Source organism: Roseospira goensis, assembly GCF_014197795.1.
In the GTDB taxonomy this organism is placed as follows: Bacteria; Pseudomonadota; Alphaproteobacteria; order Rhodospirillales; family Rhodospirillaceae; genus Rhodospira; species Rhodospira goensis.
In genome coordinates this window covers 1-57,515 of sequence record NZ_JACIGI010000018.1, presented here as the reverse complement: position 1 = coordinate 57,515, position 57,515 = coordinate 1, and the positions used below count along the sequence as shown (strand labels likewise).

Here is a 57,515-nt window from a genome sequence, read left to right as displayed (position 1 = left end):
GGCACCTCGCCGAGCATCCCCTCCTCCTCCAGCTTGACGCGCAGGAAGGCGGCGGCGAACGGCGAGGCGTAGATCGGCTTGCGGAGCCACGGCCAAAGGTAGGTGACGGCCCCGATGTGGTCTTCGTGGGCATGCGTGATGACGATGCCATCGAGGGCGTCCAGCCTGTCCTCGATGAACGCGGGGTCGGGCATCAACACGTCGATGCCCGGCGTCGTCTCGTTCCCGAAGGTGATCCCGAGGTCGACCATCAGCCATCGCCCCTGACACCCATACAGGTTCAGGTTCATGCCGATTTCCCCGGTCCCGCCCAAGGGGACGAACACGACACCCTCCGGCACGGCCGTGCCGGGCGAGTCTGTCATGATGTCTCCTCTCGTGTCTCGGTCCCTACATGCGTCGCTATGTGTCGTGTGTCCCTATGGGTTGTGTGTCGCTATGGGTGCATGCGGTGCGCCGCGTTGCGGCGGTGAATCTCCAGAAGACCCCGCAGGGTCAGGTCGTTGTCGAGATGATGGATGACATCGGTGGCCTCGGTAAAGAGGGATGCCAGTCCCCCCGTCGCCACCACCGTCATCGGCGCGCCGAACTCATCCTGGATGCGGCGCGTCAGGCCCTCGATCATCGAAACATAGCCGAGATAGATGCCGGAGCGCATCGCCGGCACGGTCGCCTTGCCGATCACCGTCTTGGGTCGCCCGATCGCCACCCGCGGAAGCTGCGCCGCCGCCATGTGCAACGCCTCAAGCGAGAGGTTGACCCCGGGGGCGATCACGCCGCCGCGGTAGTTGCCGTCGGCATCCACCACATCAAATGTTGTCGCGGTGCCGAAGTCCAGCACGATCAGCGGCCCCCGATACGTCCGATGCGCCGCGACGGCGTTCACGAGTCGGTCGGCGCCGACCTCCTCGGGCCGGTCGATCAGCACCTGAAGGCCCAGGTCCACGTCGGGCTCGCCCACCACCAGCGGCGGCGCCCCGAAGTACTGATGGCACAACAGGCGAAGGTCATACACCGCCGCCGGAACCACGGACGCGATGATGGCCTCGGTGATGGCCTCCGGCTCCAGGTGCTTCATCGCCATGAGCTGGTTCAGCCACACACCCATTTCGTCGGCGGTGCGGCCGGATTTGCTGGCGGCGCGCCACTCGCACCGCTTGTCATCGCCGTCGTAGACGGCAAAGACGGTGTTGGTGTTGCCGCAATCAATGGCCAGCAGCATGGCCTAGCCGTCCTCCCGCGCCGCAAAAAACACGTCGCCCGCCAGGATGGTGCGCCGTGCGCCCCCGTCCTCACGCAGCATCAGGGCGCCCGCGGCACTCAGGCCCTCGAACACGCCGGTCACCGTCTCCGCACCGAGTCGCACCCGCACCGCCTCGCCCAGGCCATGGCCGTGGCGCAACCAGGCCGCCCGCACCGGCGCGAACCCCGCGGCGCGCCACTGTGCCACCAGGGCCGCCAGCCGCGCCAGCAGCGGCATCAGCAGATCGGCCGGGGTCGGCACCGGTGCGCCGGGCAGCCCGCCGGGCGCGTGTGCGGCCAGCTTGGTGGCGGGATACAGGGTCTCCCCCATGGGCGGCGCGGTCGCGACGTTGACGCCCATCCCCAGCAGGACCCAGCAGCGCCCCGCCGCGTCACTCGCCGACTCCGGCAGCAGCCCGGCAACCTTGGCGCCGTCCAGCAGGACGTCGTTGGGCCATTTCAGACGCGGCTCGGGCAGGCCGCCGACGGCCCCGAACCCGAGATCGCCCAGCGCCCGCGCCAGCGCCACGCCGCCTAGAAAGCCGATCTCCACGCCGCGGCGCGGACCGTCCGGGCACGGCAGCGCCACGGTGACATAGAGATTGCCGGGCGGGCTGGCCCACGGGCGGCCCTGGCGACCGCGTCCACCGGTCTGCTCGCCGCCCCACACCACGAGAGCGCGGTCGGACCACAGATCCGCGGCCCGGCCGGCCTCCAGTTCAGCCCGCGCCACCGCCTGGGTGCTGTCCACCACCACCCGGGCCTCCAGGCGCCAGCCCTCCGGCATCGCCATCGTTGCGGCGCCCGCCAGGAGGGCGGCGCGGTCATCCGCGGGGGCGGTCATCCTGCGACCAGCGCGGCCGCCGCGATCTCCGCGCCGCCGACCAGCCAACCGGGCGCCATGAAGAAGAAGGTCACCACCAGGGCACTGGCCCCCATCACCACGCGCAGGGTCGGCGAGGCGATCGGGTCCAGGCTTTCCAGCGGCTCGTCGAAGTACATCACCTTGACGATGCGCAGGTAGTAGAAGGCCGACACCACACTGGTCAGAACGCCGATCACCGCCAGCCACACCAGGCCGGCCTCGACCGCCGCCATGAAGACGTAGAACTTGGCGAAGAAGCCCGCCAGCGGTGGGATGCCGGCCATGGAGAACATGAACACGCCCATCGACAGCGCCATCACGGGCCGCGTGCGGCCGAGTCCGGCCAGATCCTTGATGCCCTCGACCGGGCGGTTCTGCTGGCGCATGGCCAGGATGATGGCGAAGGTGCCCAGGTTCATGAACAGGTAGATGGCCAGGTAGATCAGGACCCCGCGCACGCCCTCGGCCGAGCCCGCGGCCAGTCCCACCAGGGCGTAGCCCATGTGCCCGATCGAACTGTAGGCCATCAGCCGCTTGATGTTCTCCTGCGCGATCGCCGCGAACCCGCCGACGATCATCGACAGCACGGCGATGATCGCCACCACCTGCTGCCACTCCGCCGTCAGGGCGCCGAAGGGCTCCATGGCGACCCGCAGGAACAGCGCCAGCGCGGCCACCTTGGGGGCGACGGCGAACAGCGCCGTTACCGGGGTTGGCGCGCCCTCGTAGACGTCCGGCGTCCACATGTGGAACGGCGCCGCCGAGACCTTGAAGGCCAGCCCGCAGACCACGAACACAAGGCCGATCACGACACCCATCGGGGCTTCGCCGTCAGCGACGGCGGTCTGGATGCCGGTGAAGCTGGTGGTGCCGGCGAAGCCGTAGACCAGAGAGGCGCCGTACAGCAGAATCCCGGAGGCCAGCGCGCCCAGCACGAAGTACTTCAGGCCCGCCTCGGTGGCGCGCACGTTGTCGCGCTGGATGGTCGCCATGACGTAAAGCGCCAGCGACTGCAATTCCAGGCCCAGGTACATGCCGATCAGGTCGTTGGCCGAGACCATCAGCATCATGCCGATCACCGACAGCAGCATGAGCACCGGGAACTCGAAGCGCTGGATGCCCTCGGTCTCCATCCAGCGCCGGGCCATCAGCAGGACGACCGCGGCGGCGGCCACGATCAGCAGCTTGGCGAACCGGGTGAAGTCGTCGGCCACGAACTGGCCGTAGAAGCCCTCGACGCGGCTGCCGGCCTCCAGGAACAGCAGGATGCCGGCCAGACCGAGACCGTAGACCGCCGCCCACGTGCACGCGGTCGTGCGATCGGTGCGCGCAAACACGCCATACATCAGCAGGGCTATGGCCAACAGGGCCAGCACGAGTTCCGGCAGCGCCGGCAGGATCGAGGGCAACTCGGTCATCGCGTCAGGGTCTCCGGCCGGAACGGATCGCATCGGGTCTCATAGGGTCGCATCGCTTCGGCGCGCCCGGCTCAGCGGGCCGCGACCGCGACGCCGTCGGCGCCGGCCGCCAATGCGGCCTGATAGGAGGTGATAAGGTTGTCGACGCTGGCGTGCATCGGCTCCAGGAACGTGGACGGGTAGAGGCCCATCCACAGCACCACCAGCACCAGCGGGGCGAAGATCGCCATCTCGCGCGGGCTCAGGTCCAGCATCGCCTTGACGTCGGCCTTCTCCAGCTTGCCGAAGACCACCCGCCGGTACAGGAACAGCATGTAGACCGCGCCCAGGATCACGCCGGTGGCGATGAACAGTGTGACCACCGTGTTGACCTGGAACACCCCGACCATGACCAGGAACTCGCCGACGAAGCCGCTGGTGCCCGGCAGGCCCACCGAGGCCATCATGAACAGCATGAACACGAGGGCGTACTTCGGCATGTTGGTGGCAAGCCCTCCGTAGCGGTCGATGTCGCGGGTGTGCAGCCGGTCGTAGACCACGCCGACGCACAGGAACAGGGCGGCCGAGACGATGCCATGGCTGAGCATCTGGAAGATCGCCCCCTCCACCGCCTGTTGGGTCATGGCGAAGATGCCGGCGGTGACGAACCCCATGTGCGCCACCGACGAATAGGCGATCAGCTTCTTCATGTCCTGTTGCGCCAGCGCCACCAGCGAGGTGTAGATCACCGCGATGATCGACAGGACGAAGATGACCCCCGCCATGTCGGCCGTGGCCTGCGGCAGCATCGGCACCGAGAAGCGCAGGAACCCGTAGGCCCCCATCTTCAGCAGCACCCCGGCCAGGATCACGGAGCCGGCAGTCGGCGCCTCCACGTGGGCATCGGGCAGCCAGGTGTGGACCGGCCACATCGGCACCTTGACCGCGAAACTCGCCAGCAGGGCCAGGAACAGCCAAATCTGCATGGACTCGGGGAAGGTCGTGACCATCAGCGTCGGGACATCGGTGGTGCCGGCGTGCAGGTACATCGCCAGCAGCGCCAGCAGCATCAGCACCGAGCCCAGGAGGGTGTAAAGGAAGAACTTGAAGGCGGCGTAGATTCGGCGCGGCCCGCCCCAGACCCCAATGATGAGGAACATGGGGATCAGCACACCCTCGAAGAACACGTAGAAGAGCACGTAGTCCAGGGCGCAGAACATGCCGACCATCATGGTTTCGAGCACCAGGAAGGCCACCATGTACTCCCGCACCCGTGTCTTGATCGCCTCCCAACTCGCCAGCACGCACAGCGGCGTCAGGAAGGTCGACAGCAGCACGAAGAACAGCGAGATGCCGTCGATGCCCATGTGATAGGCGATGTTGTAGCCGGGCACCCACTCGAAGCGCTCGACGAACTGGAAGTCGGCCCGCGCCGGGTCGAAGCCCGCCCACACCAGCAGCGACAGCGCGAAGGTGACACCGGACGTCCACAACGCCACCCACCGGCTGTTGGCGGCCACCTCGGCCTCGGTTCCGCGCACCAGCAGCAGAATGCAGGCCGCGCCGAACAGGGGCAGGAAGGTGATGATGCTGAGCAGGGACATGTCTTCGATCATCGCCGCATAGACCTCTCGCCCGGGCCGGAGATCCGGCCGGTCATGCACGGGGCCGTCGCTGCGGCCCGTCTCGTTTTGCGGGCCGCCGCACGCGCGCCCGTCCCCTCACCCCTCAGGCCTGCAACAGCCGCCAGGACACGAACACCGCCACGCCGATGATCATCAGGAAGGCGTAGTGGTAGAGATAGCCGGTCTGGAACCGGCGCAGCCGGGCCGCAATGCGGCTCGCCGCCGCCGCCATGCCGTCCGGCCCCAGGCCGTCGATCAGCGCCCCGTCGCCGCCGCGCCACAGCGCCCGGCCGAGCGCGAACGCCGGTCGCACGAACACCCGGTCGTACAGCTCGTCGAAATACCACTTGTTGAGCAGGAACCGATAGGTATCCGGGAACGCCGTCGCCACCAGCATCGGGTAGCGCGGCCGGCGGATATAGAACAGCCAGGCCAGTGCGATTCCGGCGGCCGAGACCACCAGAGGCAGCAGCTTGATCGCCAGCGGGACGTGGTGCGCGCGCTCCAGCACGCCCTGGGCCGCGGCGCCATGGGCCTCCTCGGCCGCCGCGCCGTGGTCGTCCACCGGGTCGTCCACCGGGTCGTCCACCGCCACCACGCCCTCGGCCAGCGCATCGGCGCCGTGCGCGGCCGGCGCCCCGGCCACGGCCTCGCCCTGGACATTGTAGGCGATGCTGTCGCCCCAGAAGGCCGGATGCTTGTCGCCGACGAAGTGGTCGTAGGCCACCATGCCGGAGAACACCGCGCCCACCGCCAGCGCCGCCAGCGGCACGGTCATGATCGGCGGGCTTTCGTGGACATGCGCCATCACCGTCTCGTTGGCCCGCGGGGTGCCATGGAAGGTCATGAACAACAGCCGCCAGGAGTAGAACGCGGTCATGAAGGCGGCGGCAATGCCCAGCACGAAGGCCAGCATGCCCAGCCCGGTGCCGGCGGCGAACGCCGATTCCAGGATCATGTCCTTGGAGTAGTACCCGGCGAACACCGGCACCCCGGCCAGCGCCAGCGAGCCGATCCACATCATCGCATAGGTCAACGGGATGTGCTTCCACAGCCCCCCCATGTTGCGCATGTCCTGCTCGTCGGACATGGCATGGATCACCGAGCCGGCCGACAGGAACAGCAGCGCCTTGAAGAAGGCATGCGTCATCAGGTGGAAGATGGCCGCCTGATAGGCCCCGACCCCGAGCGCGAAGAACATGTAGCCGAGCTGCGAGCAGGTCGAGTAGGCGATCACCCGCTTGATGTCGTTCTGCACGCAGCCGATGGTCGCGGCGAAGAACGCCGTCGCCGCCCCCACCACGACCACGAGGGCCAACGCCGCCGGTGCGTACTCGAACAGCGGCGACATGCGCGCCACCATGAACACGCCCGCGGTCACCATGGTCGCGGCGTGGATCAGGGCCGAGACCGGCGTCGGGCCCTCCATGGCGTCCGGCAGCCAGGTGTGCAGCCCGATTTGCGCCGACTTGCCCATGGCGCCGATGAACAGCAGCACCCCGATGATGGTCAGCGCGTGCCATTCGACGCCGAAGAACGACACCGTGGCGTCGGCCATCTGCGGCGCGGCGGCGAACATCTGATCCAGGTTGATGGTGCCGAACAGCACGAAGCAGCCGAAGATGCCGAGCGCGAACCCGAAGTCACCCACCCGGTTGACGACGAACGCCTTGATGGCGGCGGCATTGGCCGTCGGCCGTTCGTACCAGTAGCCGATCAGCAGGTAGGAGGCGAGACCGACGCCCTCCCAGCCGAAGAACATCTGCACCAGGTTGTCGGCCGTCACCAGCATGAACATGAAGAAGGTGAACAGCGACAGGTAGGCCATGAAGCGCGGGATGCCCGGGTCATGGTGCATGTAGCCGATGGAGTAGACGTGCACCAGGAACGACACCCAACTCACCGTCAGCACCATGACCGCCGACAGGGTGTCGAACTTCAGCGCCCAGTCGACCACCAGATCCCCGGAGGCGATGAAGGTGACCAGCGTGACGGTCTGCGCGTTGCCGTTCAGCGCCACCTCGATGAAGATCGGGATGGACAGCAGGGCGCTGGCCCCCATCGCCAGACAGGTCAGGAACTGCGACACGCTGTCGCCCAGCCGGCGCCCGAACAGCCCGACGAGAACCGCGCCCAGAAGCGGCAGGAAGATGGCGGAAACGTACATGGCGCGGCCTTACCCCTTCAGGCTGTTGATGTCCTCGACCTCGATGGAGCCGCGGTTGCGGAAGAACACCACCACGATGGCCAGGCCGATGCCGGCCTCGGCGGCGGCCACGGTCAGGACGAACATGGTGAAGATCTGGCCCACCATGTCCTGGAGGTAGGTGGAGAAGGCGACCAGATTGATCGTGACGGCAAGCAGCATCAACTCGATCGACATCATGATGACGACGACGTTCTTCTTGTTCGCGAAGATGCCGAACACGCCGATCGTGAACAGGATCGCCGCCACGGTCAGGTAGTGCGACAGGCCGATCTCCATATCAGATGCCCCCCCGGCTGCGGACCTTGCGCACCGCCAGAACCTGACTCTTGGGGCGGCTGATCTGGCGTCCGATGTCCTGGCGCCGCACGTTCGGGTTGATCCGCAGCGTCAGCACGATGGCCCCGATCATGGCCACCAGCAGCACCAAGCCGGCGACCTGGAACAGGTAGACGTACTGGGTGTAGATCAGGTTGCCCAGCGCCTCGGTGTTGGTCACCTCGCCCGCGTCGGGCGTCGGCGCCGCGCGCAGGCTCATGGCCTCGCCGGCGAAGCTCCAGTCCAGGAACAGCAAGCCGACCTCGACCGCGAGGATGATCGCGATCGCCGCCCCGACCGGCACGTACTGCAGCATGCCCTCGCGCAGGCTCAGCATGTTGATGTCGAGCATCATGACCACGAACAGGAACAGCACCGCCACCGCCCCGACGTAGACCACGACGACGAGCATGGCGACGAACTCGGCCCCCATGAGCACGAACAGGCCGGCGCCGTTGAAGAACGTGAGGATCAGCCACAACACGCTGTGCACCGGGTTGCGGTTGAGGACGACCATGAACGCGGACACCACGGCGATCGCGGCGAACAGGTAAAAAGTCAGGGCGTGGATCATCCGCGAACCCCCTTCGCCGGCCAGTGTCGGACCGGCGTCTTGTGCGGCAGCTGCATCATGTAATGTCCCCTCGGCGCGGTCCCGTCGGACGGGCGCACCGCCGGACGCACGGCGTCCGGGGCGCGTTCTGTCTAGTCTGTTCGGGCGGACAGGTCCAGCCCGGGCGGGTGCCCGGCCGGCGCCCCCTCACCGATAGGGTGCGTCCAGTTCCAGGCGTGCGGCCAGTTCAGCCTCCCAGCGATCCCCGTTCGCCAGGAGCTTTTCCTTGTCGTACAACAGTTCCTCGCGGGTTTCGGTGGCGAACTCGAAGTTCGGTCCCTCGACGATGGCATCGACCGGGCAGGCCTCCTCGCAGAAGCCGCAGTAGATGCACTTGGTCATGTCGATATCATAGCGGGTGGTCCGCCGACTGCCGTCGCTGCGCTCCTCGGCCTCAATGGTGATGGCCTGTGCCGGGCAGATGGCCTCGCACAGCTTGCAGGCGATGCAGCGTTCCTCGCCGTTGGGATAGCGCCGCAACGCGTGCTCGCCACGAAAGCGCGGGCTCAGGTAGCCCTTCTGGTACGGATAGTTGATCGTGTATTTGGGCCTGAACATGTACTTGAAGGTCAGGACCATGCCCGAAAGCAGCTCGGACAACAGGAAGCTCCGGGCGGTGCGGTCAAGGAATGACATGGTCGAACTCCCGTCCTCGGTCGGCGGTCGCAACGGCCCTCAGGCCGGCAGCAGGTCGAAGGTCACCAGCACGCCGGCGGTCAACACCACCCAGATCAGCGACAGCGGCAGGAACACCTTCCAGCCCAGACGCATGAGCTGGTCATACCGGAAGCGCGGGAACGTCGCCCGCACCCACAGGAACACGAACAGGATCAGGCAGATCTTGAGCGCGAACCAGATGATGCCGGGCACCCAGGTGAACGGGGCGATATCCAACGGCGGCAGCCAGCCGCCCAGGAACAACACCACCGCGATGGCCGACATCAGGATCATGTTGGCGTATTCGCCCAGGAAGAAGAGGGCGAAGGTCATCGCCGAGTATTCGACGTTGTAGCCCGAAACCAGCTCGGCTTCGGCCTCCGGCAGGTCGAACGGCGCCCGGTTGGTCTCCGCCAGGATCGACACGACGAAGATGACGAACATCGGCAGGTGCGGAATGACATACCACACCCCCTCGCCCTGGGCGCGCACGATCTCCGACAGGTTCAGCGTTCCGGCCGTCATCAGCACCGAGATGATGATGAGGCCCATGCTGATCTCGTAGGACACCATCTGCGCCGCCGAGCGCAAGCCCCCCAGCAACGCGTAGCGCGAGTTCGACGCCCACCCGGCCATGATGATGCCGTAGACGCCCAGGCCCGAGATCGCCAGAAGATACAGCACCCCGACATTGATATCGGCCAGGACCCAGCCCTCGTCGAACGGGATGACCGCCCACCCGATCATCGCCAGGATGAAGGTCAGCAGGGGCGCCAGCACGAACACCGCCCGATCGGCCCCGGTCGGGATGACCGTTTCCTTCAGCAGCAGCTTCACGCCGTCGGCGATCGGTTGCAGCAGGCCGAAGGGGCCGACCACGTTCGGTCCCTTGCGCAACTGGATGGCCCCGATGACCTTGCGCTCGGCATAGGTCAGGTAGGCCACCGCGCCCAGCAGGGGCAGCACGATCAGCAGGATCTGCGCGACGATGATGATCAGCGGCCAGGCGATGCCGCTCCAGAAGTCAGCCATCGGTCCCCGTCCGCTTGCTGTCGGCGGCGGCGGTCAGACCACCGTCGCCCCCGGTTGTGCCGTGGGTCTTGCCGTGAATGAACACGTCCGTGCACTCGGCCATGGTGCGCGAGGCGCGGCTGATCGGGTCGGTCATGTAGTAATTGCGCACCGGCGAGGCGAACGGCGTCGCCTCCAGCCGGCCCGTGAAGGCCGCGAAGCCCGGCGTGGAGGTCGCCGGCACGATGCCCCCGTCGTTGCCGGGCGCGAACGTCGGCGAGACCTCGGCCAGGCGGGCGCGCACGTCGCGGATCGTGTTCTGCGCCAGCGGCTTGCCCATGGCGGCCGAGAGCGCGCGGAGGATCTTCCAGTCCTCGCGCGCCTCGCCGGGCGGATGCACCGCCAGCCAGGTCTGTTGCATGCGGCCTTCGGTGTTGACGTAGGTCGCGTTCTTCTCGGTGTAGGCCGCCCCGGGCAGGATCACGTCGGCCCGGTTGGCGCCGGCATCGCCGTGGTGACCCTGATAGATGACGAAGGCGTCGCCCAGGCGGGCCGTGTCGATCTCGTCGGCCCCCAGCAGGTAGACGACCTGGATGTCGCCGGCCTCGGCGCCGGCCAGAATGCCCGCGGTGTCGCGTCCGCCCGCGCCGGGCACAAAGCCCAGCTCCAGCCCGCCCACGCGCGCCGCCGCGGTGTGCAGCACGGCCAGGCCCGTCCAGTCGTCGGCCCCGACGGCTCCCACCGCCTCGGCCAGGCGGCGCACATAGCCCATCACCGCCGCGCCGTCCGGCCGCGCCAGGGCGCCCTGCCCCACCAGGATCAGCGGCCGGCTCGCCTGCGCCAGCGTCTCCGCGAACGGGTGGCGCCCGGTCGCCAGCGCCTCCAGGGTCGCCGGGTCGTTGCCCAGATCCTCCACGGCATAGGTCAGGTCCGTGCGCGGCCCCAGCACCGCGATGGGGAAGCCGCCCATCAGATAGCGCTTGCGGATGCGGGCGTTGAGGATCGGCGCCTCCCAGCGCGGGTCCGAACCCACGATCAGCAGCGCATCGGCGTCTTCGATGCCGGCGATGGTGGGGTTGAACAGGTAGCCGGCGCGGTCGGCCGGGTCCAACGCCGCGCCGTCCTGGCGGCAATCCAGGTGCGGGCTGCCGACCACCCCCATCAGGTCCTTCAGCAGCACCATCGCCTCGGCGTCGGCCAGATCGCCGGCTAGGGCCGCGATCCGGTCGGGCTCGGTCGCCAGCAGGCGTCCGGCCACGGCCCGCAGGGCCTCCTCCCACGACGCCGGGCGCAGCGTGCCGTCCTCGCGCACATAGGGACGGTCCAGTCGCTGGTAGCGCAGCCCGTCGATGGCGTGGCGCGACTTGTCGGCCAGCCACTCCTCGTTGATCTCCTCGTTCAGGCGCGGCAGCACCCGCATCACCGCGTTGCCACGCGCGTCCACCCGAATGGCCGAGCCCACCGCATCCAGGACGTCGATGGACTGCACCTTGTGCAGCTCCCACGGCCGGGCGTGGAAGGCGTAGGGCGCGCTGGTCAGGGCGCCCACCGGGCACAGGTCCACGATGTTGCCGGACAGCTCGCTGGTCAGCGCCTGTTCGACGTAGGATGTGATCTCCGAGTGTTCGCCGCGCCCGATCATGCCCAGTTCCGGCACGCCCGCCACCTCTTCGATGAAACGCACGCAGCGGGTGCAATGGATGCACCGGGTCATGGCCGTCTTGACCAGCGGCCCCAGGTATTTCTCCGTCACCGCCCGCTTGTGCTCGTGATAGCGCGAGCGGTCGGAGCCGAAGGCCATGGCCTGATCCTGCAGGTCGCACTCGCCGCCCTGGTCGCAGATCGGGCAGTCCAGCGGGTGGTTGATGAGAAGGAACTCCATCACCCCCTTGCGCGCCTTCTTCGCCAGGTCGGACTGGGTCCACACCTGCATGCCCTCGGCCACGGGCAGCGCGCAGGCGGCGGCCGGCTTGGGCGGTCCCGGTTTGACCTCGACCAGACACATGCGGCAGTTGCCGGCAATGGACAGCCGCTCGTGATAGCAGAAGCGCGGGATCTCGATGCCCACCAGGTCGGCGGCCTGGATGACCGTCATCCCGGCTTCGGCCTCGACCTCGATGCCGTCAATCGTCAGCTTGGGCATGGACGCCGTTCCTCTCTTCCTGTTCCCGCGCCCGGATCACTGCGCCGTCATCGTCCGGGCCGCCTATTCCGCGGCCGCCGGGGTGCCGGCACCGCGGCGCTCCCGAATACGGCGTTCCATCTCCGGCCGAAAATGCCGGATCAAGCCCTGGATCGGCCAGGCCGCGGCATCGCCGAGCGCGCAGATGGTATGGCCCTCGACCTGTCGTGTCACCTCTTCCAGCACGTCGATCTCGTCGATCTCCGCGTCGCCGGCGACCATGCGGTCCATCACCCGCGACATCCAGCCCGCACCCTCGCGGCACGGCGTGCACTGGCCGCAGCTCTCGTGCATGTAGAAGGCCGACAGGCGGGCGATGGCCGCGACGATGTCCGTCGACTTGTCCATCACCATCACCGCCGCGGTGCCGAGGCCGGACTTGACGTCCTTGAGGGCATCGAAGTCCATCAGCACGTCGTCGCAGATCTCCTTGGGGATCACCGGCACCGAGGCGCCGCCCGGGATCACCGCCAGGAGGTTGTCCCAGCCGCCACGCACCCCGCCGGCGTGCTTCTCGATCAGCGTGCGCAGCGGGATGCCCATGGCCTCCTCGACGTTGCACGGTCTGTTCACATGCCCGGAGATGCAGAACACCTTGGTCCCGGTGTTGTTCTCGCGCCCGATGCCAGCGAACCACGACGCGCCGCGCCGCAGGATGGTCGGCACCACCGCGATGCTCTCCACGTTGTTCACCGTGGTGGGGCAGCCGTACAGGCCCACGCCGGCCGGGAACGGCGGCTTCAGGCGCGGCTGGCCCTTCTTGCCCTCCAGCGACTGGATGAGCGCGGTCTCCTCGCCGCAGATGTAGGCGCCCGCCCCCTTGTGCACGTAGACCCGGAACGGCCAGCCGGAGCCGCAGGCGTCGTCGCCCAGCAGGCCGGCCTCTTCGGCCTCGGCGATGGCGTGCTCCAGGCGCTCGGCCTCGCGGTAGAACTCGCCGCGCACATAGATGTAGGCCGCATGGGCGCGCATGGCGAAGCCGGCGATCAGGCAGCCCTCGATCAGCTTGTGCGGATCGTTGCGCATCATGTCCCGGTCCTTGCAGGTGCCGGGCTCGCCCTCGTCGGCGTTGACCACCAGGTAGTGCGGCCGCTCGCCCACGGTCTTGGGCATGAACGACCACTTCAGGCCGGTGGGGAAGCCGGCGCCGCCGCGCCCGCGCAGGCCCGACGCCTTCACCTGCTCCACGATCCAGTCGTGGCCCATGGCCAGGAGGGCCTTGGTGCCGTCCCAGTCGCCGCGTGCCCTCGCCCCCTTCAGGGACCAGTCATGGTGCCCGTAGAGGTTGGTGAAGATGCGGTCCTTGTCGCTCAGCAGCATGGCGGGCGTCCTCTGTCTGCCCTCGGTTCCCCGGTCTCGGTTCCCCGGTCTCGACTCCCCGGTCTCGACTCCCTGGTCTCGTCGGGATGCGCGGCCTCCGGTCCGGCCGCCGGTCAACGGTCCCTGGCCCCCGGCGCGCCCCTAATCGGCGCCGCTCCCGCCGGCGGCCGGGCTGTCGGGCGCCGTCCAGCGCCCCCCCTCGGCCGTGGTCGGATCGGTGGTCAGGGTGGTCATGCGGTCCTGCGGGGCCGAACACTGGCGCCCCACCTGCGAACCGGCGGTCAGCGGCCGTCCGTCCTTGATGGCCTGGAACAGGGCTTTGGCACTGTCGTAGTCCAGGTCCTCGAAGTAGTCGTCGCCGATCTGCATCATCGGGGCGTTCACGCACGCCCCCAGGCATTCGACCTGCGACACCGTCACCGTGCCGTCGGCGCTGGTCTGGCCGAAGCCGACCCCGAACACGTCGCGGGCGGCGCGCAGCACCTCGTCCGAACCGCGCAGCCAGCACGACAGGTTGGTGCAGATCTGGACGTGGTGGGCGCCGATCGGCGCCAGGTTGTACATGGTGTAGAAGGTCGCGACCTCCCAGACGTGGATCGGCGGACAGCCCGTGACCGCCGTCACCGCCTCCACGACCGACCGCGAAATCCAGCCCTGCTGGCGCTGCGCCAGGTCGAGCAGCGGCAGAATGGCGCTGCGCTCCCGCCCAGCCGGATATTTCGCCAGGATGCGCGCCACCTCGGCCTGGTTGGCATCGCTGAAGGCGAACGGGGTTTCGGCGCGGTCCGGAATGGTCTTCGCAGCGGTCATCGGTCGATCTCGCCAAACACAACGTCAATGGAGCCAATATTGGCCGGGATGTCGGCCAGCATGTGGCCCCGAGAGATCAGGTCGAGGCCCTGAAGGTGCACGTACCCCGGCGAGCGGATCTTGCAGCGGTACGGGCGATTGCTGCCGTCCGACACAAGGTAGACGCCGAACTCCCCGGTGGCCGCCTCGACCGCCGTATAGGTCTCGCCCGGCGGCACCTTGAAGCCCTCGGTGTAGAGCTTGAAGTGGTGGATCAGCGCCTCCATCGAGCGCTTCATCTCCGGACGCGACGGCGCCACGATCTTGTTGTCGTCCACCTTGACCGGACCGTCGGGCATCTTCTCGATGCACTGGCGCATGATCCGCATGGACTGGCGCATCTCCTCCATGCGCACCAGGTAGCGCGCATAGACGTCGCCGGTCGTCCCCACGGGCACGTCGAATTCCATGTCCTCGAAGGCATCGTAGGGTTGGGCCTTGCGCAGGTCCCAGGGGATCCCGGTGGCGCGCAGCACCGGGCCGGTAAAGCCCCAGTTGAGCGCGTCCTCCTGCGAGACGATGCCGATATCGACGCAGCGCTGCTTGAAGATCCGGTTCTCGTCGAGCAGGGATTCCATGTCGACCATGAACGCTTCGAACCGGTCGCACCACTTGTAGATGTCGTCCAGCAGCCCGTCGTCCGGCAGGTCCTTCGCGACACCGCCCGGCCGATAGTAGGCCATGTGCATGCGCGCGCCCGAGACCCGCTCGCAGAACTCCAGCAGATGTTCGCGCTCCTCCCAGCCCCACAGCATCGGCGTCATCGCGCCGATATCGAGCGCGAACGACGTCGTGTTCATGATGTGGTTGATGATGCGCGTGATCTCGGAATACAGCGTGCGGATGTACTTGGCGCGCGGCGGCACATCGATGCCCAGCAGCTTCTCCACGCCGAGCACATAGGCATGCTCCATGTTCAGCGGGCAGGCGTAGTCCAGCCGGTCGAAGTACGGCAGCGCCTGGAGATAGGTCTTGTATTCGATCAGCTTTTCGGTGCCCCGGTGCAGCAGGCCCACATGCGGATCGGCGCGCTCCACCACCTCGCCGGACAGCTCCAGGATCAGCCGCAGCACGCCGTGGGCGGCCGGATGCTGGGGTCCGAAGTTGAGGTTGTAGCTCTTGATTTCGGTCTGCGCCATGGTCTCGCCCGCCTTGTCGGTTCCCGTGCCGTCACCCGGTCCGGATCGTCAGCCCGTCGCCTTCTCGTCGCCGGGCAGCGCCCGCGCGGCCGCCTCCACGCTCGGATCCAGCGCGCCCTCCCACGGGCTCAGGAAGTCGAAATTGCGGAAGTCCTGGGTCAGCCGCACCGGCTCGTAGACCACACGCGCCTGTTCGTCGTCGTAGCGCATCTCCACCAGCCCGGTGAGCGGGAAGTCCTTGCGCAACGGGTGGCCCTCGAAGCCGTAGTCGGTCAGCAGCCGGCGCAGGTCCGGATGACCGGAGAAGAACACCCCGTACATGTCCCAGACCTCGCGCTCGAACCAGTTGGCGGCCTTGAACACGTCGACCACGGACGGCACCGGCGTGTCCTCGGCGGCCGGCAGCTTCACCCGCACACGCTGATTGTGCTTCAGGCTGAGCAGGTTGTAGACGACCTCGAAGCGCTCGTCTCGGTCCGGGTAGTCCACGCCGCAGACGTCGATGAGCTGCACGAACAGGCAGTTTGGATCGTCGCGCAGGAAGGTCAGCACCCGCACCACGTCGTGCCGGTTGATGCTGACCACCAGCTCTCCCTGGGCCAAATGGGTCTCGCGCACCTCGTCGGGCAGCGCCGCCGCGATATGCTGGCCCAGGTCCTGAAGGGCTTCGATCTGCTCTGAGGACAGAAGCATGGTGGTCACCCCGTCAACGCCATTCGTGTGGCCACCCACGTGGCCCTTCGCGTGCCGGCCCCGCCCTGCGGCGACAGCACGACCCGGCGCGCCCCCGCCCTCGGCGGCGGACGCCCCACTCTCCGCCCCTCCCGTTTACCGAAACAGGGAGCCGGTGCGGTTGATCTTCTTCTGAAGCTGAAGGACGCCGTACACCAGCGCCTCCGCCGTGGGCGGACACCCGGGCACATAGATGTCCACGGGCACGATGCGGTCGCAGCCCCGCACCACCGAATACGAATAGTGATAGTATCCGCCGCCATTGGCGCAGGATCCCATCGAGATGACCCAGCGCGGCTCCGCCATCTGGTCATAGACCTTGCGCAGCGCCGGCGCCATCTTGTTGCACAGCGTCCCGGCCACGATCATGACGTCCGACTGGCGCGGACTGGGGCGCGGCACCACGCCGAAGCGGTCCAGGTCGTAGCGCGCGTTGTAGGCGTGTATCATCTCCAGGGCGCAGCAGGCCAGGCCGAAGGTCATCGGCCACAACGACCCGGTGCGCGCCCAGTTCACCAGCTTGTCGACGCTGGAGACCACGAAGCCCTTGTCGTCGATCTCCTGGCCCACCGCCTTCAACAGGGCGTCCTGCTCAGGACCGGGCGGCAGCGGCTGCGCGCCCGACGGCGTCCGGGTGCCTTCGCTCACTCCCATTCCAGTGCCCCTTTCTTCCACTCGTAAACGAACCCGATGGTCAGGACGGCCAGGAACACCATCATCGACCAGAACCCGAACAGGCCGATGTTGCCCAGGCTCACGGCCCATGGGAACAGGAACGCAATTTCAAGATCGAAGATGATGAACAGGATGGCGACCAGGTAGAACCGCACCTGGAACTTGGACCGGGCGTCGTCAAACGCCTCGAACCCGCATTCATACGCCGAATCCTTTTCCGGATCGGGCCGCTGCGGCACGATGATCAACGACCCGACGACGGCCCCCAGGGCGACCACGATGGCAATCCCGAGAAAGACCAGGATCGGCAGGTACTCTTGGAGCATCTCGTCCATACCGTGTCGCTCCGTCCGCCGGAAGAAAAGGTGGGCGAGGGGCCGCAAGCCCGATCCCGCCTGTCCGCGTTTAGTCAACGGCCCCCGGCAAGTCAAGCCGTCATGCCTCACCGCAGTGGGCGGGTCCTCCACCGAACGGTCGCGGCACCGGCCGGCCGTCCCTGCACCAAGGGCCCTGCCCTCCCGGTTCACGGCTGCATGTGGGAGCCCCCCCAGGGCGATCAAGAGGGTGATCGAGAGGGGCAATCCGGGGGACGGTCCGGGGTCGTCCGCGCCGCCCATGCGGTGCGTCTCGGCCCCGGGCCGCCTATACTTGATCGCCAAGGTGGGCGGTCCGTGCATTGATGAAACGCAACGACCGGTCTTGCGACGCTGTCCAGCGACCGAAGCGACCGAGACCGCAACCGCCGAGACCCCGAGCGCCGCGCGCGGCCGGGCGGAGCCGGGCACAGCCGCATCCCCGAGGGCGGATCGGCTCTATGGCGACCATCCGAAATCGCGCCGCGAGTCCGGTGTGTCGCCATCGGCTGTACCGTGGGGTCGCCCGACACCGGCGGGACCGGCCAGGGACCGACCCCGGTCCGGCTCAGGCGTCGACCGGCGGACGCTCCGCGCGCAGCAGCGCGGCCAGGCGGGCGAAGCGGGGATACGCCGCCAGGTCCTCGACCGTGATCCCCAGGCGCCGGCGCCAGTTCGGGTGTTCGTCCACGGTGCCGGGAACGTTGGCCTGGTCCAGTTCGTCAAGCGCATCCTCGAGCTGGAGCAAGAGGATCATGCTGGGCGTGCGGGCGATGAACCGGTAGACCGCCGCGATCAGATCCTCCGACAGCGCCGCCCCGGACCCATCGTCGTGCACCGGGCAGCCGGCCGCCTCCAGCGTCCGCAGGATGCGGCTCCGATCGCTGGCGCGGTCGGCCTGTTCACGGGCGTAGACCTCGGCACTCGGATACAGGTCGATGTCGTTCTTGACCCGCAGGTCATGCCCGGTCCAGAAGCCGCGCAGGGTCGGCAGGTCGTGGGTGCCGACCGCCACCGCTGCCTTGTCCGGGTAGTCCGCCGGGGCCTTGAGCGACTGATCCGGGTGGCGCTCGAAGTAGAACAGCCGGTAGGACAGGATGTTCTCCTGCCACATGCGCGCCCGAAACCCGTCCGGGACCGTGCCCAGATCCTCGCCGATCACGATGCACTGGTTGCGGTGGCTCTCCAGCGCCAGAACCGCCAGCATCTCGTCGAAGGGATACTGCACGTAGCCGCCGTCCCGCGCCGCCGTATCATGCGGGATCCAGAACATCCGCATGAGACCAAGGACATGGTCGATGCGCAATGCGCCGGCATGCCGCATCCCGGCCCGCACCACCTCCACAAAGGTATCGTAGGCACGCTCGCGCAGGCGCACCGGGTTCAGCGGCGGAAAGCCCCAGTTCTGCCCCTTCAGGTTGAGCGGGTCCGGCGGGGCGCCGACGGCGACGCCCTGCACCACCATGTCCTGGTTCATCCAGATGTCGGCCCCGGTGGCGTCGGCGCCCAGGGCCAGGTCATGGTAGAGACCGACGGGCATGCCGCCGTCGCACGCGGCCGCCGCGCAGGTCCCGAGCTGCCGGTCAGCCTCGAACTGAAGGTATTCGTGGAAGGCAACGCGGTCCGCATGGTCCTCGGCGAAGCGGGCCACCGCCGGCCCCGACGGATCGCGGTAGTCGGCCGGCCAGTCCCGCGACGAGTGCCCCATGTGCGCAAAGGTCTCGGCCAGCGCCTCATGAATCGCGAACAGACGCAGCGGCCGACCGCGGGCCGCCCGGAACGCCTGAAACGCCGTGTCGCGGTCCGTGCCCTGCCCCTGGTGACGGGCCGCAAAACTCTCGTACAGGGCCTCCAGCAGCGGCCATTTCACCGCGTGCACCCCGGCGTGGTCGATCAGGGGCGCCGCGGCCAGCGCCTCCAGGCGGGTGCGCAGGTCCGGGTCCGCGAGGCGCGCGGCCAGGGCGGCATCCTCGGTCGCCTCGGGGACGTCCGGAAGGTGGATGTAGAGCGGATTGAGGAACAACCGGCTGCTCGGCGAATACGGGCTGGCGTGGCGCGGCCGGGTCGGGAACAGCGCATGCAGCGGGTTGATGCCCACCACACCGGCCCCGACGCCGGCACTCGCCGTCAGCAGCCGGCGCAGGTCGGCGAAGTCGCCCATGCCCCAGTCGTCCCGGCCGCGCAGGGCATAGACCTGCACCGACGGCCCCCACAGCCGGTCGCCCTCGGCCAGCCGCGGCGGCAGGTAGCACCGCGCGGGCGCCACGATCACCATGACCGGCGTGGGATCGGCCGCGTCGCCCCCGTCGCCCCCGTCGAGCGAGAGCGTCAAGCGGTGATAGCCCCAGGGCAGCGCCGCCGGCAGCTCGACGTGCAGGCGCTGGACCGACCGCGTCCCCACGGTCGCGACCGGTCCCTCCGACACCGCCCCGGACAGGTCCAGTGTCCCGGCCAGGGCGTCGCCTGTCTGCCCCTCCACCGCCAGCGCCCAGGACAGCCGGCCCGAGCGCGCCGACTCCGGCACCGACAGGGCCAGCGGCAGCCGCTCCAGCCCCGGCGCCTCGCAGCGCAACACGAGGCACGGCGGCGCCAAGCGGGCGTCGGTCCGCGCCTCCAGGTCCGCCAGGGTGCGCCCGGCCTCTTCGGCGTCGCCGGCGGCCATGCCCATGCCGGCCAGGAAGGCGCGCTTGGTCCCCTCGGGCACCACCGCATGGGTCCCGAAGGCGTCCCAGTATTCCGGGGACACGCCGGCCAGACGCGCCAGCGCCTCCAGCTCGTCCTGTCTGTTCATCGCGGCCTCCCTGCCGATCAGGATGAGTCGCCGGCCACACCGGATTGTCGCCGGCCGCGGGCCGCCGGACCAACCACCGCCTCGGGCCCGTCCGCGCCGACCGGCAGCCGGCGGAACAGCACCAGCGACCGGCCCGCCATCGGGTAGGCATCGCCGTCCTCCGATGCCGGCGCACCCGCCAGCACGGGACCATCGGCCGTGTCCAGCAGCGGCAGCCACGCCCCCCCGTCATCGAGAGCGGGGAGCTGGCAGGTGAGAGGCTCGTCGCCGGCGTTCATGCAAATGAGAAAGCTGTCGTCCGGGCGCGGCTCGCCCGTGGCCGTGACGTAGTAGCATCCGGCAGCACCGCGCAACAGCAAACCGACGAAGCGGGTGTCGCCATTTTCCCAGTCGCTCACCTGGCGTTCGCGGCCGTCGGCGTTGACCCATTTTGAGTCGATGATTTCGGTCCCGGGAACAACCTTTCCGCGCAAGAACCGATCGCGGTGAAACACGCTGTGAGTGCGCCGCAACCGGATCAACCAGCTCACCAGCCGCGTGAGTCGGCGCTCCTCCGGCGTGATCCGATCCCAGTCCAGCCACGTGGTCCGGTTGTCCTGGCAGTAGGGATTGTTGTTGCCGCCCTGGCTGTGGCCGAACTCGTCCCCGGCCAACAGCATGGGCACCCCCTGGGACAGCAGCAGGGTCGCCAGCAGATTCACCCTCTGGCGCCGGCGCAGCGTCGTGATGTCATGGTCCGTGGTCGGACCCTCGACGCCGTGATTCCAGCTCCGGTTGTCGTCGGTGCCGTCTCGGTTGTCCTCACCGTTGGCGTCGTTGTGCTTGCGGTCATAGGAGACCAGATCCGCCAGGGTGAAGCCGTCGTGCGCGGTGACGAAGTTGATGCTGGCCCACGGTTTGCGCCCGCGCCGCCCGAAGATGTCCGACGACCCGGTCAGGCGGGTGGCGAGGTCCGGCACCTGACCGCCGTCGCCGCGCCAGAAGCCGCGCACCGTATCCCGATAGCGGTCGTTCCACTCCGCCCATCCGGGCGGGAACTGGCCGAGCTGATAGCCGCCCTCGCCCACGTCCCAGGGCTCGGCGATCATCTTGACGCGCGAGAGAACGGGGTCCTGGCGGGCGGCCGCCAGAAAACTGGCATCGCGGTCGAAATGGCCGACGTCACGGCCCATCGCGGCGGCGAGGTCGAAGCGGAAGCCGTCCACCCCCATCTCCTGCACCCAGTAGCGCAGCGAATCCATCACCAACTGGATGACGCGGTGATGGCGGAAGTTCAGCGTGTTGCCGCACCCACTCGAGTCCATGTAGTAGCGCCGATTGCCGGGCACGAGCCGGTAGTAACTCGCATTGTCGATGCCGCGGAACGACAGCATCGGCCCCATCTGGCTGCCCTCGCCGGTGTGGTTGTAGACCACGTCCAGGATCACCTCGATGCCGGCGTCATGCATGCCGCGCACGAAGGTCCGCACCTCGTCGAGGCTACCACTCGCCAGATAGCCGGGGTGCGGGGCAAAAAACGAAATGGGGTTGTACCCCCAATAGTTGCTGAGTCCCTTGACCACCAAATGACGGTCATGGACGAAGGCGTGCACCGGCAGCAGCTCCACCGCCGTGATCCCCAGCGCCCTGAGGTGGTCGGCCACCGCCCGGGTCGACAGGCCGGCGAAGGTGCCGCGATAGCTTTCGTGCACGTCCGGATGGCGCATGGTGAAGCCGCGCACATGCATCTCGTAGAGCACGCTGGTGTGCCAGGGATGGCGCGGCGGCGTGCCGGTGTCCGGACCACCGGCGGCCGGGTCCACCACCACCGCCTTCAGCATGGTGGCGGCGTTGTCGCGGGTGCAGAAGGACAGGTCGGCGCGCGGGTGGCCGAGCTGGAAGCAGAAGTGGGGGCCGCTCCAGTCCAGCCGACCGGTCAGCGCGCGCGCATAGGGGTCCAGCAACAGCTTGTGCGGGTTGAACCAGTGGCCGCGGTCGGGCGCATGCGGTCCGTGCACCCGATAGCCGTAGACCTGTCCCGGACCGACCTCGGGAAGGTAGCCGTGCCAAACCTCGTCGGTGTACTCGGGCAGTTCAACCCGGGTCTCACGCCCGCGGGCATCGAATAGGCACAGCTCCACCCTTTCGGCATGGGCCGAGAACAGCGCGAAGTTGACCCCGCGACCATCCCAGGTGGCACCCAGCGGGTGGGGATGCCCGGGCCATACGCGCACATCCGACGTGGTCATGCTCGGCCCGCGCCCTCCCCCTTAGAGCGGAACGCCCGAATACGGAATCGCATGGTGATTTCGAATTCGGGCGTTCCGCTCTGAAACCAACAGATCGCGCCGATTCACGCTCGAAATCGGCCCCACCCCGGTGGTTCCGATTTCGAGCGATCGGCGCTAAGGTCACGTCGGACAGCCCCAGGCCCGGCCGCCCGACGCCCCCCGCGCCTCTATTCTCCGGCGTTCCGCAGCCCGTCGCCGAGCACCAGCCGGTGCACGCCACGGATCGGGATCCGTGCCCAGGCCGGCCGGTTGGCCGTCTCGTACCCGATTTCGTAGAAGGCCTTCTCCAGGGTGAACAAGGCCAGCAAGGCTTCGAACTGATCCGGGTCGGCCGGCACCGACCGGCAATCTCCGATCGAGTCGTGATACCCGCTCAGGAACGTTTCGACAACCTGCGTCTCCCACGCGTCGGCCACGGGACCCAGGGTTTCCAGCGCGTCGCTCTGAACGTCGCGGCGCTCGAACAGGGCCGCCCAGGCGGCGTAGTTGAACGACCGCACCATCCCGGCCACGTCCTTCAACGGCATGTGTTTCAGTCGGCGCTGATTGACCGCCCGTGCCGGCTCGCCCTCGAAGTCGAGAATGTAGATGTCGTCCTTCGCCACCACGACCTGACCCAAATGCAGGTCGCCGTGGAAGCGGGTCTTCATCAGGTCCACGCCCTCCGGCAACGCCGATTCGATCAGGCCGTCGACCTGGCCCCAGTTCTCCAGCAGGTCGTCGGCCACCGCCCGGGTCTCGGCGTCCAGCACCTCCAGCGCCCGCTCCAGCGAGCGGCGCGCCTTGGCCGCCTCTTCCTTGACCTGACCGAGCCACAGGCGGCGGTCGTCGAGCGCCACCGGTTCGGAGCGGAAGGCCGGGTCGTCGGTGTCGATGGCCAGCGCCCGATGCAGTTCCGCGACCCGACGCCCCATGGTGTGGGCCAGCGCCAGATACAGCGAGTGGTCGGCCTCCTCGGTGTCGTCCTCGGATCCCCCGGCGTGGCCGCGCAGGTCGGCGTCCTCCAGATAGCGCGACAGGTAGTCCTTGGTGTAGGTCCAGCCATCGCCCTGGTTGCGGACGAACCCCTGGAGCACCGCCAACGCGGTCGGCGTGCCGTCGGCCCAGGTCATCTCGATCGACCCCAGCAGCGGTGGCGTGTTGGCGTAGCCCGCCACGTCGGTCAGGAAGCGGCCGACCTCCAACTCCGGATGAACGCCCTCGTTCAGCCGGCGGTAGACCTTCAGCACCATGCGGTCGCCGATGAACATCGACGTGTTGGACTGTTCGCGGCCCAGCCGGCCGATATCGTCGACGCCCACCGGCGGCTCCTCGGCCAGCAGGTGGGTGGGACGGAACGCCACCGTGCCACCGCCGGCCGTGGGCACGCGTCGATCGGCGCGCATGGCCTCGATCACCGCCGCCGTGAAGGGGGCATCGGCCAACGCGTCGTGCAGCACGCCGACCCGGTGTACCCGGCGCGCCCGCGCCAGCGCATACGACAGCAATTCGGCCGCCGGATCCTCCTTGGCCTCCCAGGTCACCGCCAGCGGCAGCAAATAGCGCTGCTGCTCCCCATCCGCCAGGTCTGCGTCGAGCAGGGTCATCAGGAACGAGGCATCCCCCTCGCCCAGCGTGGCCTGGTCACGCACCGAGACCGCGGCGATGCCTTGCTCCTTGCCAGCGAACCAGCGCTGGTTGCGCAGGAACGAGGGCAGGATCTCGTCGATCAGGGTGGCGCCGGTCTTGCCGGTGAACAGGCTGCCCCACCCCTGCGGGACCACCAGCGTCATCATGTCCGGCAGCGGATGCACGTAGGGTTCGTGCCACATGGGGGCCTCCGCTTCCTCGGTCAGCCGGAACCAGTAGAATCCGTAGGCCGACAGCGTGATGAAGTATGGCAGCTCACCAATCGGCGGAAAGGCGCTGCGCCCCAGCAGTTCCACCGGCACCCGGCCCTCGAAGTCCGACAGGTCCAGTTCGACCGGCTGCGAGGCCCGCGACAGGTTGGCGACGCACAGGATGACCTCATCCTCATAGCGGCGCAGGTAGGCCAGGATCTTGCGGTTGCCGGGATACAGGAACTCCAGGGTGCCACGCCCGAACGCCCGGTGACGCTTGCGCGTGTTGATGAGGCGGCGCATCCAGTTGAGCAGCGAATGCGGGCTGCGCGCCTGCGCCTCCACGTTGACCGCGCCGAAGCCATAGACCGGATCCATGATCGGCGGCAGGTACAGGTTGGCGGGATCGGCACGCGAGAAGCCGCCGTTACGGTCCGGCGACCACTGCATGGGTGTGCGCACGGCGTCGCGGTCGCCCAGGAAGATGTTGTCGCCCATGCCGATCTCGTCCCCGTAGTAGACGATGGGAGTCCCGGGCAGGCTCATCAACAGGCTGTTGAGCAGTTCGATCTTGCGCCGGTCGTTGTTCAGCAGCGGCGCGAGGCGGCGGCGGATGCCGACATTGATGCGCGCCCGCTTGTCGGCGGCATAGGTGCTGTACAGGTAGTCCCGCTCCCGGTCCGTGACCATCTCCAGCGTCAGCTCGTCATGATTGCGCAGGAAGATGGCCCACTGACAGTTTTCCGGGATCTCCGGGGTCTGGCGCATGATGTCGGTGATGGGGTGGCGGTCCTCCTGGGCCACCGCCATGTAGATGCGCGGCATGACCGGAAAGTGAAACGCCATGTGGCATTCGTCGCCGTCACCGAAGTAGGGGCGCACGTCCTCCGGCCACTGGTTGGCCTCGCCCAGGAACATGCGATCGTCGAAATGCTGGTCGAGCCACGCCCGCAGGCGCTTCACCACGTCATGGGTCTCGGGCAGGTTCTCGTTGTTGGTGCCTTCGCGCTCCACCAGGTAGGGGATGGCATCCAGGCGCAACCCGTCGACACCGGTCTCAAGCCAGAACTTCATGACCCGGGCGATGGCGTCGAACACGCGCGGATTGTCGAAGTTCAGGTCCGGCTGATGGCTGAAGAAGCGGTGCCAGTAATAGGATTGGGCCACGGGATCCCAGGCCCAGTTCGAGGTCTCGGTGTCGGTGAAGATGATGCGCGTGCCCTGATACTTCTGGTCGGTGTCGGACCAGACGTAGTAGTTCCGCGCCACGCTGCCCGGCTTGGCGCGGCGCGCCCGCTGAAACCACGGATGCTGGTCCGAGGTATGGTTGATGACCAACTCGGTGATGACGCGCAGACCACGCTTGTGCGCCTCCTTCACGAAGCGCCGGAAGTCCTGCATCGACCCGTAGGACGCGTTGACCGCCTGGTACTCGGCGATGTCGTAGCCGTCGTCGCGCAGCGGCGACGGGTAGAACGGCAGCAACCAGACCGCCGTCACGCCCAGTTCGGTCAGGTAGTCCAGCTTGTCCGTCAGGCCCTTGAAGTCGCCGATGCCATTGCCGTCGGTGTCGGCGAAGGCCTTGACGTGGAGCTGGTAGATGATGGCGTCCTTGTACCAGAGCGGATCACGGCTCATGGGCGGCCCTTTCAAGGTCCGGCGGGGGGATCGGATGCAGGATCGGCGGCGGTCCCGGAGGCCCGCCGCCGGCGCTGTCGGTGCGAGCCCCCATCGGCGGATGAGGGCGACGCACGCCAGAGAGGAGGAGGCACGGTGTCCGCTCTGGAGTGCGTCGGCGCCGAGCGCCTCGTCATGACGCGGTTCTGTCGGACGCGGGGACGGCCCAGGGCGCCCGACGGGGCCGGTGCGCGGCGTTACAGGCTCGGCGCGCGGTAGTCAACCGGGCGCCACGGCGTCACCCGGAACACCGCCGCGGGATTCACCGCCGGGTCCAGGTAGTAGTGGTGCCAGGCGCCGGTCCACAGGTGCCGGTCGCCGGTCAGCAGGTCCTCGACCTCGAACGCCTGGTCGGCCGGCACGTCCATGTCGGCCAGCGGAAACTCCATCCAGACGTGCTGCGCATCGAAGGGATTGGTGCTGCACAGGACGAAAACCATATTGTCCCGCGCGTCCGTCATCTTCCCATAGAACAGAACGTCGTCGTTTTCGCAGGGATGGAAGCGCAGGTTGGCGAACGTCCACAGCGCCGGGTTGTCCTGGCGGATATGGTTCAGGCGCGCGATCAGGGGCTTGATGTGGCCCGGCCGGTCCCAGTCCCACACCTTGAACTCGTACTTCTCGCTGTTGTTGTACTCTTCCTTGCCCGGAACCGGGTCGTTCTCGCACAACTCGAAGCCGTTGTAGATGCCGTAGGCGCTGGACAGGGTGGCGGCCAGCACGGCGCGGATCATGAAGGCGGGGCGGCCGCCGCGCTGCAGGAACTCGGGCAGGATGTCCGGCGTGTTGGTGAAGAAGTTCGGCTGCATGTACTCGACGCACTCGGTCTGCGTCAGTTCGGTCAGATACTCGACCAGCTCCTGCTTGCGGTTACGCCAGGTGAAGTAGCTGTAGGACTGGGTGAACCCCACCTTGGCCAGCATCTTCATCATCGGCGGCCGCGTGAACGCCTCCGACAGGAACTGCACATGCGGATAGGCCTCCTTCAGGGCGCGGATGACCCACTCCCAGAAGGGCACGGGCTTGGTGTGCGGGTTGTCGACGCGGAAGATGGTGACGCCGTGGCGGATCCAGAAATCGAAGACCTGGCGCAGCTCCTCCCATAGCTCGTACTGATGCGGCCCGAAGAACTCGACGTTGACGATGTCCTGGTACTTCTTGGGCGGGTTTTCGGCATACTTGATGGTGCCGTCCGGGCGGAACTTGAACCACTCCGGATGCTCAGTGACCCATGGGTGGTCCGGCGAGCATTGGATGGCGATGTCCAGCGCCACCTCCATGCCCAGGTGGTTGGCCGAGCGCACCAGCCGTTCGAAGTCCTCGATCGTGCCCAACGCGGGGTGAATCGCCGTGTGTCCGCCCTCCGCAGACCCGATGGCGTACGGGCTGCCGGGCTCATCGGGTCCGGCCACCAGGCTGTTGTTCTTGCCCTTGCGGTGGCTGGTGCCGATGGGATGGATCGGCACCAGGTAGAGCACGTCGAAGCCCAGCGCCCGGATGTCCGGCAACCGGCGGATGCAGTCGTCGAAGGTGGCCCAGCGGCCCGGCTCGGTGCCCTGGGAGCGCGGGAACATCTCGTACCAGGCCGCGAAGCGGGCGCGCACCGGGTCCACCACCAGCGGCAGCGTCAGGTCGTAGCGCACCGCCTCCGACCGGTCGGGCCACCGTGCCATCACGGCCGCCAGGTCCGCCGACAGCATCAGCGGGACCTGGGCGGCCGCCGAGTCGTCGGCATCAAGGCCCTTGAGCACCGTCTTGAGGTAGGTGGCGTCGTCCCCGCTGGCCCGCTGCTGCGCGGCGGCGATCAGGGCGCGCCCCTCCAGCCGCTCCAGCGCCACGTCCTGGCCCGCGTCCACCTTCTTGCGCACCTCGTCGACCCAGGAGGTCCACAGATCGCGCCACGCCTCCAGGGTGTATTCGTAGCGGCCGATGTCGGTGAGCGGCGCGCTGCCTTCCCACAGCGCGAGGCCGTGGTTCACCGACCGCATGGGGTACTCCTGCCACGCGCCCTCGCCGGCGCGGCGCAGCAGCAGAGCCGCGGACAGCGCCCCATGGCCCTCCGCGAAGATGGCCGCGCCGACGCGCAGGGTGTCGCCCTCGCACCGCTTGACGGCAAAGCGGCCATGGTCGATTTCCGGCCGCACCTGCTCAATCACGATGGGCTTGCTGGACAGGGTGGACAGGTCGATGGCCGGCGCCGCCTCGGCGGCGGCCGCGCTCCGCTTGCTCATGATGCTTCCCTACTTGGCGTCCCTGGGATCGTGAACGAAAACCCGCAGCTCGCCGGGGCCGAGCGTCACACCGCCCGTGCCCTCCAGGCGGCCCTTGGCGCGCCCCGGCGTGACCTCCCCCAGCGCGCGCTCGGCCAAGTCGGGCACCGCCGCACGCACCAGCCCGACCGGAACGTGGCCCACCGCCTCCGGGTCGCGGTTGATCAGTGTGACCGCGACGTCCGGGTCGTGTTCGGCGCGGCGGATCAGCATCGCCACGTCCGACCCCAGGTCGACGAACGTCTGCGGACCCTCCCAGTTCAGCACCCGGACGCGCTGCTTCATGTCGTTGACCGCGCCGACGTAGGCCGTCAGATCGAAGGCCGGGGTCTCCCAGTCCTCGGGCCGGGTCTGCACCACGTCCGGTTTGGCGGCGAAGCCGTACTCAAAGCCCATCGGCATCATCAGCCCGCTGGAGAACACCGCCGAGAACAGCAGGGCGCGCCGGTAGGCCGCCTCGATCCGGTCAGGCGCCAGCGTGTCCGGCAGCTCGGCGCGCAGGCGTGGCGTGTCGTGACTCTCCGGAAAGGCGATCGACGGCGCCAGCGAGCGGAAGGCGTTGTACTGCTCCAGCAGCCAGTCCTCGCGGAAGTCCCACCACTTGGCGCTGTTGAAGAGATAGTCGAAGCCGGCCGGGCGCAGACCCTCGATCTCGGGCAGGCGGCAGCCCAGCGTCTCGGCCACGAACACCGTCTCCGGCCGAACCGAGCGGGCGGCGCCGATCAGCTCGGCCCACACCTCCGCCGGCACCTTGTAGGCGGCGTCGCAGCGGAAACCGTCGAAGCCCAGCCCGACGTAGTGCCGCACGATGGCCGCGAACTGGGCCACCATGCGCGCGCGGGCCGGACGCGGCGAAAAGTCCAGCTCGGCCAGGTCGCCCCAGACGGTCTTGTTGTCGGCGTTGGCTGGGTCGATGGCGAACGGGGACTGCACGCCGCCATCGGCCTCGCGCACGTACCAGTCCGGCACCGCGTCGACCCAGGGCGAATCCTTGGCCGTGTGATTGACCACCAGGTCCAGCATGACCTTCAGGCCGTGGTCGTGCGCGGCGGCCAGGAGCGCGCGGATCTGGTCGTCGGCGGGACGGCCGCTGCCGTCGTCGAGCAGCGGATGCAGCGCGTAGTAGTCCTTGACCGCGTACAGGCTGCCCGAGAAGCCGGGATAGTGGATCGGATTCAGATAGATCCAGTCGAAGCGCATGGCCCGGATGCGCGCCAGGTGGTCGTGCCACTGCGCCATCGGGCCGGCCAGCGTCGGGAACAGGTTGTAGATGCGGGGCGCCGGTTCGGCGACGAGCGGCAACAGCATGAGTCCGACCTTGCGATGGGGCGGTGGCCGCAGGGCGTCCAGCGGCCCCGGCGGCATGGCGGGTCCCTGTCCGGGGAACCGGAGATGCTCGAGCCCCGGGCGGGGCGGCGGGATCGGCGGCATGGCGGTCCCAGGGGCCAGGGGGCTGAGCCGCAGGGCGCGGCGCCACAGGGCGCGTTCGGGGGGCGCCGCGCGCCGGTGCGAACCGGTGCGGCGTGTCGCGGACACTAGCATGCCGGTCCGGGTCTCGCGAAGCCCGGATCGGGTCCGCCTATTCGACATTTTCGAAAAGGGTAATAGGGCCGCCGTCCCGGCCGGGCGATCGGGCCGCAGGACCGCACACCCAACATCTGGTAGCGTCACAATCGGGTCATACAAATCGAGGATGACAGCCGCCCCCAAGCGAGCGTATCGTTTTGGCATGGTTTTGACTCGGGAGCCGGCGACCATGGTCCATCGGACGGAGACTCAGGGCACATGGCGCCGGGCCGCCGCATCGGCCCCGCCGCCGCCGTCCGCCCGGGTCCCGACGCTCCCGGACACCGGGTTCGGCGCCCAGCGCCGCACCTCCGCCCCGCACCAGATCCCGCCCCCCTCTGCTGCACGCCCCCGAACTCCCGCGGGGGCGTGTTTCGTTGCGGCTCGGTCCGGCCCGCGCCGCCGCCCCGCCGCGCCTGTCTCCCGTCCCCGCGACCGCTCCGATGGAAAGGACGTGACCGCCATGGCCAAGCGTTCCGCCAAATCCGCCGCCGCCCGCCCGCCGCAGGAGAATGCTCCGGTGCCCCTTCATCCTCTCGGCGTCGGCTGGGACCCGATCGACGGACACCGCGACCAGAGCTACAAGCGCACCGTAAGGCCCCATAACGAGAACCAGCGCCGCCTGATCGAGGCCATGGAGGCGCATCCGCTGACCCTGGCGATCGGACCCGCCGGCACCGGCAAGACCTACCTCGCCATCGCCACCGCCGTGCGCCTCCTGGACGACGGCCGCGTCGACCGCATCGTGCTGTCGCGCCCGGCCGTGGAGGCCGGCGAGGCCCTGGGCTACCTCCCGGGCACCATGGAGGAAAAGCTGCTGCCCTACCTGCGGCCGCTGTACGATGCCCTGTCGGACCGCACCGGCGCCAAGCGCCTGAAGGCCCTGCTGGCCGACGGCACCATCGAGATCGCCCCCATCGCCTACATGCGCGGCCGCACGCTCAACAACTGCTTCGTGGTCATCGACGAGGCCCAGAACTGCACCTACGGGCAGATCAAGATGCTGCTGACCCGCCTGGGCTGGCACTCGCGCATGGTCATCACGGGCGATCCGGACCAGACCGACCTACTGCCCGGGGTCTCGGGCCTGGCCGAGATCGCCGGCCGCCTGGACGCCCTGGACGACATCGCGGTGGTACACCTGACCGACCGCGACGTGGTCCGCCACCCCCTGGTCTCCTGCATGCTGGCGGTGCTGTAAGGACGGCCGGGACGCTTCGGTCCTCCGCCCCGCACTCCCGCGCCGCACTCCCGCCCCGCACTCCCGCCCCGCACTCCCGCACGGGAGCGCGGGACCGAGACGAGGGGTTCGGCCTCGCGCCCACGCGCCCGCGTGGGTGCGGCCGTCCGACCGACCCGTTCTTCCGCACCCTTGCCATCACCCGCCCCGGCGGTCGAAAATCCCCACCAATCGTGGGACCGGGCGGCGCGCGAGACCGGCCCGGCCCGCCGCGCGATCCATGCGCGCCACACACGGAGGGGGAACGGTGGTCCTGCACGAACCGACCGATGACGAACGCTATCTGGCCCAGCCCCGGCTGGCCCCGGTGATCCTGACCACGGCCGCCTGGGCGCTGGGGGCGCTGGCGGCGGCGCTGCTGGTGCTGCTGGACGGCCCGATGCAGACGCGGGCGCTGGCGTTGTACACCGGCAGCTTCGGCGGCCCGACCGGCGGCGATGCCGCTGCGGCCGCCCCGACCTTGCGCCTCGCCGGGGTCGTGGTGTTCGCCATCGCCGGCTTCCTGGTCGGTCTGTTTTCCACCTTCCTGACCGATCTGATCGACGGTGTGCCTAAGGTCTCGCTGCGCTGGAGCGGGCTGGGGCTGGTTGTGCTGTGGATCGTCGCCGTGGCCCCGTTCGCCCTGGTCGGGTTCCCGCTGCTGATCCCGGTGGTCGCCGGACTGGCCGGCTGGATGCGCTCGCGCGGCTTCACGCCGATCTCCCGGCGCACGCAGACGGCCGCCTGGGTGGTGCTGTCGGTGATCGCCATCGGCGCGCTGGGTGTGCTGATGCTGGTGCGGCCGGATCTGGCCACCGTGATCCGGTTCGCCTGAGGCCGACATGTCCACGTCCGACACGACTCCCCGTGCGCCCCTCGACCGCATCGGCATTCTCGGGGCCGGCGCCTGGGGCACGGCCCTGGCCGCCACCGCCCGCCGCGCCGGGCGCGGCGTCACGCTGTGGGCCCGCGAACCCGACGTGGCCGCGGCCATCACGCACGATCATGTCAATCCGGACTTCCTGCCCGGCATCGTACTGCCCGAGGGGCTGGCGGCGACCACCAACCCCGGCGCCGTACTGGACGCGGCCGACGCGGTGCTGCTCGTCACCCCGGCCCAGCACGTGCGCACCGTTTGCGCCGGCCTGGCGGCGCGCTGGCCGGCCGGCCTGCCCGCCGTGATCTGCGCCAAGGGTCTGGAGACCGCCAGCGGCGCCACCATGGGCGAGGTGCTGGCCGAGACCCTGCCGCAGGCCCCGTGCGCCGTGCTGTCCGGCCCCACCTTCGCCACCGAGGTGGCGCGCGGCCTGCCCACCGCCGTGACCCTGGCGTGCGCGGATCGCGCCCTGGGCGAGGCCCTGGTGCACGGCCTGGGCACCGCCACCTTCCGGCCGTACTGGACCGACGACGTGATCGGCGTGCAGGTCGGCGGTGCGGTCAAGAACGTGCTGGCCATCGCCTGCGGCATCGTGGAGGGGCGCGGTCTGGGCGACAACGCCCGCGCCGCCCTCATCACCCGCGGCCTGGCCGAACTGTCGCGGCTCGCGGTCGCGATGGGCGGACGGCCGGATACCCTGCGCGGCCTGTCGGGTCTGGGCGATCTGATGCTCACCGCCACGTCCATGCAGTCGCGCAACTACTCGCTTGGGGTGGCGCTCGGCCAGGGACGCACGCTGACCGACATCCTGGGCGCGCGGCGCTCGGTGGCGGAGGGCGTGCACACCGCCCGCGCGGTGGCGGCGATGGGGGCGCGCCTGGGGGTGGACCTGCCGATCAGCGAGGCGGTGGACGCGGTGCTGAACGCCGGCGCCGATCTGGACAGCACGATCCAGGGCCTGCTGTCGCGGCCGTTCCGCGCGGAACCCGATCAAAGCGCCGTCGGGGCTGGTCGCGGGGTGGCCGCCCCGCCGGACGCCTGCTAAGGTGCCGGTCGCCATCGTTCCGTCGCACCGGAGATTTCCCGACCGATGCTGTTTGCCATTTACTGTCTGGACAAGCCGAACAGCCGCACCCTGCGGCTGGAGACCCGCGCGGCCCACCTGAGCCACGCCAAGGCGCAGGGCGACTCGATCCGGCTCGGCGGCCCGCTGATGACCGACGACGGCCAGGACATGGTGGGCAGCCTGTTGATCGTCGACATGCCGGACAAGGCGGCGGTCGAGGACTTCGTGCGCGACGATCCGTACTACCAGGCCGGGCTGTTCGAGGCGGTTCTGATCCGCCCCTTCAAGCAGGTGCTGCCGGCGCCGGACTGATGCCGCCAGCGACCCGTCCGGCCCTCGACCAGCGGAGCACCGGCCCCATGCTGTGGATGATCAACTGCGTGGACGTGCCCAACAGCGCGCCGATCCGCGCCACGCACCGTGACGCGCACTTTACCCACCTGGAAACCCATGCCGACCATCTCGTCATGGCCGGGCCGTTGCAGAACGACGCCCGCACGGCCAGCGTCGGCAGCCTGATGGTGGTGGACTTCCCGGACCGCGATTCGGCGGTTCAGTTCGCCCAGTCGGATCCCTTCAACAAGGCCGGCGTGTTCGCCTCGGTCACCATCTGTCCGTTCAAGCGGACCCTGCCGGTCGACGAGTAGGAGGCGCGGAGGCGTGGCGCACTGGCTGATGAAGTCGGAACCCGGGGCGTGGTCGTGGGACGATCAGGTGACCGCCGGCGTCGAGTCCTGGGACGGGGTGCGCAACCACCAGGCCGCCAACAACATGAAGGCCATGCGGGTCGGCGACACCGCGTTCTTCTATCACTCGGTCAACGAGAAGCGGATCGTCGGACTCGTGCGCGTGGTGAAGGCGTACTATCCCGACCCCTCCGATGCCTCGGGCCGGTTCGGGATGGTGGACGTGGAGGCGGTAAAGCCCCTGCCCGTCCCCGTCACCCTGGCGGCGATCAAGGCGGATCCGCGCCTGGCCGACCTGCCCCTGATCCGGCAGTCGCGGCTGTCGGTGATGCCGATCCCGGACGACGCCTGGGCCATCCTGTGCGCCATGGGCGGCCTGAACGAGGAAACGGTGTAGCGATCGCCGTCGGGACTCCGGGTCGGGCGTCCGGCCGTTTGAAAAGGCGCCCCTTCCGGATGGAAGGGGCGCAGTCCTCGGGACCGACGGGACCAATCCCGCGTCAAGGCTGAGGGGACAACTCTGCTCCCGGGCCCCACCGCACGGGCGGTGGCCCCGGGCCGCGCGGCGCCGTCGCGGGCGGACGCCTATTCGGCGGCGGCGAACTCGGGTTCCGGCGCCGCGTACCGGGCCTCGAAGTCGCGCAGGGCGGTGCGGTAGCGGGCCGCCGTGACGCTGTCACCGCGCCGCTCGGCCTTCTCCGCCGCGCGTTCCAGCACCTCGCGAATGGTGTAATGGCCCTTGGGCTGGCGGAGGGTCATCTCGGTCCAGGCGGCGGCCAGCATGGGCAGCAGATCCTCGCTCTCGGCGATGGCTGCCACGTAGGACGACGTCGATGCCGTCAGGGCCTTGATGCGTTCCGGATCCAGTCTCATGATCGTGCCTCCATTGCCGTCGCGACCCTTTCGTCGCGACCGTGGCCCGCATGACATCCGGGGAGTCGCTCCCCGGACTCGCCCCCTGGACTCGTCCCGGTCTCGTCCACGACTGGTCCAGGTCGGGCCGCCGGGGCCGCGCCCCGGTCAGGTTCCGGTGCGCCGACCGCACCGGCTCGCTCCGCGGGGGGCCAACCCGCCAGTCCTAGAGCCGCGACCGTTCCCGGTCCAGGATGCGCTCCAGGTGCTCGGCCGTCTCGTAGTCCCCCCGCAACCGGGCCTCACCGGCTCGCTCCGAGAGGAGTTCCACCACGTGGGCGCGCCCGCTGACCGTCGCCACTTCCCGGGCCACCCACTCGGCGGCCACGATGGTGGGCAGTTGCTCACACCCTGCCAGGGCTTCCACCTCGTCCTCATCCATGCCGCAAAAGGCAATGCAGTCCTGGATGGTCAACACGGTCGGGACCTTCCGCGCTGTCTCATGCCGGTGGTTCCTTCCGTTGCGAGGGTGCCCCAGGGGCGCCCATAGGGTTGCCCGATTCGCGCCGGGCTCCGACCTCCTGTCCCTGCCGTCCCCGGCGTCTGCGCCCGACGGATGCTCCGCTGTCGCCGTCCGGTCCGGCTGCGACCATTTCGGCCTCTTGCGGCGCCGTGGTCCAAGGGACAAGCCCATGAGTATGGTGAAACGATACCACTCGGGTACAACGAACGCAAAGGCACGGCGGAACGACGCCAATGGAGACAAGACACTGGCCGACCCGCATCAGGCGAAGGGCCCCTCGACGATGGGCAGAACTTACGCCTTAAGCATGGTTTTGGCGGGTGCGCCGATAGGCCCTTGGCACTATTTTTTCATTCTTTAGGGTCGTTCTTTGGGCTGATGCAGCCCTGCGCCATTCGATACATGGCCCCCTTCAAACGAAGGAGACGCGACGGCGTCCCGTCGTTCGGCGAGCCGTTGCGCAGAAGGATGATGGTCGGGCGGACTGCCCGGCGACCGGTCCAGATCGCCCTTATGTCGGTCCCTGGTACCGGTCGCGGCGCGGACCGGCTGTGCGGGCCGGACCGCCCCCCGGCCGACGCGGCGCCGGAGCCCCGACGCCGGTCCCCTCGTGCCGCCCTCCCGCCGGTCAGTCGGCGGCGCTCGCCATCGGGGTCGCGACCGCCCCCGCTCCCAGGGCGGTTTCCCCGGCGGTCCCGCCGGCGCCCCCAAGCGAGTCCGCCGCGGCCGTCCGTCCGGCGTCGAAGGCGCGGCCGTTCAGGTCGGCCAGGGCCGGCTTGCGAACCCGGAAGCTCTCCACCACCAGCGCCCTCAGGTCGGCGGGCGACAGCGGCAGCAGGTCGGCGGCCGCGCCCAGCATCACGGTGTTCATCAACCGGTGCGTGCCTAGAGACTCGGCGATGTCGCGCGCCTCCACCACGCGGAGATCGAGGCCGCGCGCCCGCAGCGCCCCCACCGGGTCATCCGGATAGGCGAACAGGCCCTGATGCACGACCGGCGGCTTGACCCGCAGGCCGTTCACGACCGCCGTGCCGCCCGGGCGGAGCTGGCCGACCCAACGCAGCGCCTCGGCGGCCTCGAAGCCGATCAGCAGGTCGGCCTCGCCGTCCGGGATGGCGGGGGCCAGCACGCGTGGGCCGAACCGCAAGTGCGAGGTCACGACACCGCCGCGCTGGGCCATGCCGGCCACCTCGGTCTTCTTGGCGTCGTGGCCGGCGGCGACGGCGGCCCGGGCCAACAGTTCAGCCGCGGTCAGCACGCCCTGACCGCCGATGCCGCAGAGCAGGACGTTGGTGACGCGCGCTTCCGGGCGGGTCTCGGGGCTCATGGCCTTACACCTTCTCCAGACGCGGATGGGCCGCCGGGTTCAGCGGGACGATGGCATTCGGGGCGCAGGTCTCAACGCAGGCATTGCAGCCAGTGCAGAAGGCGCTGTCGATGCGCACGAACGCCAGTTCCTTGCTGTGGCCGCTCTTGGTCGTCGTGGTCTCGCGCCGCGTCACCTGAATCGCCGGACAGCCGGTGTTGATGCAACTGCCGCAGCCGGTGCACTCGTCCTCCACCACCGTCAGCGCGGGGCGCGGCGTGTGGCGATCGGTCAGGACGCAGGGCTGGTTGGTGATGATGACCGACACCTCGGGCACCTGGGTCTCCTGACGGATCAGGCGAAACAGCGCCGGCAGTTCGTAGGGGTCGACCGCATGCACCCGCTCCGGTTTGACGCCCATGGCCTGCACCAGGGCGACGAAGTCGACGCGCGGGGCCTCCTGGCCGTGGATGTCAAAGCCAGTGCCCGGGTGCTCCTGACCGCCCGTCATGGCGACCGTGCGGTTGTCCAGGATCATCACCGTGACGTTGGCGCGGTTGTAGACCAGGTTGAGCAGACCCTGCATGCCCATGTGCAGGAAGGTCGAATCCCCGATCACGGCGACCACGGCCTTGCGCGCGTCCTCGCCGCCCTTGGCCATGGCCAGGCCCTGGGCCATGGTCACCGACGCCCCCATGCAGGTGCAGGTATCCATGGCCTGCCACGGGTGGCCGGCGCCCAGGGTGTAGCAGCCGATGTCCCCGGCGATCAAAACGCCGCGGCGCAGCTTGGAGAGGCAGTAGAACGGGCTCAGGTGCGGGCAGCCCGGGCACATGGTGGGCGGGCGCGGGAACACGTCCGGATCGGGGCCGGCCGGAGCGGCGTCGGCGACGACCGCACCGCGCAGGCGCGCGACGCTGTCGCGCAACACCCGCACCGATAGCTCGCCGTGGCGGGGCAGCACGTCCTTGCCCAGGACCGCGACACCGGCGGCCTTCAGGGTCTCCTCGACCAGGGGTTCGGTCTCCTCGACCACCAGCAGACGGTCCACCGTCTCGCCGAACGCCCGGATGCGGTCCACCGGCACCGGCCAGGTCTGGCCCAGCTTGAGGATCGGCGCCTCGGGCAGCGCCTCGCGCGCCGACAGCGCGGCCGGCCCGCTCGCCACCAGGCCCAGCGACCGGTCGGACCCCTCCAGTTCGGTGGTCAGCGGGCTGTCCTCGGCGAGCGCCCGCAGGGTGGCATCGCGCGCGTCCTGCTTCGGCAGCATGGCCTTGGCGTTGACGGGCAGCATGACCCAGCGCCGCGGGTCGCGGATGAAGCCGCGCGGCGGCGGCGCCAGGCGTTCGCCCACCGCCACCACCGTCTTGACGTGGCAGACCCGCGTCGTCAGGCGCAGGATGACCGGGCAGCCCACCTCCTCCGACAGCGCGAACGCGGCCAGGGTGAAGGCGTGGGCCTCCTGGGCATCAGCCGGCTCCAGCATCGGCAGATGGGCGAAGCGGCCCCAGTAGCGACTGTCCTGCTCGTTCTGGCTCGACGACAGGCCGACATCGTCGGCCACGGCCAGCACCAGGCCGCCGTGACAGCCCGCCAGCGCCTGGCTCATCAGGGCGTCGGCGGCCACGTTCATGCCCACGTGCTTCATGGCGCAGAACGCGCGTGCGCCCGCGAGCGAGGCGCCGATCGCGACCTCCAGCGAGACCTTCTCGTTGACGCTCCACTGGGCGTCGACGTCCGGGTAACGGGCCAGCGTCTCCAGGATCTCGGTGGACGGCGTGCCCGGATAGGCGGTCGCCAGTGCGGCCCCGGCCTCCCAGACGGCGCGCGCCACCGCCTCGTTGCCGGACAGCAGCACCCGACCGCCGGCCGCGATCTCGGTGAGGGCGTTCATGGCCTTGGACTCCCCCCTGCCTGCCGCGGGCCGGCGCCGTGGCTCCGGCGCTCCTGCGAGCGGCGCGACGGTTGTGGTGATGGCGGGGACCGGCCACCCGGCCGCGGCGGATCACCCCCGACCCGCGGGACCGCCCCCCGAACCCTCGCGTTTACCGTGGGGGGCCGGCAGCGTCAACCCGGCGCGACAACGTTCATCGCCCGCCGTGTGGCCGGGGCCCCGACCGGCGGATCATGCCGCCGAAGCGTCGCGCCGGCGGGCGATGCCGGTGAAGGCCGGCCCGTTCACATGATCGGGCTGTTCGTCGAGGACGGTGAACTCGAACCCCAGGCTGTCCAGCAGCGAGAACCAGCTCGCCCGCGCCATCCAGTGCGTGGCCGGCCGCAGCCCGCCGCAGAACTTCCGCGATTTCAGGGCATCGCCGTATTCCAGGCGGTAGCCCTGCGCCTCAAAGCCCTCGAACGACAGCGCGACCGGCTGCATGTCGAACGTGCCGCGGTGATGGCGGTCCATCGTCTCGGCATCGTAGTAGTGCGACCAGATGCCGATGGCCGGAGCGATGCGGCACAGGTGAACCAGCGTCCGGACCGGATTGTGCGCATGATAGATCACGCCGGAGGCCAGCACGAAGTCCACCGCCGGGGCCGTCTCCAGATAGGGATCGAAGTTGCCGAGCAGGAACCGCACCCGCTCCAGGCCCATCACCTCCTTCACGATCAGGCACTTCAGGAAAGCCCGGGTGTTGGCCTCGATGGACACGATGGACGCCGCGCCGGCCTGGTGCATCATCGCCGCATGACCACCCTCCAGCGGCCCGAGTTCCAGCACCCGCTTGCCCGCGAACCCGCCGATCTGGTCGCCGAACGCGCGGATGCGGTCGTCGTCGAACAGCCCCAGCTCGCCGCTGACCAGGTCTCCGGGCAGGCGCGAGAACCATTGCCCCTTGAACAGGTCGACCGCGTTCTGATCGCTGGGAGCGTCGGTGACATAGGCGTCGAGCGCATTGAAGGCGCCACTGCCGGCCGCCTCGCCGCTGGCCGGCGGTGGGCCCAGCCGTTCGAAAAGGCGTCCCGCCGCACGGCGGCCCCACCGACCGGCGCGGCGAACGAGGGCGGGGGTGCTCCTGGGAAGGGTCATGGGTCGAGCCTCGGTGGTCTGGCGGCCGGACATGGCGGGGGACGCGGTGGTCGGGCCAACGCCGGCCGGCCCCCGGCCCCGGTGATCCGCCGCGTCGCTGGCCGCACTGTTGTCCCGACCGCGCGCAGGGTCAAGCCGGGCGGGGCCGCCCCGCGTCGTCGCTCACCGGGTCCGGCCCTCCGCTCTGTCGATCCCGTCTGTCGACCAAGGGGGTGACGGCCGCGCCGCCCCGCCCCACATCAGGGCCATCGACGAACCAACACGGACGGCACGCCGCGGTGGTCTGGCAACGGGGGTCCGGCGTGGTAAGGTGCGGGGGGCCCCACCTCCGCGCGCGGCCGCAGGGCCGGGTCACCGTGCCACCGCACGGTCGACCCGCGCTCCCGTGACCCGTCCGCCCGCCACCCGTCCCCGCCACCCGTCCCCGCCACCCGTCACAGAGACCGGACAGCGAGACCGCCATGACCGAGACACCGCATCGTCCCCGCCCCGTCGTTCTGTGCATCCTGGACGGCTGGGGCCATCGCGAGGAGACCGCCGACAACGCCATCGCGATGGCGGACACGCCCACCTGGGACCGCTTCCTGCACGACTATCCGCACACCCTGATCGAGACCAGTGGTGGGGACGTCGGGCTCCCGCACGGACAGATGGGCAACTCCGAGGTCGGGCACATGAACCTGGGGGCCGGCCGCGTGGTGGTGCAGGACCTGCCGCGCATCGACGGCGCGGTCAGGGACGGCTCGCTCGGCCGCACCCCGGCGCTGACCGATCTGATCGACAAACTGAAGGCCAGCGGCGGCGCCTGCCACCTGATGGGGCTGATGTCGCCCGGCGGCGTGCACTCGCATCAGGACCACATGGTGGCCCTGGCCAAGACGCTGGGGGAGCACGGCGTGCCGGTGGTCGTGCATGCCTTCATGGACGGCCGCGACACCCCGCCCTCGGCCGGCCGCGGCTACCTCAAGCGATTCCTGGAGGACGTCGCCGGCGTTCCCGACTGCCGCGTCGGCGTGGTCTCCGGGCGCTACTACGCCATGGACCGCGACAAGCGCTGGGACCGCGTCGAGCTGGCCTACACCGCCATGGTCGACGGCGACGGCGCGGCGCGGGCGGACGACCCCCTGGCGGGCATCCAGGCGGCCTACGACCGTGGCGAGACCGACGAGTTCATCAAGCCGATCGTGATCGGCGATTACGCCGGCATGGCCGACGGCGACGGCGTCTTGATGGCGAACTTCCGCGCCGACCGGGCGCGCGAGATCCTGGCCGCGCTGCTCGATCCCGGTTTCGACGGCTTCACGCGGCGGCGCGTGGTGGCCTTCGCCGGCGCCGCCGGGATGGCGGAGTACTCCAAGGCGCACAACGCCTGGATGGACACCCTGTTCCCGCCGCTGGCGCTGACCCACATCCTGGGCGAGGTGGTCGCCGAGGCGGGCCTGACGCAGCTCCGCATCGCGGAGACGGAGAAGTACGCCCACGTCACGTTTTTCTTCAATGGCGGCGAGGAAACGCAGTTCGAGGGCGAAGACCGCATCCTGGTGCCCAGCCCCAGGGTGGCGACCTACGACCTGCAGCCGGAGATGAGCGCGCCCGAAGTTACCGACCGCATGGTCGAGGCCATCGGGTCCGGCACCTACGATGTCATCATCCTGAACTATGCCAATGGTGACATGGTGGGGCACACCGGCGTTCTGGCCGCCGCGATGAAGGCCGCCGAGACCGTGGACCACGCGCTGGCGCGGCTGGAGGACGCGGTCAAGGCGGCCGGCGGAACCATGCTAGTGACGGCCGACCACGGCAACCTGGAGCTGATGAAGGACCCGGAAACGGGCGAGCCCTACACCGCGCACACGGTCGGCAAGGTGCCCGCCGTACTGGTCAACGGCCCGGCCGGGGCCACCCTGCACGAAGGGCGCCTGGCCGACGTGGCCCCCACGCTGCTGGCCCTGATGGGACTCCCGCAGCCGGAGGAGATGACAGGTCAGCCCCTTGTGGACGGAGAAACGACACGTCATGCGGCGCGGGCCGGGGCGGTGGCCTGACCACCGCACGCCGTTGACCCGGGCCGCGCGCCTGGCGGTGGCGGGCACGGCTCTGCTGGCGGCTCCGGCGGTGGGGGCTGTTGGCGTGGCCTGGGGCCAGCCCTCGGATCCGGCCCAGGCGCTGGAATCGGTCGAGGAGCGGCTGGCGGCGGAGCGCGCGGCGCGCGCCGACCTCCAGGCCAAGCGCGAGGCGCTGGCCGAGGAACTGCGCCGGGTGCGCGCCCAGGTGATCGACAGCGCGGCCGCCATCCAGGATGCCGAGGAGAACCTGTCACGCCTGGAGAGCCGCCTGACGGCGCTGCGCGCGGAACGCGCCCGCATCGCCGAAACCCTGTCGCTGCGCGACGAGCAACTCGCCCGGGTGCTGACCGCCATCCAGCGCCTGGCCTGGCGCCCCACGGAAGCCCTCCTGGTGCAGCCGGCGCCGCCGGCCGACACGGTGCGCGGCGCCATCCTGCTGCGGGCCGCGATCCCGCAGATCGAGGAACGCGCCCGCGTGCTGGCCCGGGAACTGGAGTCCCTGAGCGGCCTGGACGCCGCCATTTCCGCCCAGCGCGCCGAAATCGCCGCCGAAACGGCGGCCCTCAAGGCGGCCCACGGCCGCCTCGAAGCCCTGTTCGACCGCAAGGCGGCGTTGCAACGCGACACTCTGGAGCGCGAGCGCGAGGCGGCCCTGCGGGTGGACCGCCTGGGCGAAGAGGCCGCCAGCCTGCGCGACCTGATGGAGCGGCTGCGCGCCGAGCGCGACCGCCGTGACGCCCTGGCGGCCCTGACCCGGGCCATGGCGGCGCGCGCGGCCGGCATGGCCGCGGCCGAGGCGGCGGCGCAGGAGCAAGAGGCCGCCGGACGGGCCGACGCGGACCGGAGCGGAGCCGGGACCAGGGCGGGCGCCGGCTCCCCGAGCGCTGATGCCGGCGCGGGCGTCGCCGGACCGCCGATGCCCCCCGAAGAGCCGGCGGAGCCGGTGCTCGCGGCCGCGCCAGCCCGCGCCTTCGCCTCCGGCAAGGGCACCATGCCGATGCCGGCGCGCGGCCCCCTCCTGACCCGATACGGCGAGCCCGACGACATGGGTGGGGCCAGCAAGGGGGTCACCGTGCGCACCCGGCCCGGCGCCCAGGTGGTGGCCCCGTTCGACGGCACCGTCGCCTTCGCCGGACCGTTCCGGGGGTATGGCCTTCTCTTGATTATCGAACATACCGACGGATATCATTCCCTGCTCGCTGGAATGAGCCGGTTGGACGCGCGCGTAGGCCAGAGCGTGCGGGCCGGGGAACCCGTCGGCATCATGGCGGGCGGCCTGGATACCGTCCCGGGAACCGCTACAGGTGCCGCCGCCGGGACCGCGGGGGCCGGCGGCCCGACCCTCTACATCGAATTGCGCCGGGATGGCCGGCCCATCAACCCCCTGCCCTGGCTGGCGGCGGGCTCGGACACTGGAAAGGGATGATGCGCAAGACCTTCGTGATCATTGCCAGCGGCGCTATCGCCCTGATGGCCCTGGCCACCGTCCAACTGGCGCCGAGCGCGTCGGCCCAGGACGACGAGACCTATCGCCTGATGGAGCTGTTCGCCACCGTGTTCGAGCGGGTCAAGCAGGACTACGTGGAACAGGTGGAGGACCGGGAGCTGATGGAAGCGGCCATCAACGGCATGCTGACGTCACTCGACCCCCATTCCAGCTACCTGAACCGCGATCACTTCAAGGACATGCAGGTGCAGACCCGGGGCGAGTTCGGCGGCCTGGGCATCGAGGTGACGATGGAGAACGGCCTGGTGAAGGTGGTTTCGCCCATCGACGACACCCCGGCCGCCCGCGCTGGCCTGGAGCCGGGCGACTACATCACCCATCTCGACGGCGCCGCCGTCACCGGCATGACCCTGAACGAGGCGGTGGACATGATGCGCGGCCGGGTCGGCACCGACATCGTGCTGACCGTGCGGCGCGAGACCCGCGAGCCGTTCGACGTCACCATCACCCGCGACGTCATCACCATCAAGTCGGTGCGCCACCGCATGGAGGGCGAGGACGTCGGCTACCTGCGGGTCACCTCGTTCACCGAGCAGACCGACTCCGGGCTGCGCGACTCCGTCGAGGCGCTGAAGGACGAGGCCGGCGACACGCTCAAGGGCTTCGTGCTCGACCTGCGCAACAACCCCGGCGGCCTCCTCGACCAGGCCGTGGCGGTGGCCGACGCCTTCCTCGACAAGGGCGAGATCGTCTCCACCCGGGCCCGCGATCTGGACGACACCCAGCGCTTCAACGCCCGACCCGGCGACCTCGCCGGCGGCCTGCCGATGGTGGTCATCATCAACGGCGGCTCGGCCTCGGCCTCGGAGATCGTGGCCGGCGCGCTCCAGGACCACGGCCGGGCCCTGGTCGTGGGCACCGACAGCTTCGGCAAGGGCTCGGTGCAGACCATTGTGCCGTTGCCCGGCAACGGCGCCATGCGCATCACCACGGCGCGCTACTACACGCCGTCCGGGCGGTCGATCCAGGCCAAGGGCATCGAGCCCGACATCCTGGTGCCGCCGGCCCGTCTGGAGCTGATGGACACCTCGCGGCGGCGCACCGAGGCCGACCTCCGCAACGCGCTGGACGTCGACGCCGGCGGCGATGCGGGCGCCACCGACGAACCCGGGGGGCACCCGGATGCGTCCGACGCGAATGCGGAGGCCGAGAGCGACGACGGCCTGAGCGACTACCAGCTCACCCGCGCGGTCGACCTGCTCCGCGGCCTGGCCCTGTACCGCGAACGGGCCGCCCTGCAGTAGGGCAGCGCCCCCGCCCGGCGTCCCCGCCCGGGCCAGGACACCCGGGCCAGGATACCCGGGGGGCGCGCCGGCGCGGCGTCCCTCCGGGGGGCCCGGGCACCGAGCATCGGCGCGCATGGAGACCTCGGGGCGCGGGCACAAAAGGATCGCGATCCCGGGTGATCCGCTCTAGCATGGCGGCCGGGCATGGGGGAGCATGGCGGCTGAAGGAGACGGAGCACCTTGAAACTGCCGGGCTTTTCGCGCGGGCGCGGGCGCCGCAGGTCCACCGATCCCCTCGGAGACCCCTTCGAGGGCCTGGATCTGGACAGCCTGGATGCGACCGATTCGCCAGCCGCCGACTCGCCGGCCGCCCACACGGGGCCGCCGCCCCGCGACGCCCGCCGCACCGGCGCGGCGAGCGCATCGCCCCCCCCGCCGGCCGCCGATGACGACTTCGAACTCGACCTGGACCTTGGGGAGTCCGAGACGGATCACGATCCGGACTCCGCCCGCGGCGTGGCGCGTCGGCTGCTGCGGACCCCGGACCCCGAGGACCTGGACGATGGGCGCGGCGGCCGCCGGCGCGGCCTTTGGGCCGCCGCGGCCGTGCTCGTCCTTGTCGCCGGCGTCGGGGCCGGCTTCTGGATTCTGGACAGCGGCCCGACGGGCGACGACCTGGACCCCGCACCCGATGAGCGCGCCGCCGCGACGACGGCCCCGGGCGACGTTCCGCGCCTGGAGACGCCCGACCGCGTCGTGATGGCCCTGCCCCCGCTCGACCGGTCCTCCGCGCCCGCGCGCGCGGAGGACGGGGCGGAGGACGGGAACGATACCGCCGTGATCGCCGACCCCACCGCCGCCACCGACCGCTCGACCAGCCGCCGGCCGTGGCTGGAGGGCGGCCCCGATGCGGGCCCGGCGGCCAGCGCCGACGGCATGGCCCCCGAACCGACCACCGAACCCACCGCTGAACCGGCTGTGGAAACCGCGCCGCCGCCCGCACCCGAGCGGACCGGTCCGACCGAGGAGTCCCCGGTCGCCGACGCCTCCGGCGTACCGCCGGCTGATGAACCGGAGACCGGCGGGACGCCGGCGCCGGAACCGGTCGCGCAGACAGAGCCGGCAGAGGCGACCGCAGACCCGGACCCGGCGCCCGCGAGCAACCCCTGGGCCGCCATGAGCGCGCGCGGCCGGGCCGCCGCCGAGGCCGGCGTGCGCGCCCGGGTCGACCTGGCCGCGCCCGACATCGCGCTGCCGGAGGTGCCCGGCCTGCTGCCGGTGCCCGCCGGGGTCGAGGGGGTGGTGGAGCCGGAGGCCCCCAACCGCCTGAGCGGCGCACCGTCCGTGCCGAGCTACAACCAGCTTCCGCAAGCGGCCGGGACACGCGCCAACCCGCTGCCCGAGGCGCCGCGACGCGGCCTGCTGGCGGACAGCCCGTATGGCCCCGTGCCGCGCATCGACAACGACGGCACGGCCCCCTGGCAGGCCTATGCCGCCCGCGACCCCGCCCCGCCAGACCGACCGCGTGTCGCCATCGTGGTGCACGGCCTGGGGATGATGCAGGACTCGCTCGAAGCGGCCATCACGCGGCTGCCGCCGGCGGTGACGCTGTCCTTCACCCCCTACGCCCGCAACCTCGCCGACAAGATGGCGGCGGCGCGTCAGGCGGGGCACGAGGTCATGCTCGATCTGCCCATGGAGAGCGACGGCTTCCCCGCCGAGGACCCGGGTCCGCTGGGTCTGCTGACCATGTTGCCGACGCTGGAGACCGTGGACCGCCTGCAACAGATCCTGGCGAAGGGTGGCGGCTATGTCGGTGTCCTGGCCGCCGACGGCGGCCGTTTCGCGGGTGCACCGGAGCAGATGGAGGTGGTGCTGGATACCCTGCGCCAGTCTGGCCTGTTGTACCTGCACCAGGGCAACCCCCGCGCGCTGATCGCCAACCGCCGCTCGCTCCCGGCGCTGCGCAACGTCGACGTCATCGTCGACCGCCGGGGCTTCGCCGAGAGCATCGACGCCCGGCTGTCCTACCTGACCCGCGTCGCCCAGGCGCGCGGCACCGCCGTTGGCCTGATGACGGCGAGTCCCCTCGGCTTCGCCCGCCTGAGGGCCTGGGCCGCCGACCTGGAGGCGGCCGGGGTGGCGCTGGCGCCGCTGTCGGCCGTGGTGGCGCGCGGCGGCGCGGCGCCGGGAACGGGCGGCGCGTCGCGCAGCGAGGCCGGCGAGGAGACCGGCCACAGTGGAGGATCCCCGAACCATGGCTGACGCCCGTGGCACCCGTGACCACGAGACCGCCCCCGACACCGAAACCGCCGCCGGGGCCGCCCTGCCCTACCGGCGCGGCGTCGGAGTCATGCTGACCAACCCGGCCGGTCGGGTGTTCGTGGCCCAGCGTATCGACGTCCAGGCCGAGGCCTGGCAGATGCCGCAAGGCGGGATCGACCCCGGCGAAGACCCGCTCGAAACCGCCTGGCGTGAGCTGGAGGAAGAGACCGGGGTGCCGCCCCACCTGACCGAGGTGATCGACGAGACCCCCGGATGGCTGCGCTACGACCTGCCCGCCGACCTGCGCGGGCGGCTGTGGCACGGGCGCTATCGCGGCCAGGAGCAGAAGTGGTTCCTGATGCGCTTCCTGGGGCGCGATGCGGACGTGAATCTGGAGACCGACCACCCGGAGTTTTCCGCCTGGCGCTGGGTGCCGCCGGAGCATCTGGTGGATCTCATCATTCCCTTCAAGCGCGGGCTCTACGCACAAGTGCTCGACGCCTTCACCCCCACCCTGCGGCGTCTGGCCGCCGCCGACGCCTGACCGGCACCGCCGTCAACCCGCCCCGGGCCGGCGACCGGCCGGCCGAGGCTTCGAGCGAACACCGCCCTGCCCGCCCTGCCACAGAGGACCCGGAACCATGTCCGCCCCGCCCGCCGCGCCCGCCGCCGATGTCCCCGCCGAATACCCCGTCGAGATCGCCCCGCCCGACCTGTCGCCCTATCGCGCCGGCAACACCGGCATTCCCTATGTCACCACCTTCGATTCAGGCCGGCCGGGACCCCACGTGATGCTGTCGGCGGTGGTGCACGGCAACGAGCTGTGCGGCGCCATCGCCCTGGACTGGCTGTTCCGCGAACGCGTTCGGCCCACCCGGGGCCGCCTCACTCTGGCCTTCGCCAACGTGGCGGCGTTCTCGCGGTTTGACCCCGCGGCCCCGTCCGCCTCGCGCTTCGTGGACGAGGACTTCAACCGGGTCTGGTCGCCGCAGGTGCTGGAGGGGCCGCGCGACAGCGTCGAACTGACCCGCGCCCGGGCCCTGCGTCCGGTGGTGGACGCGGTCGACCTGCTGCTGGACATCCACTCCATGCAGCACCCGACCCCGCCTCTCATGATGGCCGGTCCGCTGGAGAAGGGCCGCGCCCTGGCCCGGGCGGTGGGGGCCCCGCAGACGGTGGTGGCCGACGCCGGGCACGCCGCCGGCACGCGCCTGCGGGACTACGGGCCGTTCGGCGACCCGGGCGACGCCCGCAACGCCCTGCTGGTCGAGTGCGGACAGCATTGGGCGCAGAGCAGCGCGGACGTGGCCCGGGAGATCGCGATCCGCTTCCTGCATGCGGCCGAGGTCATCGACCCCGATGTGGCGCGGGCCCATCTGCCGGCCGACCCGCCGCCGCCGCAGCGCGTCATCGAGGTCACGGAGGCGATCACGATCCAGACCGACGCCTTCCGGTTCGCGCAGCCCTTCACCGGCCTGGAGGTGCTCCGTCAGGCCGGAACGCTGATCGGGCACGACGGCGACCAGCCGGTGGTCAGCCCCTTCGACGACTGCGTGCTCATCATGCCGTCGCGCCGGCTGACCCGGGGGCAGACCGCGGTCCGGCTCGGCCGCTTCGTGGACGATCCGGCGGCGGCGGCATGACCGCGCCCGGGCCGGCGTTGACCGCGTTCTACGAGCTGGCCTCGACCTACAGCTACCTGGCCGTCATGCGCCTGCAGGACGCGGCGGCCCGCGCCGGCGTGACCATCGCCTGGCGGCCGTTCCTGCTGGGGCCGATCTTCAAGGCCCAGGGCTGGGACACGTCGCCCTTCAACCTGTACCCGGCCAAGGGCCGCTACATGTGGCGCGACATGGCCCGGCGCTGCGCGGCGGCCGGGCTGCCGCTGGTGCCCCCGTCGCCATTCCCCGCCAACGGCCTGCTGGCGGCGCGGGCGATCACCGCGCTGGCGGACGACGGCGACCGGCCGCGGGCGACGCGGGCGCTGTTCCGGACCGCGTTCGGCACCGGCCGCGACATCGCCGATCCGGCGGTGGTGCGGGATGCCCTGGACGGCGCCGGGCTGGAGGGGGCGGCTCTGGTGGCACGGGCCGCCGATCCGGCGGTCAAGGCCGCGCTGCGCGCGGCCACCGACGCGGCCGTCGACGCCGGCGTGTTCGGCGCCCCCAGCTTCGTCACCGCCGACGGCGAGTTGTTCTGGGGCGACGACCGGCTGGAGGACGCCCTGGCCTGGGCGACCGAGGGTGCGCTGCCGGCGCGGTGACCGCGACCGCCGCGCAGGGCTCACGCCTGCCGCGTCTCGTCCGGCGCCGGCACGCCCAGCCCGGCCCACAGTTCGCGCCATTCGCGCGGGCTCAGGTCGCTGTCGGCCTGGCTGACGGCCTCGCCGGACAGCGCGCGGCGCACCGCCGCCACGCCGGCCCGCGACAGGTGCAGCCCGCCCATGCGGTAGTCCTGGAACGCCTCGTGGATCACCGGCACCCAGCGCGCCATCAGGTCCAGCAGCACCTCGGCGTAGACCCGGATCTCGTACTGGGCATGGCTGTCGGCGCGCAGCGACAGGAAGTGCATCAGGTTGTGAAGGTCAACCTTCCAGTACCATTGCGTATAGGTGTTCAGGGTCAGGTTCATGCGCGCCAGCTCACGCGCCAGCCCCTGGCGCGACGGGTCATCCTCGGCCAGCAGGTGCTCGTAGGTGTCGTAGCACCGCAGCGCGTCGCCGCGCAGCAGGTCGAGCGCCGCGGCCGCCTCGGCCCCCTCCAGCACCGCGCCGCGGCCCTGGCGGTTGGCGCTGGACTGCGCCGCCAGGTGCTCTGGCGCCGGGATGTAGAACTCCTTGTCCAGCACCGAATAGCGCGCCGAATACTCGTTCACGTTCGCCGTGCGGTGGCGGATCCACTGCCGGGCCACGAAGATCGGCAGCTTCACATGCACCTTGATCTCGCACATTTCGAACGGTGTGGTGTGGCGATGCCGCATGAGGTAGCGGATCAGGCCCCGGTCCTCGCGCACCTGGCGGGTGCCGCGGCCGTAGGACACGCGCGCCGCCTGCACCACCGCGCCGTCGTCGCCCATGTAGTCCACCACCCGCACGAAGCCGTGGTCGAGCACCGGAAACGGGACGTGGAGGATGTCCTCCATCGCCGCCACGGTGGCGCGGCGGGTGTCGGCGGTACGGGCGCGCAGGGCCTCGATCTCGGCCAGCATGGCGGGGTCGAGGCGGTTCGGATCGGGCAGCGTGGGGTCGGACATGGGTGCGGACTCGGATTGGAGGACCAGGGCCGGGCACATTAGCGGCCCGACCGGCCAAGGCCAAGCGCCCCGGTCCGATAGCGTCCGGTGCCCGGGTGACCCGGACGAGGGCCCGTGGTATGCCGGTTTCATGGCCGATCACGACTCCCTCTACCATCGCCTGTTCTCTCACCCGCTGATGGTCGAGCACCTGGTGCGCGACGCGATACCGGACGCCATGGCGGCGGGGGTCGAGTTCGCGCGCATGGACCGCGTTGTCGCGAAGTTCCACGACCGCACCGGTCAGCGCCGGGACGGCGACGTCATCTGGCGCCTGCCAACCCGGGAGGGGCCGGACATGTATCTCTACCTGCTGCTGGAGTTCCAGTCCCGGACCGACTGGTGGATGGCCGTGCGGGCCCAGGTGTACGAGGGCCTGCTGTGGCAGCACCTGATCGCGGACCAGGGCCTCAAGGCCGGCGATCCGTTGCCGCCGGTGCTGCTGGTCGTTCTCCACAACGGCCACGACCGATGGACGGCGCCGACCGGGACCGCGGACCTGATCGGACTGCCGGCGGCGTCACGGTTGTGGCCTTGGCAACCGCGGATCCGATATCATGTGTTGGATATGGGCCGGCTGCCGGGCGACGACCTGGCCCGGCGCGACACCCTGACCGCACTGCTGTTCCGACTGGAGCAGCGGCGGGACCCGTTTGAGTTGGCGGCCCTTGTTGACGAAGTGGTCGGCTGGTTCCGTCGCCATCCGGACGCCCAGGCGTTGCGGCGCCTGTTCTCGGAACTGGTGCGCCAAGCCGTCATCGGGCTGGAGCCGCCGCTCGCCGTTCCGGATGACTTGATGGAGATGAGGACCATGCTGGCGACGCTGAGCGAGGACTGGAAGCGCCAATGGCGCGCCGAGGGCAAGGCCGAGGGCAAGGCCGAAATCCTCATGCGCCTGGCTGAACGGCGATTCGGCGCCATCCCGGCGGATCGGCGCGCGCGTATCCTCGCAGCCGACGAAGCCACGCTGGACGCCTGGATCGATCACCTGCTCGACGCGCCCGATCTGGAGGCGGTGTTCGGTCCGTCTCACTGACGCCGATGGCCCCTGTCCGTCGCCGACGACGGCCGCACCCGGCCCATCAGCTTGAACGCCAGCGGCGCCAGCAGCACCACCAGCATGATGCGCACGATGTGGTGGGTCGAGACGAAGGCCACGTCGACCCCCAGGGCCAGCGAGATCAGGCTCATCTCGACCACGCCGCCGGGCGCGTAGGCCAGGATCAACTCGCGCGGCGGCAGATCGGTGACCAGCGACAGCCCGCCGGCAAACGCCAGCGTGATCGCCAGCAGCACGGCGGTGGAGCCGATGGCCCCCACGAACACCCGCGCCACCGCCCGCGCCGGCACGCCGGAGAAGCGCGCTCCGATCGCCGCGCCGATCACCACCTGCGCCGCCGCCACCAGCGGCACCGGCGGTGACGAGGCGGTCCATCCGAGGCCGTGCACCAGCGCGCTCAGCGCCATCGGCCCGACCATGAAACCGGCCGGAATACGCAGGATATGCGCCAGCCCCGCCCCCAGCACCGCGCAGCCCAGCAGCCAGGCCGCATCGACCAGGGTCAGCATCGCCGCCGATCCGCCGGCCGCCATCGCCGCCCCGCCGTCCGGCCGCTCGTAGCCGGCCAGGACCGCAAATCCCGTGGGGATGGTGAACACCACCAGAAGAATGCGGATGCCATGGTTGAGGGCGATGGTGCGGTCGTCGCCGCCCAATGCCCCGCCGAGAAGAATCATCTGGGTCAGGCCGCCCGGCGCGGCCGAGAAATAGGCGGTGACCGGATCATAGCGCGGCACCCAGCGGAAATAGACCATCACCGCGACGGTGCTCAGCAGGACATAACCGACAAGCCCCAGCAGGCTGGGCCACCACGCCATCATCTGGGCCACGATCCCGGGGTGGAAGGCGCTGCCCAGCATCACCCCCAGCACGCTGACCATGGTCAGGCGCAGCGGCGCCGGCACCCGCAGCGGCACACCGGCCACGGCCGTCGCGGTGGTCGCCGTGATCGCCCCCAGCATCCACGGCAGCGGCAGGCCCAGGGCCTGGAAGACGACGCCGCCGCCCACGCCCAGCCCCAGAGTCAGCCCCCACCGGCCCCAGGGCCGGCGCTTCGGCGCCCCGGGCGCCGCCGGCCGGGCGGTCATGGCGTGAACTGCTCGTTGAGGATCCGCTCTTCCAGGTTGTGCTCTGGATCGAACAGCATCAGAAGTCGGACGTCCCGGTTTTCCCGCACCTCGACGGAATCGACGTTGCGCACCTCGGTGTAGTCGGCGACCGCGCTGACCGGCCGCTTGTCGCTTTCCAGCACGTCGATGACCACCGTCGCGGTGCACGGCAGGATGGCCCCGCGCCAGCGCCGCGGCCGGAAGGCGCTGATCGGGGTCACCGCCATGACGTTGGACCCCATGGGCAGGATCGGCCCATGGGCCGACGCGTTGTAGGCCGTCGACCCGGCCGCCGTGCACACCAGCACGCCGTCGCAGATCATCTCCGGCAGGCGCACCCGGCCGTCGACGCTGATGCGCAGCTTGGCGGCCTGGCGGGTCTCGCGCAGCATCGAGACCTCGTTGATCGCCAGCGCGTCCTCGGTCACGCCGGTCACGGTGCGGGCAATCATGGACAGCGGGTGGACCTCGACCGGCTCGGCCGCACGCAGGCGCTCCATCAGGCCGTGGATCCGGAACTGGTTCATAAGGAACCCGATCGAGCCCTGGTTCATGCCGAAGATCGGCGTATCCCGCGCCATATAGTGGTGCAGGGTCTCCAGCATGAAGCCGTCGCCGCCCAGGGCGACGATGACATCGGCCTCCTCGGGCGGCACGTGGCCGTAGCGCTTGCGCAGGAGGTCGCCAGCGGCGCGCGCGGCGTCGGTGTCGGCGTTGACCACGCTGAGCGTCTGGAACTCCATGGAGCGGCCTCGGGCAAGCGGCGGGCAACAGGGGCGCGGGGATCGGCGCTCATGAAAGACGCCCGAGCCGCCGCTGTCCAGGGGGTGATGGCGACGCCGGCCGGGTCCGGGGCGAAGGGTCCGGGGGCCGACGCCGGAGCGTGGGCCCCAGAGACCGTGAGAGCGCCGCCCATGCGCTGCGCGTCGGCATGGTCCGGGGCTCTACAACGCCCGCCCCTGCATCAGGCGCGGCACCCCGCCGACGATGCCGACCGTGCCCATGGCGTGGCGCATGAACAGCTTTTTGATCGGTCCCAGGCGGTCCACCACCGCCAGCCCGGCGGTGCGGGCGAGCCGAAGCGGGCCAATATCGTTCGAGAACAGCCGCACGATACCGTCGGTGGCCGCCAGCATGATGGCGTTGTCGACGCTGCGCAGGCGCTCGTAGCGGCGCAGAATGTCCGCCGCGCCCAGATCGAGGCCCAGCCGTTGCGCCCGCACCAGCGCCTCGACCAGCACGGCCACGTCGCGCAGGCCGTAGTTCATGCCCTGCCCCGCCACCGGATGCATGCCGTGGGCGGCGTCCCCGACCAGGGCGAGGCGCTGGTCGGTGTAACGCTCGGCGACCTGGAGCGACAGCGGATAGGAGAAGCGTGGGCCGACGAAGCGGACGTCGCCAAAGTGATCGCCGAAGCGAGCCATGAACTCGGCCTTGAACCGGTCCTCGGGCAGCGCCATGAGGTCGGGGATCCAGTCCTTGCGCTCACTCCAGACGATGGACGAGCGGTTGCCCGTCAGCGGCAGGGTGGCGAACGGCCCGCCGGGCAGGAAATGCTCGATGGCGGTGCCGCCATGGGGCAGCTCGTGCTCCACCGTGAGCACGATGGCGCCCTGATCGTAGTCCCAGCCGTGGGTGCGAATGCCGGCGGCCGCGCGGGTCGGCGAGCGGCGCCCGTCCGCCGCCACCGCCAGCCGGGCGCGCACCGTGCGCCCGTCGGCCAGGGTCGCCGTCACCCCGGCCGGGCCGCGGTCGAGAGCGGTGACCTCCACCGGCGCCAGCAGGGTGGCATGGTCCAGCTCCGACAGCCGGTTCTGGATGGCGCGGCGCGTGATCTGGTTCTCCGCCATGTAGCCCATGGGCTCGTTGCCGGCCTCATGGCGGTGGTAATGCATGAACAAGGGGGCATCGGAATCGGCAATGCGGATGTCCTCGATCGGCTGGCACGCACTGCCCATGTGGCGCCAGATGCCGAGAGCCTCCAGCACCTTCTGGCAGCCCAGCGCGACCGCCGAGGCGCGGCCGTCGTAGGCGTTGTTCATCCAGTCGGCGGGGTCCTCGCGCTCCGCGATCAGCACCGAAATGCCGTGCTGCGCCAGGCCGCAGGCCAGGGTGCCGCCCACGAGTCCGCCGCCGATCACCAGAACGTCGGCGGTCAGCGTTGTATCCATCCCGCTGGCCCCGCCGGTGCTCGCCTTGCCTGCCATGCTGTCTCCTGTCCGGATCCGGTGTGCACGCGTCACTGCCCCGCGCGGCGACTCACGAGGGTGCGGGCGGGCAGGACGTGTTGGCGACCTCGGCCACCCACTCCAGCATCACCCGGCCGACCGCCTTGCGGGTGTTGGGAATGCGGGTGCCCATCGGCTCGAACCCGGCCACCGGCTCCCGCGTCAGACTGACGTAGTATACGTAGTCGAGATCGCCGGCGATCCCATGAAAAAACTCCAGGCGCGGATAGGGATCGCCGTCGGCGTGGTCGTCGGCCCCGAAGGTGAGCGCAAAGCCCTGGCTCTCCGGCGCCAGGATCGGGCGCACCAGCCGGGCACGGCGGCCGTTGTAGCAGACGGACCGGCGGCCCAGCTCGCGCTCCATCACCTCCGGCTCGACCCCGCGGGCATAGTAGTCCGAGAACAGATCGGCCACGACGCCGGTGCGCCCGGCCACCATGCCGCTCTCGTCGCCCGGCTCCAGGTTGCGGGCGAGAAGCTGGCCGCGGGCGTCCGGAACGGCCGTCTTCTTGTCCAGGGCCTCGACCCGCGTGATCGGCAGATCGCGGGCCGAGCCGGCCTCGTCCGTGGCGGTGTCCGGACTGAAGTCGACCAACAGCGCCACCGCCGCCCCCACGACCACGAGAACGACGACGGTGGCCAAGCAGCCCAGGGCCGCCTTGCCGCTGTCGTCGCCGTCATCCAAGATGAACGGGGTTTCGGCTGTTCGTCGTGTCATATTGTCCTCAAGGGTGGCGGCCGGCCGCCATGCTCGGGGCCGTTGGCGCGCCGGATCGGCCCCCGGTCGGTTGATCGGGCCGGATTGTCGCGCAACGCCGCGGTGGGAGCAAGACCGGCCCCGGCGCGCCATAATCCCGAAGCGAAATCCGGCCTTGCTCCCGCCATCGAACCCCGGTATCCTTCACACCGAAATAGAAGTGCGACTTCTAATATTTTGTAAATCATAAAATATGACGGTTTGGGCCATGGTCTGGGCAGGACGACGACAGGAGGGCGCGCGGGGATGACCAGAAGCGCGGCGGGTGTCCAGCGCACCCCGTTCCTGCCGCCGGCCGCGGCCCTCGGCCTGCTTCGGCTGAGCCGGCGCGCGCTCGGCGTCGTCGTGCTGACGGCGGTCGGCGGCGTCCTGGCCGCCCTGCTCACGCACGAGAGCACCGACCCGTCGTGGAACGTCGCCAGCGGCGACCTGGCCCGCAACATGGTCGGCACCCCCGGCGCGATCCTCGCCGATGCGGCCTGGCAGATCCTCGGCCTGGCGGCCCTGCTGCCGGTTGTCGGCGGCGGCGTTCTGAGCCTGCGCCTGATGACGGGCGACCCGGTCCCCGTGCGCGCCGGCCCGCCGCTGGCGCTGCTGCTGGCGGTGCCCCTGCTGGCGCTGGCGCTGACGACGCTGGCCCCGGCGGCGACCTGGCCCGCCCACGCCGGCCCGGGCGGCGTGCTGGGATCGGTCGCCCATGTCTGGAGCCTGCACGGCCTGGCCGGTGCGTCGCCGGCGGGCGCCTGGGACACCGTGCCCGGCGCCCTGGCCGGCGCCGCTGCCCTGTGGCTGACGGTGATCGGGCTCGGTCTGCGCTGGGCCCACGTCGTCGCGCTGCGCCAGGCCCTGGTGGCCGGCGTGCGACGCCTGGGGCAGGCCCGGCGCGGCACCCTGGCCGCCGCGCATGCGGTGGCGGCCCGCGCGGCCGCCCTGTCGCGGGAGCGGGACCGGCGCCCCGCCGACGCGGCGGCCCCGGTGGTGGTTGGCGCCACCCCATCCGGCCCCGTGGCCGCGGAGGCTTCCCCGGGCCGGCGTGCCCGGCGTGCCGTGGTCGAGGCCCCGGCCCGCCCCGCGGCCGCCCAGGCCGAGCACGACGCTGTGCGTACCCGCCAGGGCAGCCTGTTCGGCGAGGCCGCGGAGGGGGAGCCGGGCGCCCTTCTGCCGCCCCTGGATCTTCTGGCGCCGCCGCGCACCACCGACGCTCAGCGGCGCATCAACGAAGAGGCCCTGGCCAACAACGCCCGCCTGCTGGAGGGCGTGCTCGGCGACTTCGGCATCAAGGGCGAGATCGTGCGGGTTCGCCCGGGCCCGGTGGTCACGCTGTACGAACTGGAACCGGCCCCCGGCATCAAGACCGCCCGCATCATCGGTCTGGCCGACGACATCGCCCGCGCCATGAGCGCGGTGTCGGTGCGCATCGCCGTCATCCCCGGCAAGAGCGTGATCGGCATCGAACTGCCCAACGCCCGGCGCCAGGGCGTGAACCTGCGCGAACTGCTGGCCGCCGAGGCCTTCGCCGGCGGCGACCTGGCGCTGACCCTGGCGCTCGGCCGCGACATCGGCGGCGGACCGGTGTTCGTGGACCTGGCCCGCATGCCCCACCTTCTGATCGCCGGCACCACCGGGTCCGGCAAGTCGGTGGCGGTCAACGCCATGATCCTGTCGCTGCTGTACCGGCTGCCGCCGGAGCGCTGCCGCCTGATCCTGATCGACCCCAAGATGCTGGAGTTGTCGGTCTACGACGACATCCCGCACCTGCTGACCCCGGTGGTGACCGACCCCGGCAAGGCGGTCGTCGCGCTCAAGTGGGCGGTCAAGGAGATGGAGACCCGCTACCGCGCCATGAGCCAGATGGGCGTGCGCAACATCAATGGCTTCAACCATAAGGTACAGAAGGCCCTGGCCGACGGCGGCAAGGTGACCCGCACGGTGCAGACCGGGTTCGACCCCGACACCGGCGAGCCGGTCTACGAGCAGCAGGAGATGGACCTGCAACCGCTGCCGCACATCGTGATCGTCGTGGACGAGATGGCCGACCTGATGCTGGTGGCCGGCAAGGAGGTGGAAGCGGCGATCCAGCGCCTGGCCCAGATGGCGCGCGCCGCCGGTCTGCACCTGATCATGGCGACGCAACGGCCGTCCGTGGACGTCATCACCGGCACCATCAAGGCCAACTTCCCGACCCGGGTCAGCTTCCAGGTCACCAGCAAGATCGACAGCCGCACGGTGCTGGGCGAACAGGGCGCCGAGCAACTCCTGGGACAGGGCGACATGCTCTACATGGCCGCCGGCGGGCGCATCACGCGCGTGCACGGGCCGTTCGTCTCCGACGAGGAGGTGGAGCGCATCTGCGACCACCTGCGGGCGTTGGGCGCGCCCAGCTACGTGGACTCGGTCACCGTGGACGAGGACGAGGACACCGCCGGCGCCGGCGCCGGCGCCGGCGGGGCGTCCGAAGCGGCCGACCCGCTGTTCGACCGGGCCGTTGATCTGGTGGCGCGCGAGCGCAAGGCCTCAACCAGTTTCGTGCAGCGGCACTTGCAGATTGGCTACAACCGCGCCGCCCGCATCATCGAGCGCATGGAGAAGGACGGCATGGTCAGCCGCGCCAACCATGTCGGCAAGCGCGAGGTGCTGCTGCCCGAGGCGGCCGAATAGCCGCCGCATAGCCGACGTGCCCTTGGTGTCCCGTTCCGGTCGGCGGTGTCGCCAAGACCGCCCGCCGGAGCCTCCTGCCCGCCGGTCCCGCCTTGCCTCCCGGGACCGGCGGCTTTTTTTTGGTTCATCACGGAATTCCGGGGAAGGCGGCGCGGATCTTGAGAAAGAAGTAGGCGTCATCCCGGAAACCGTAGGCCATCCGCTTGATGA

At 70.2% G+C, this 57,515-nt stretch carries 47 protein-coding genes (1 of these 47 running past the window's edge); 15 read left to right on the top strand and 32 right to left on the bottom strand.

What is annotated here, in order from left to right; genetic code table 11:
- The 22 genes from GGD88_RS11560 to GGD88_RS11455 all read right to left on the bottom strand — a co-directional run.
- Positions 1–365, bottom strand: partial view of a ribonuclease J gene (locus GGD88_RS11560; RefSeq protein WP_184435571.1) — the start only. The gene continues 1,312 nt to the left of window position 1, outside the view; 365 of the gene's 1,677 nt are visible here — the first part of the coding sequence; the start codon lies at positions 363–365; the stop codon falls past the left edge of the window.
- A gap of 71 nt (positions 366–436) precedes the next feature.
- Positions 437–1,222, bottom strand: coding sequence for a type III pantothenate kinase (locus GGD88_RS11555; protein WP_184435569.1), 786 nt, complete (start codon positions 1,220–1,222; stop codon positions 437–439).
- 3 nt (positions 1,223–1,225) lie between these two features.
- Positions 1,226–2,086 (bottom strand): biotin--[acetyl-CoA-carboxylase] ligase, encoded by an 861-nt coding sequence (locus tag GGD88_RS11550; RefSeq protein ID WP_246423714.1) that lies wholly within the window; start codon positions 2,084–2,086, stop codon positions 1,226–1,228.
- Positions 2,083–3,525, bottom strand: coding sequence for an NADH-quinone oxidoreductase subunit NuoN (nuoN, locus tag GGD88_RS11545; RefSeq protein WP_184435567.1), 1,443 nt, complete (start codon positions 3,523–3,525; stop codon positions 2,083–2,085). Before nuoN ends, GGD88_RS11550 begins: the two co-directional genes overlap by 4 nt.
- A gap of 71 nt (positions 3,526–3,596) precedes the next feature.
- Positions 3,597–5,108, bottom strand: coding sequence for an NADH-quinone oxidoreductase subunit M (locus GGD88_RS11540; RefSeq protein WP_246423713.1), 1,512 nt, complete (start codon positions 5,106–5,108; stop codon positions 3,597–3,599).
- A gap of 124 nt (positions 5,109–5,232) precedes the next feature.
- On the bottom strand, positions 5,233–7,296 hold the full coding sequence (gene nuoL / locus GGD88_RS11535) for an NADH-quinone oxidoreductase subunit L (protein WP_184435565.1): 2,064 nt from the start codon (positions 7,294–7,296) through the stop codon (positions 5,233–5,235).
- Positions 7,297–7,305: 9 nt separating this feature from the next.
- On the bottom strand, positions 7,306–7,614 hold the full coding sequence (gene nuoK, locus GGD88_RS11530) for an NADH-quinone oxidoreductase subunit NuoK (protein ID WP_184435563.1): 309 nt from the start codon (positions 7,612–7,614) through the stop codon (positions 7,306–7,308).
- 1 nt (position 7,615) lies between these two features.
- Entirely contained in the window at positions 7,616–8,227 is a 612-nt protein-coding gene (locus GGD88_RS11525; RefSeq protein ID WP_184435560.1) for an NADH-quinone oxidoreductase subunit J, read from the bottom strand.
- Positions 8,228–8,413: 186 nt separating this feature from the next.
- Entirely contained in the window at positions 8,414–8,902 is a 489-nt protein-coding gene (nuoI, locus tag GGD88_RS11520) for an NADH-quinone oxidoreductase subunit NuoI (protein WP_184435558.1), read from the bottom strand.
- A 39-nt stretch (positions 8,903–8,941) separates the two neighbouring features.
- Positions 8,942–9,955, bottom strand: coding sequence for an NADH-quinone oxidoreductase subunit NuoH (nuoH, locus tag GGD88_RS11515; protein ID WP_184435556.1), 1,014 nt, complete (start codon positions 9,953–9,955; stop codon positions 8,942–8,944).
- Positions 9,948–12,077 (bottom strand): NADH-quinone oxidoreductase subunit NuoG, encoded by a 2,130-nt coding sequence (nuoG, locus tag GGD88_RS11510; protein WP_184435554.1) that lies wholly within the window; start codon positions 12,075–12,077, stop codon positions 9,948–9,950. Before nuoG ends, nuoH begins: the two co-directional genes overlap by 8 nt.
- Before the next feature lie 63 nt (positions 12,078–12,140).
- Entirely contained in the window at positions 12,141–13,433 is a 1,293-nt protein-coding gene (gene nuoF, locus GGD88_RS11505) for an NADH-quinone oxidoreductase subunit NuoF (protein ID WP_184435636.1), read from the bottom strand.
- A 144-nt stretch (positions 13,434–13,577) separates the two neighbouring features.
- Positions 13,578–14,246, bottom strand: a complete 669-nt coding sequence (locus tag GGD88_RS11500) for a complex I 24 kDa subunit family protein (protein ID WP_184435552.1) — start codon at positions 14,244–14,246, stop codon at positions 13,578–13,580.
- Positions 14,243–15,424, bottom strand: coding sequence for an NADH-quinone oxidoreductase subunit D (locus tag GGD88_RS11495; RefSeq protein ID WP_184435550.1), 1,182 nt, complete (start codon positions 15,422–15,424; stop codon positions 14,243–14,245). The genes GGD88_RS11500 and GGD88_RS11495 overlap by 4 nt, the downstream gene beginning before the upstream one ends.
- Positions 15,425–15,472: 48 nt before the next feature.
- The gene (locus GGD88_RS11490; RefSeq protein ID WP_221237118.1) at positions 15,473–16,117 is read right to left on the bottom strand and encodes an NADH-quinone oxidoreductase subunit C; all 645 of its coding nucleotides are present in this window, start codon (positions 16,115–16,117) and stop codon (positions 15,473–15,475) included.
- A 135-nt stretch (positions 16,118–16,252) separates the two neighbouring features.
- Complete coding sequence (locus GGD88_RS11485; RefSeq protein WP_184435547.1) at positions 16,253–16,810, bottom strand: NuoB/complex I 20 kDa subunit family protein; 558 nt, start codon at positions 16,808–16,810, stop codon at positions 16,253–16,255.
- Entirely contained in the window at positions 16,801–17,166 is a 366-nt protein-coding gene (locus tag GGD88_RS11480; RefSeq protein ID WP_184435546.1) for an NADH-quinone oxidoreductase subunit A, read from the bottom strand. The genes GGD88_RS11485 and GGD88_RS11480 overlap by 10 nt, the downstream gene beginning before the upstream one ends.
- A 586-nt stretch (positions 17,167–17,752) precedes the next feature.
- Positions 17,753–19,975 (bottom strand): 4-alpha-glucanotransferase, encoded by a 2,223-nt coding sequence (malQ, locus tag GGD88_RS11475; RefSeq protein WP_184435545.1) that lies wholly within the window; start codon positions 19,973–19,975, stop codon positions 17,753–17,755.
- A gap of 17 nt (positions 19,976–19,992) precedes the next feature.
- Positions 19,993–22,203 carry a glycogen debranching protein GlgX gene (gene glgX / locus GGD88_RS11470; RefSeq protein WP_184435544.1) on the bottom strand — a complete coding sequence of 737 codons (2,211 nt, stop codon included), beginning with the start codon at positions 22,201–22,203 and terminating at the stop codon, positions 19,993–19,995.
- Between the two features lie 209 nt (positions 22,204–22,412).
- Entirely contained in the window at positions 22,413–25,703 is a 3,291-nt protein-coding gene (gene treS, locus GGD88_RS11465; protein ID WP_184435543.1) for a maltose alpha-D-glucosyltransferase, read from the bottom strand.
- A 236-nt stretch (positions 25,704–25,939) separates the two neighbouring features.
- Positions 25,940–27,973 (bottom strand): maltotransferase domain-containing protein, encoded by a 2,034-nt coding sequence (locus GGD88_RS11460; RefSeq protein ID WP_184435542.1) that lies wholly within the window; start codon positions 27,971–27,973, stop codon positions 25,940–25,942.
- 9 nt (positions 27,974–27,982) lie between these two features.
- Entirely contained in the window at positions 27,983–29,377 is a 1,395-nt protein-coding gene (locus tag GGD88_RS11455) for an alpha-amylase family glycosyl hydrolase (RefSeq protein ID WP_184435541.1), read from the bottom strand.
- 664 nt (positions 29,378–30,041) lie between these two features.
- Between GGD88_RS11455 and GGD88_RS11450 the strand changes: the two genes are divergently transcribed.
- The 6 genes from GGD88_RS11450 (at position 30,042) to GGD88_RS11425 (ending at position 33,823) form a co-directional block, all read left to right on the top strand.
- Positions 30,042–30,779: a PhoH family protein gene (locus GGD88_RS11450; RefSeq protein WP_184435540.1), complete on the top strand. Its 738-nt coding sequence runs from the start codon at positions 30,042–30,044 to the stop codon at positions 30,777–30,779.
- 286 nt (positions 30,780–31,065) lie between these two features.
- Positions 31,066–31,632, top strand: coding sequence for a hypothetical protein (locus GGD88_RS11445; protein ID WP_184435538.1), 567 nt, complete (start codon positions 31,066–31,068; stop codon positions 31,630–31,632).
- A gap of 7 nt (positions 31,633–31,639) precedes the next feature.
- Positions 31,640–32,719, top strand: a complete 1,080-nt coding sequence (locus GGD88_RS11440; protein ID WP_184435536.1) for an NAD(P)H-dependent glycerol-3-phosphate dehydrogenase — start codon at positions 31,640–31,642, stop codon at positions 32,717–32,719.
- Between the two features lie 45 nt (positions 32,720–32,764).
- Entirely contained in the window at positions 32,765–33,052 is a 288-nt protein-coding gene (locus GGD88_RS11435) for a YciI family protein (RefSeq protein ID WP_184435535.1), read from the top strand.
- A 47-nt stretch (positions 33,053–33,099) separates the two neighbouring features.
- A complete protein-coding gene (locus GGD88_RS11430; protein ID WP_184435534.1) occupies positions 33,100–33,387 on the top strand; it encodes a YciI family protein in 288 nt (95 codons plus the stop codon).
- Between the two features lie 13 nt (positions 33,388–33,400).
- A complete protein-coding gene (locus GGD88_RS11425) occupies positions 33,401–33,823 on the top strand; it encodes an EVE domain-containing protein (protein WP_184435533.1) in 423 nt (140 codons plus the stop codon).
- Positions 33,824–34,011: 188 nt separating this feature from the next.
- Here GGD88_RS11425 and GGD88_RS11420 read toward each other — a convergent pair whose 3' ends face one another.
- From GGD88_RS11420 to GGD88_RS11400, 5 genes are all read right to left on the bottom strand, one after another.
- A complete protein-coding gene (locus tag GGD88_RS11420; protein ID WP_184435532.1) occupies positions 34,012–34,299 on the bottom strand; it encodes a hypothetical protein in 288 nt (95 codons plus the stop codon).
- A 205-nt stretch (positions 34,300–34,504) separates the two neighbouring features.
- Positions 34,505–34,756 carry a hypothetical protein gene (locus tag GGD88_RS11415; RefSeq protein WP_184435531.1) on the bottom strand — a complete coding sequence of 84 codons (252 nt, stop codon included), beginning with the start codon at positions 34,754–34,756 and terminating at the stop codon, positions 34,505–34,507.
- Positions 34,757–35,429: 673 nt separating this feature from the next.
- Positions 35,430–36,128 carry an indolepyruvate oxidoreductase subunit beta gene (locus GGD88_RS11410; protein ID WP_184435530.1) on the bottom strand — a complete coding sequence of 233 codons (699 nt, stop codon included), beginning with the start codon at positions 36,126–36,128 and terminating at the stop codon, positions 35,430–35,432.
- Positions 36,129–36,132: 4 nt separating this feature from the next.
- Positions 36,133–38,001 carry a thiamine pyrophosphate-dependent enzyme gene (locus GGD88_RS11405; RefSeq protein ID WP_184435529.1) on the bottom strand — a complete coding sequence of 623 codons (1,869 nt, stop codon included), beginning with the start codon at positions 37,999–38,001 and terminating at the stop codon, positions 36,133–36,135.
- A 231-nt stretch (positions 38,002–38,232) separates the two neighbouring features.
- Entirely contained in the window at positions 38,233–39,138 is a 906-nt protein-coding gene (locus GGD88_RS11400) for a class I SAM-dependent methyltransferase (RefSeq protein WP_184435528.1), read from the bottom strand.
- A 461-nt stretch (positions 39,139–39,599) separates the two neighbouring features.
- On the opposite strand from GGD88_RS11400, the gene gpmI reads away from it, so the two are divergent.
- The 7 genes from gpmI (at position 39,600) to GGD88_RS11365 (ending at position 48,465) form a co-directional block, all read left to right on the top strand.
- Positions 39,600–41,183 (top strand): 2,3-bisphosphoglycerate-independent phosphoglycerate mutase, encoded by a 1,584-nt coding sequence (gene gpmI, locus GGD88_RS11395; RefSeq protein WP_184435527.1) that lies wholly within the window; start codon positions 39,600–39,602, stop codon positions 41,181–41,183.
- Positions 41,155–42,630, top strand: coding sequence for a murein hydrolase activator EnvC family protein (locus tag GGD88_RS19165; RefSeq protein ID WP_184435525.1), 1,476 nt, complete (start codon positions 41,155–41,157; stop codon positions 42,628–42,630). The genes gpmI and GGD88_RS19165 overlap by 29 nt, the downstream gene beginning before the upstream one ends.
- Positions 42,627–43,955 (top strand): S41 family peptidase, encoded by a 1,329-nt coding sequence (locus GGD88_RS11385; protein WP_184435524.1) that lies wholly within the window; start codon positions 42,627–42,629, stop codon positions 43,953–43,955. The genes GGD88_RS19165 and GGD88_RS11385 overlap by 4 nt, the downstream gene beginning before the upstream one ends.
- Positions 43,956–44,177: 222 nt before the next feature.
- Positions 44,178–46,202 (top strand): divergent polysaccharide deacetylase family protein, encoded by a 2,025-nt coding sequence (locus tag GGD88_RS11380; protein ID WP_184435522.1) that lies wholly within the window; start codon positions 44,178–44,180, stop codon positions 46,200–46,202.
- The gene (locus tag GGD88_RS11375; RefSeq protein WP_184435520.1) at positions 46,195–46,746 is read left to right on the top strand and encodes an RNA pyrophosphohydrolase; all 552 of its coding nucleotides are present in this window, start codon (positions 46,195–46,197) and stop codon (positions 46,744–46,746) included. Before GGD88_RS11380 ends, GGD88_RS11375 begins: the two co-directional genes overlap by 8 nt.
- A 97-nt stretch (positions 46,747–46,843) precedes the next feature.
- Positions 46,844–47,845: a M14 family metallopeptidase gene (locus GGD88_RS11370; RefSeq protein ID WP_184435518.1), complete on the top strand. Its 1,002-nt coding sequence runs from the start codon at positions 46,844–46,846 to the stop codon at positions 47,843–47,845.
- Positions 47,842–48,465: a 2-hydroxychromene-2-carboxylate isomerase gene (locus GGD88_RS11365; RefSeq protein ID WP_184435516.1), complete on the top strand. Its 624-nt coding sequence runs from the start codon at positions 47,842–47,844 to the stop codon at positions 48,463–48,465. Before GGD88_RS11370 ends, GGD88_RS11365 begins: the two co-directional genes overlap by 4 nt.
- A 20-nt stretch (positions 48,466–48,485) precedes the next feature.
- Here GGD88_RS11365 and thyX read toward each other — a convergent pair whose 3' ends face one another.
- Positions 48,486–49,454, bottom strand: coding sequence for an FAD-dependent thymidylate synthase (thyX, locus tag GGD88_RS11360; protein WP_425502591.1), 969 nt, complete (start codon positions 49,452–49,454; stop codon positions 48,486–48,488).
- Between the two features lie 130 nt (positions 49,455–49,584).
- Here thyX and GGD88_RS11355 point away from each other — a divergent pair, with 130 nt between their 5' ends.
- A complete protein-coding gene (locus tag GGD88_RS11355; RefSeq protein ID WP_184435514.1) occupies positions 49,585–50,529 on the top strand; it encodes an Rpn family recombination-promoting nuclease/putative transposase in 945 nt (314 codons plus the stop codon).
- On the opposite strand, the gene GGD88_RS11350 is transcribed toward GGD88_RS11355, so the two are convergent.
- The 4 genes from GGD88_RS11350 to GGD88_RS11335 all read right to left on the bottom strand — a co-directional run bounded on the left by GGD88_RS11350 (position 50,523) and on the right by GGD88_RS11335 (position 54,608).
- Complete coding sequence (locus GGD88_RS11350) at positions 50,523–51,641, bottom strand: AbrB family transcriptional regulator (RefSeq protein WP_184435512.1); 1,119 nt, start codon at positions 51,639–51,641, stop codon at positions 50,523–50,525. The two genes, GGD88_RS11355 and GGD88_RS11350, sit on opposite strands and share 7 nt — an antisense overlap.
- Positions 51,638–52,405 (bottom strand): NAD kinase, encoded by a 768-nt coding sequence (locus GGD88_RS11345; RefSeq protein ID WP_184435510.1) that lies wholly within the window; start codon positions 52,403–52,405, stop codon positions 51,638–51,640. The genes GGD88_RS11350 and GGD88_RS11345 overlap by 4 nt, the downstream gene beginning before the upstream one ends.
- 201 nt (positions 52,406–52,606) lie before the next feature.
- Positions 52,607–53,869 carry a UbiH/UbiF/VisC/COQ6 family ubiquinone biosynthesis hydroxylase gene (locus GGD88_RS11340; RefSeq protein ID WP_246423712.1) on the bottom strand — a complete coding sequence of 421 codons (1,263 nt, stop codon included), beginning with the start codon at positions 53,867–53,869 and terminating at the stop codon, positions 52,607–52,609.
- Positions 53,870–53,921: 52 nt separating this feature from the next.
- Positions 53,922–54,608 (bottom strand): hypothetical protein, encoded by a 687-nt coding sequence (locus GGD88_RS11335; RefSeq protein WP_184435508.1) that lies wholly within the window; start codon positions 54,606–54,608, stop codon positions 53,922–53,924.
- Positions 54,609–54,893: 285 nt separating this feature from the next.
- On the opposite strand from GGD88_RS11335, the gene GGD88_RS11330 reads away from it, so the two are divergent.
- On the top strand, positions 54,894–57,305 hold the full coding sequence (locus tag GGD88_RS11330; protein ID WP_184435506.1) for an FtsK/SpoIIIE family DNA translocase: 2,412 nt from the start codon (positions 54,894–54,896) through the stop codon (positions 57,303–57,305).
- The last annotated feature ends 210 nt before the right edge of the window (positions 57,306–57,515 follow it).

What these genes read in the sequence shown, in the direction of transcription:
- GGD88_RS11495 (WP_184435550.1), bottom strand. Translation starts at nt 15,424, where the DNA reads ATGGCGCAGACCGAAATCAAGAGCTACAACCTCAACTTCGGACCCCAG.
- GGD88_RS11340 (WP_246423712.1), bottom strand. Translation starts at nt 53,869, where the DNA reads ATGGCAGGCAAGGCGAGCACCGGCGGGGCCAGCGGGATGGATACAACG.
- GGD88_RS11525 (WP_184435560.1), bottom strand. Translation starts at nt 8,227, where the DNA reads ATGATCCACGCCCTGACTTTTTACCTGTTCGCCGCGATCGCCGTGGTG.
- GGD88_RS11550 (WP_246423714.1), bottom strand. Translation starts at nt 2,086, where the DNA reads ATGACCGCCCCCGCGGATGACCGCGCCGCCCTCCTGGCGGGCGCCGCA.
- GGD88_RS11460 (WP_184435542.1), bottom strand. Translation starts at nt 27,973, where the DNA reads ATGAGCAAGCGGAGCGCGGCCGCCGCCGAGGCGGCGCCGGCCATCGAC.
- nuoI (WP_184435558.1), bottom strand. Translation starts at nt 8,902, where the DNA reads ATGTCATTCCTTGACCGCACCGCCCGGAGCTTCCTGTTGTCCGAGCTG.
- GGD88_RS11350 (WP_184435512.1), bottom strand. Translation starts at nt 51,641, where the DNA reads ATGACCGCCCGGCCGGCGGCGCCCGGGGCGCCGAAGCGCCGGCCCTGG.
- GGD88_RS11405 (WP_184435529.1), bottom strand. Translation starts at nt 38,001, where the DNA reads ATGAACGCCCTCACCGAGATCGCGGCCGGCGGTCGGGTGCTGCTGTCC.
- nuoL (WP_184435565.1), bottom strand. Translation starts at nt 7,296, where the DNA reads ATGTACGTTTCCGCCATCTTCCTGCCGCTTCTGGGCGCGGTTCTCGTC.
- GGD88_RS11450 (WP_184435540.1), top strand. Translation starts at nt 30,042, where the DNA reads ATGGCCAAGCGTTCCGCCAAATCCGCCGCCGCCCGCCCGCCGCAGGAG.
- GGD88_RS11365 (WP_184435516.1), top strand. Translation starts at nt 47,842, where the DNA reads ATGACCGCGCCCGGGCCGGCGTTGACCGCGTTCTACGAGCTGGCCTCG.
- thyX (WP_425502591.1), bottom strand. Translation starts at nt 49,454, where the DNA reads ATGTCCGACCCCACGCTGCCCGATCCGAACCGCCTCGACCCCGCCATG.
- GGD88_RS11355 (WP_184435514.1), top strand. Translation starts at nt 49,585, where the DNA reads ATGGCCGATCACGACTCCCTCTACCATCGCCTGTTCTCTCACCCGCTG.
- malQ (WP_184435545.1), bottom strand. Translation starts at nt 19,975, where the DNA reads ATGAACAGACAGGACGAGCTGGAGGCGCTGGCGCGTCTGGCCGGCGTG.
- GGD88_RS11330 (WP_184435506.1), top strand. Translation starts at nt 54,894, where the DNA reads ATGACCAGAAGCGCGGCGGGTGTCCAGCGCACCCCGTTCCTGCCGCCG.
- nuoG (WP_184435554.1), bottom strand. Translation starts at nt 12,077, where the DNA reads ATGCCCAAGCTGACGATTGACGGCATCGAGGTCGAGGCCGAAGCCGGG.
- GGD88_RS11375 (WP_184435520.1), top strand. Translation starts at nt 46,195, where the DNA reads ATGGCTGACGCCCGTGGCACCCGTGACCACGAGACCGCCCCCGACACC.
- GGD88_RS19165 (WP_184435525.1), top strand. Translation starts at nt 41,155, where the DNA reads ATGCGGCGCGGGCCGGGGCGGTGGCCTGACCACCGCACGCCGTTGACC.
- GGD88_RS11540 (WP_246423713.1), bottom strand. Translation starts at nt 5,108, where the DNA reads ATGTCCCTGCTCAGCATCATCACCTTCCTGCCCCTGTTCGGCGCGGCC.
- gpmI (WP_184435527.1), top strand. Translation starts at nt 39,600, where the DNA reads ATGACCGAGACACCGCATCGTCCCCGCCCCGTCGTTCTGTGCATCCTG.
- GGD88_RS11420 (WP_184435532.1), bottom strand. Translation starts at nt 34,299, where the DNA reads ATGAGACTGGATCCGGAACGCATCAAGGCCCTGACGGCATCGACGTCG.
- nuoK (WP_184435563.1), bottom strand. Translation starts at nt 7,614, where the DNA reads ATGGAGATCGGCCTGTCGCACTACCTGACCGTGGCGGCGATCCTGTTC.
- GGD88_RS11400 (WP_184435528.1), bottom strand. Translation starts at nt 39,138, where the DNA reads ATGACCCTTCCCAGGAGCACCCCCGCCCTCGTTCGCCGCGCCGGTCGG.
- glgX (WP_184435544.1), bottom strand. Translation starts at nt 22,203, where the DNA reads ATGACCACGTCGGATGTGCGCGTATGGCCCGGGCATCCCCACCCGCTG.
- GGD88_RS11485 (WP_184435547.1), bottom strand. Translation starts at nt 16,810, where the DNA reads ATGGGAGTGAGCGAAGGCACCCGGACGCCGTCGGGCGCGCAGCCGCTG.
- nuoN (WP_184435567.1), bottom strand. Translation starts at nt 3,525, where the DNA reads ATGACCGAGTTGCCCTCGATCCTGCCGGCGCTGCCGGAACTCGTGCTG.
- GGD88_RS11385 (WP_184435524.1), top strand. Translation starts at nt 42,627, where the DNA reads ATGATGCGCAAGACCTTCGTGATCATTGCCAGCGGCGCTATCGCCCTG.
- GGD88_RS11490 (WP_221237118.1), bottom strand. Translation starts at nt 16,117, where the DNA reads ATGCTTCTGTCCTCAGAGCAGATCGAAGCCCTTCAGGACCTGGGCCAG.
- GGD88_RS11480 (WP_184435546.1), bottom strand. Translation starts at nt 17,166, where the DNA reads ATGGACGAGATGCTCCAAGAGTACCTGCCGATCCTGGTCTTTCTCGGG.
- GGD88_RS11435 (WP_184435535.1), top strand. Translation starts at nt 32,765, where the DNA reads ATGCTGTTTGCCATTTACTGTCTGGACAAGCCGAACAGCCGCACCCTG.
- GGD88_RS11500 (WP_184435552.1), bottom strand. Translation starts at nt 14,246, where the DNA reads ATGACCGCTGCGAAGACCATTCCGGACCGCGCCGAAACCCCGTTCGCC.
- GGD88_RS11555 (WP_184435569.1), bottom strand. Translation starts at nt 1,222, where the DNA reads ATGCTGCTGGCCATTGATTGCGGCAACACCAACACCGTCTTTGCCGTC.
- GGD88_RS11440 (WP_184435536.1), top strand. Translation starts at nt 31,640, where the DNA reads ATGTCCACGTCCGACACGACTCCCCGTGCGCCCCTCGACCGCATCGGC.
- GGD88_RS11430 (WP_184435534.1), top strand. Translation starts at nt 33,100, where the DNA reads ATGCTGTGGATGATCAACTGCGTGGACGTGCCCAACAGCGCGCCGATC.
- GGD88_RS11455 (WP_184435541.1), bottom strand. Translation starts at nt 29,377, where the DNA reads ATGCCGCCGGGGCCGCTGGACGCCCTGCGGCCACCGCCCCATCGCAAG.
- GGD88_RS11335 (WP_184435508.1), bottom strand. Translation starts at nt 54,608, where the DNA reads ATGACACGACGAACAGCCGAAACCCCGTTCATCTTGGATGACGGCGAC.
- GGD88_RS11345 (WP_184435510.1), bottom strand. Translation starts at nt 52,405, where the DNA reads ATGGAGTTCCAGACGCTCAGCGTGGTCAACGCCGACACCGACGCCGCG.
- GGD88_RS11370 (WP_184435518.1), top strand. Translation starts at nt 46,844, where the DNA reads ATGTCCGCCCCGCCCGCCGCGCCCGCCGCCGATGTCCCCGCCGAATAC.
- treS (WP_184435543.1), bottom strand. Translation starts at nt 25,703, where the DNA reads ATGAGCCGTGATCCGCTCTGGTACAAGGACGCCATCATCTACCAGCTC.
- GGD88_RS11410 (WP_184435530.1), bottom strand. Translation starts at nt 36,128, where the DNA reads ATGAGCCCCGAGACCCGCCCGGAAGCGCGCGTCACCAACGTCCTGCTC.
- nuoH (WP_184435556.1), bottom strand. Translation starts at nt 9,955, where the DNA reads ATGGCTGACTTCTGGAGCGGCATCGCCTGGCCGCTGATCATCATCGTC.